The sequence below is a fragment of the Micromonospora sp. WMMD734 genome, assembly GCF_049178975.1.
GTDB classification, from domain to species: domain Bacteria; phylum Actinomycetota; class Actinomycetes; order Mycobacteriales; family Micromonosporaceae; genus Micromonospora; species Micromonospora wenchangensis.
Map to the genome: position 1 here is coordinate 3,397,080 of NZ_JBMHMK010000001.1, position 57,671 is coordinate 3,454,750.

The following is a 57,671-nucleotide window of genomic DNA, read 5'->3' on the forward strand; positions in this document are numbered from 1 at the left end:
GCCGAGACGCTGCTCGGCGACCCGACCCGGGACCCGAAGGAGACGGCCGCCGGGTTCGTCGACGCCGACCGCGGGGTGGCCGACGCCGCCGCCGCGCTGGAGGGCGCGCGGGCCATCCTGATCGAGCGGTTCGCCGAGGACGCCGACCTGATCGGCGCCCTGCGCGAGCAGATGTGGTCGCGGGGCCGGCTGGTCGCCCGGGTACGCGACGGGCAGCAGGACGCCGGCGCGAAGTTCGCCGACTACTTCGACTTCGCCGAGCCGTACCCGAAGCTGCCCTCGCACCGCATCCTGGCGATGTTCCGGGGCGAGAAGGAGGGCGTGCTCGACCTCACCATGGCCCCCGACGTCGAGGAGGACCCGGACGCCCCGCCCACCGGCCCGACCCGCTACGAGGCGGCCATCGCCGGCCGGTTCGGCATCAGCGACGCGGGCCGGCCCGCCGACCGGTGGCTGGCCGACACGGTGCGCTGGGCGTGGCGTACCCGGATCCTGATCCACCTCGGGGCCGACCTGCGGATGCGGTTGTGGCAGGCGGCCGAGGAGGAGGCGGTCCGGGTCTTCGCCACCAACCTGCGCGACCTGCTGCTCGCCGCCCCGGCCGGCAGCCGCGCCACGATGGGTCTCGACCCGGGCCTGCGGACCGGGGTGAAGGTGGCGGTGGTCGACGCCACCGGCAAGGTGGTCGCCACCGACACGATCTACCCGCACGAGCCGCGTCGGCAGTGGGACGCCTCGATCGAGACGCTGGCGAAGCTGGCCGGGGCGCACCGGGTGGAGCTGGTCGCGATCGGCAACGGCACCGCCAGCCGGGAGACCGACAAGCTCGCCGCCGACCTGATCAAGCGGTATCCGCAGCTCGGTCTGACCAAGGTGATGGTCTCCGAGGCCGGCGCGTCGGTCTACTCCGCCTCCGCGTACGCCTCGCAGGAGCTGCCCACGCTGGACGTGTCGCTGCGCGGGGCGGTCTCCATCGCCCGGCGGCTCCAGGACCCCCTCGCGGAGCTGGTCAAGATCGACCCGCGCTCGATCGGCGTCGGCCAGTACCAGCACGACCTGTCCGAGGTGAAGCTGTCCCGCTCGCTGGACGCCGTGGTGGAAGACTGCGTCAACGGCGTCGGGGTGGACGTCAACACCGCCTCCGCACCCCTGCTGACCCGGGTCTCCGGCATCGGCGCGGGGCTCGCCGAGAACATCGTGCTGCACCGGGACGCCAACGGCCCGTTCCGCACCCGCGCCGAGCTGAAGAAGGTGGCCCGGCTCGGCCCGAAGGCGTTCGAGCAGTGCGCCGGCTTCCTGCGTATCCCCGGCGGCGACGACCCGCTCGACTCGTCCAGCGTGCACCCGGAGGCGTACCCGGTGGTGCGGCGCATCCTGGCCAGCACCGGGCAGGACCTGCGCTCGCTGATCGGGAAGTCGGCGATCCTGCGCGGGCTGCGGGCCACCGACTTCGTCGACGACACCTTCGGCCTGCCCACCGTCACCGACATCATCGCCGAGCTGGAGAAGCCCGGCCGGGACCCGCGACCGGAGTTCCGCACCGCCACCTTCGTCGAGGGGGTGGAGAAGATCGGCGACCTGACCCCGGGGATGCTGCTGGAGGGGGTGGTCACCAACGTGGCCGCGTTCGGCGCGTTCGTCGACGTGGGCGTGCACCAGGACGGCCTGGTGCACGTGTCGGCGATGTCGCACACCTTCGTCAAGGATCCGCGCGACGTGGTGAAGTCCGGTGACGTGGTCCGGGTCAAGGTGCTCGACGTCGACGTGCCGCGCAAGCGGATCTCGTTGACCCTGCGGCTGGACGACGAGGTGCCGGCGGGCGGTGGCCGGCCGGCCACCGACGGGCAGCGGCGCGAGCGCGGCACCCCCCAGGGCGGGCGCGGCGAGACCCCGGGCGGCCGGCGCGGTGGCGCGGGCGGGTCCGGAAGCGCGGGGAGGTCCGGCGGCGCGGGCGGGACCGGCGGCCAGCGGGAGCAGCGGGGCGGTACCCGGGGCGGGCCGCAGCAACGGCAGGGCCGGGGCGGTTCCGCGCCGGCACCCGCCAACGACGCGATGGCCGAGGCGCTGCGCCGGGCCGGCCTGGCCTGACCCGGCCGGCACCGCCCCGCCCGGCACCGACCGGGCGGGGCGGCACCCGCCGGTCACCGCGTCGCGGTCGGGCCGGGCGGGTGCGCGCTCGCCGGACCGGTTCGACGGGCGGCGGACCGTGCACCGGGGCCGGGTGCAGCCGGTGACGGGGCGTCGCCGGGTCGCCGGCGGTGGGCGTACCGTCGCGGCATGGATGGTGACGGCGGCCCGCAGTGGCGGGAGCGGCGGCAGCGGGCGGTCCGGGCGCACGCGGCGGCCGACGCCCGCCAGCGCGACGGCGAGCACGCGCGGGCCGAGGAACTGGTGGCCCGGTTCACCGCCGAGGCGACCCGGCGCGGGCTGCGCACCACCCGGCTGGTGGCCCGGGGCTACGACGGGCGGGGCCGGTACCGGACCAGGCTGACCGGCTGGTACGTCGACCGGGCCGGCCTGCGCGCGGTCACCGTCGACGGCCGGTTCTACCTGCTCACCGTGCCGTCGGGCGTACGCGCCCGGCTGCTCGGCGTGGACGTGCCGCCGGCCCGGCCACCCCTGGTCGTCGGGCGCGGCGGACGCGACGGTGAGTCGATCCCGCTGGCCGACCTGCTCACCCGTCGGCTCGCCGCCGGCGACGACTGGCCCTGAACCCCGGCTCCGCCACCATCTCGTGCAGGGTCCGCTCGACCCGGTCGGCACCCACGGCGACGGAGAACATCCGGTCGTAGTGCGCCCGACCAGCCTGCCCGAGCAGTTCCAGCTTCTCCCGGCCCAGGTCGCAGACCTCACGCAGGGCGTCCGCGATCGAGCCGGGGTCACCGGGCCGGGCGGTGATCCCCGCGCCGCTGTCCCGGGCCACCGCGGCGGCGTCGCCCTCCGCGGCGACCAGCAGCGCCCGCCCGGCGGCGAGGGTCGCCTGCACCTTGCTCGGCATCGTGTACGCGGACATGCCGCCGGGGCGCAGGCTCACGTAGTGCACGTCCCCGGTGGCCATCAGCGCGGGCATCCGCTCCCGGGGCAACTGCCCGAGGAACCGGACGTTGGACGCGCCCACCGCCGTGGCCCGCCGACGGAGCCGCTCCCCGGTGGTGCCGGAACCGGCGATCAGGCAGACCAGCCGGGGATCGTCGGTACGGGCGCAGGCGTCGACCAGCGAGTCGAGCCCCTGCGCCTCGCCGAGCGCGCCCGCGTACACCAGCACCACCTGGTCGGGACGGAGCCCGAGTTCGGCGCGCAGGTCGGTGGCGCGGACGCCCACCGTCTCGTCCGCCCACACCGGGATGTGCACCAGCTTGTCCCGGGGCACGCCCCGGTCGGCGAGCAGGTCGGCGGCGCCGGGTGCGACGTGGGCGACCCGGGAGGCGCTGCGGTACATCGCCCCGCACCAGGCGGCCATCCCCCGCTCGACGGCCCGCGACGCCCGGCCGGTGCCGAGGAACCCGCTCGCGACCACGCTGTCCGGCCACAGGTCCAGCACGTGCAGCAGCACCGGCACCCGGTGCACGTGGCGGGTGAACCACATCGGCAGGGCGACGCTGATCGGCGAGTTGCCGACCCAGAGGGCGTCCAGGCCACGCAGCGCCGGGGTGCCGGAGACCAGCGCGGAGACCGCGAAGGAGCCGTAGTTCGCCACCCGGCGCAGCGCGGAACGGTCGTGGCTGGGATAGAGGGCCACCCGGCGGATCCGGGTCGCGCCGTCGACCTCGTCGCGGCGGCGGGCCAGCCGGTAGCCGGGGGCCAGCCGGCCCGTCGGGTAGTTCGGGAACCCGGTGAGCACCCGGACCTCGTGCCCCCGTTCGGCGAGGGCACGGGCGAGCATCCCGGGCAGGGCCGCCGGGCCGGGCTCCGGGTCGAACCACTGGGTGAGCAGACCGATCCGCATCCGCCTCACCCCGCCGCCACGCCGGCCACCGGTCGGTCCGACGGTTCGCCGTCGGCCCGCCACAGGGCGCGCAGCGATGCGGCCAGGTCGTACGCCGGGGCCCAGCCGAGCACCCGGCGGGCGCGGTCGACGTCGGCGCACATCCAGGGCACCGCGGCGGAGCGGGTGGCGTCCGGCGGGAAGCCACCGGGGCGGATCTGACCGGTGAACCCGGCCACGTCGGCCAACAGCCGGACGACGTGGCGGGTGGCCGTCGCCCGCCCGCTGCCCACGTTGACGATCCGTTGCCCGCCTACGGGGCCGCACCGCGTCGCGGCCAGCACCGCCGCCGCCACGTCCCGCACGTCGACCAGGTCCCGGTAGGTGTCGTGCAGGCCCAGGGCGATGTCGTCCGCGCCGTCGGCCATCGCCGTACGGACCATCGCGGTCGCCCGGGCCAGCATGTTGCCCGCCGGCATCCCCGGCCCGACCGGGTTGAAGACCCGCAGCACGACCGTGTCGAGCCGGCCGGCGTCACCCGCCAGTTCGGCCAGCCGGGTCGCCGCCAGATGGCTGAGCCCGTACTCGCTGACCGGTGCGGCCGGATGGTCCTCCGCGACGGCGAGGCCGTGCGGCACGACGCCGTACTCCGCCGCTGAGCCGATCCGGACCAGCCGGGCGGCGGGCGCGGCGACGGCCACCGCCTCGATGAGTTGCGCGGTCGCCACGACGTGTGCCCGGACGAAGTCGGGTCCGGAGCCGACGATGCGACCGGCGGCGCTCACCACCACGTCGGGGCGTTCCCGGGCGACCAGCGCGGTCAGCTCGGGCAGCTCCATCCGGGCCGGGTCGCACCGGGCGCGGGAGGGGGCCCGGACGGTGCCGTGTGCGGCCAGCACGGCATGGATGTGCCGGCCGAGGAATCCGCCCGCGCCCAGCAGCAGCACCCGGCTCATCGGCGCTGCACGACGTCCCGGTCGTCGGCCGACGACCCGCACGCCCGGTCAACTCCCGACGACGGTACGGCGGCACCCGACGACGGCGTGGCGGAGCCGTCGGCACCGGACGGCGGCGCGGCGGGCCGGTCGTCGGCGGGGGACGGGGCGTTGCCGGTGAACTCGTGCCAGGTGGCCGCGCCGGGGGCCGAGATGCCCTCCCGGTTGAGCACCACCCGGACGGTGGTCAGCACGATCTTCAGATCCAGCAGGAACGAGCGCCTGTCGACGTACTCGACGTCGGAGGCGAACTTGGCCTCCCAGCTCAGGGCGTTGCGTCCGCGTACCTGGGCGAGCCCGGTGATGCCCGGCCGCACGTCGTGCCGGCGGGCCTGCTCGGGGCTGTAGAGGGCCAGGTACCGCACCAGGTGCGGGCGGGGGCCGACCACGCTCATCTCGCCGCGCAGCACGTTCCAGAACTCGGGCAGCTCGTCGAGGCTGCTCGCCCGCAGCCACCTGCCGAACCGGGTGAGCCGTTGCGCGTCGGTCACCAGCCCGCGCTGCGGGTCGGGGTGGCGCATGGTGCGGAACTTGACCACCTCGAACAGTTCGCCGTGCAGGCCGGGCCGGGTGTGCCGGAACAGCACCGGCCGCCCGTGGGTGACGAGCACCAGCAGGGCGACCAGGGCCAGCAGGGGCGCGCCGAGGGTCAGCACGACCAGCGCGCCGAGCACGTCGAGCAGCCGCTTCCACCTGTCGTACGGGCGGCGGGTCGACGGGCCGGTCGCCCGTCCGGTCACCGGGCCGGCGGCACCGGCGCGCGGCTGTGCCGCGGGGGCAGCAACTTTGGACATGGAACAGACCTACCATCTTCCCGGCGACCCGCCCGCAGTTTCACATTTGCCGCACCGGTGGTTCGGCAACGACCGTCGCGAGGCACCGCGCAAAACGTGAAACGTGACTGTCCCTCCCTTTACCGGAAGCCCGCACGGTCTCGTTATCGCAACAGTATGGTCACCATTGACGAGATCGTGATCCCCGCGGATGGTCCGACGGGAAAAGGCAGGAGGAGAAATGCTTTCCTCGCTTGCGGACAGGCGTTTCCTGGTCACCGGGGGCACTGGTTCGTTCGGCCAGACAATGGTTTCCCGACTGCTCGACGCCGGTGCCGCCGAGGTGCGGGTCCTCAGCCGGGACGAGTCGAAACAGGACGCGATGCGCCACCGCCTCGGCAACGACCGGGTCCGCTACTACATCGGTGACGTGCGCGACTACGACAGCGTGCTCAAGGCGGCCCGGGGTATGGAGTTCGTCTTCCACGCCGCGGCGCTCAAGCAGGTGCCCTCCTGCGAGTTCTTCCCGCTGGAGGCGGTCCGCACGAACGTGCTCGGCAGTGCCAACGTGGTGGACGCCTGCGAACGCGTCGGGGTGGAGACGCTGGTCCTGCTCAGCACCGACAAGGCCGTCTACCCGGTCAACGCGATGGGCCTGACCAAGGCGTTGATGGAAAAGGTGGCGCAGGCGCACTCCCGTAACAACGCGACGGCCCGGACCAGGGTCTGCTGCGTGCGTTACGGCAATGTCATGTACTCGCGCGGATCGGTGATTCCGTTGTTCATCGACCAGATCCTCCGCGGCGGCCTGCCGACGGTCACCGACCCGTCGATGACCCGTTTCCTGATGTCGCTGCCCGAATCGGTGGAACTGGTGGAGCACGCGTTCACCTTCGGCCAGCCCGGGGACGTCTTCATCCGCAAGGCCGACGCCTGCACCATCGGCGACCTGGCCACCGCGTTGTGCAACCTGTTCGGGGTGCCGGCGAAATTCACCGTGCTCGGCATCCGGCACGGGGAGAAGCTCTACGAGACCCTGGCCAGCCGGGAGGAACTCGCGTTCGCCGAGGACCTCGGCGACTTCCTGCGGGTGCCGGTGGACAGCCGCGACCTCAACTACTCCCTGTACTTCGAGGAGGGCGACGTCGAACACGGCGGCCTCGCCGACTTCCACTCGCACAACGCCCGCCGACTGTCCGTACCGGAGATCGAGTCGTTGCTGATGACGCTGCCCGAGGTGCGCGCGCAGGTCGAGGCCGCCACTCCGGCAGTGGTGACGCGTTGAGCGCGACCGCCGACGCCACCCGCCCGGACCGGGTGCCCCGCCGTCGCACCGACGACCGGGCGGACCAGCGGGCCGCCGCCCCGGCGCGGCGGGTCCTCGTCGTCGGCGTCACCGGCATGCTCGGGCACGCCGTGCTGCGGGAACTCGCCGACGATCCGACGCTCGACGTGCACGGCCTCGCCCGCAGCATCGACGACCGGGCGGGCTGGTATCCGCCGCACCTGCTGGCCCGCATCGTCCCGGCCGTCGACGTGACCCGGTTCGACCACGTCCGACGGCTCGTCGACGAGGTGCGGCCGGACGTCGTCGTCAACTGCGTCGGCGTCATCAAGCAGCGGCCGGACGTGCAGGACGCGGTCCCGACGGTCACCCTCAACGCGCTCCTCCCCCACCTGCTGGCCGACGCCTGCGCACAGGTCGGCGGCCGGCTCGTCCACGTCAGCACCGACTGCGTGTTCTCCGGCCGGCGGGGCGGCTACACCGAGGACGACCTGCCCGACCCGCCCGACCTCTATGGCCGGTCCAAACTGCTGGGTGAGGCGACGGGGGCGTCGGCGCTCACCCTGCGTACCTCGATCGTCGGGCACGAGCTGACCACGAGCCGTTCCCTGGTCGACTGGTTCCTCTCCCAACGGGCTCGGGTGCGCGGCTTCACCAGGGCGGTCTACAGCGGGGTGACGACCGTGGAGTTCGCCCGGCTGCTGCGTACGGTGGTCCTGCCCCGGCCGGAGCTCACCGGCCTCTACCACGTCGCCGCCGAACCGATCACGAAGTACGACCTGCTCCGGCTGGTCGCCGAGGTGTACGGGTGGCCCGGTGAGCTGGTGCCTGACGACGGGTTCGTCTGCGACCGGTCGCTGCGCGCGGACGCCCTCGCCCACGCCACCGGATACCGTCCGCCGAGCTGGCCGGACATGATCACCGCGTTGCACGCCGCCCGGGAACGTTGGGCGTTCGGCCAGGCCCGGCCGGGCCTGGCGGGCGCGCCGCGCTGACGCAGCAAACGACCACCGCCGGCGTTGCCGGCCTGTCGGAGTCGAAGGACATCACGTGGGGAACCGAGTGGGTCAACTGTGCCTGGTCGTCGGGGCGGTCCTGGCCGTGGTGGTCACCACCGTCGCCAGCGTCACCGTCCCGCTGGTCGCGGTCGGCGCGGTGGCGCTGCTGCTGCTCGCGCTGTTCGCGCTCGCGCAGCAGATGGACGGCTGGCGGTGGCTGCTGGGCCTGACCATGGCGCTGCTGGTCTGCGCCTCGTCGAAGCTGCCGGCCCTGGTGGAGGCCAGCTTCTATCCCCGGTACGCGGCGGTGGCCGTCCTGGTCGTCTGGGCGCTGGGCGCGCCGGGCCGGACGGTGGCCCGGGTCGACCCGTGGACCCGCCTGCTCGTCGGCGCGCTCTGGGCGATGGCCGGCCTGGCCACGGTGAGCTTCACCTGGTCGGTGGTGCCGTTGGAGACCCTGCAACGGGGCGTGGCGCTGCTCCTGCTGGCCGCCCTGGTGCACGTCCTGGTCCGCCGCCGGTGGACCGACCGGGCGGTCATGCTGGCCGACCTGCGCATGGTCTACCTGGTCCTCAGCGGCTCCGCAGTGATCAGCCTCGGCGTCGGGTTCACCGACGGTACGCTGATGGCCGCGCTGTCGCGCACCGACCGGTTCGAGGGCCTCTACAACAACCCCAACATGCTCAGCATCGTCTGCGCCCTGACCACGCCGCTGGGCTGGGCCGTCTACCGGCAATCCCGTCGCCGGGTGGACCTGCTCGGCATGGTGCCGGCCGTCGCCTGCCTGCTGCTGTCGCAGTCCCGCACCGGCCTGATCGCCGTGCTCGCCGGGGCCTGCTGGGTGGTGCTGCGCAACGGGCTGGGCCGGATGGTCCGGCTGGGTGCCGGACTGGCCGTGGGGCTGCTGGTGGCGTACCTGTTCAACCTGTTGCCGGTCCTGTTCGCCGGCCCCTGGATGCGGCAGCTCGTGCTGCGTTTCACCGACCCCACCGGCGGCGACCTGTCCAACGGCCGCACCGAGATGTGGCAGGCCACCGTCGACCTGTGGTGGCAGAACCGCCCCACCCTGGGCTTCGGGTACGCCTCCCGCAACCACCTGTTCGCCCTCGCCAGCCTCGACGAGTCCTTCGGGACCGGGGTGAGCGTGGTGCACAACAGCTACCTGCAACTGCTGCTGGAACTGGGGCTCGCCGCCGTGGCGCCGCTGGCGCTGCTGCTACTGGCCGTCGGACGGGTCGCGCTGCGCGCACCGGTACGCCGGGCCGACTCCGGGCTGGTCTGGCTCGTCGTCACCGGCCTGCTGATCCAGATCACCGAGTCGGCCATCTTCGGCACCGGTCAGACGTACCCGTACGTGTTCTGGTGCGTGGCCGCCGGGGTGCTGCTGCACCTGCCCGGTGAACGCGTCGACGTCGACGAACCGGAGGCGGAGCCGGCGTCGTCCCCGCCGTGGGTCGGTGTCCCGGCCGACGGCCTGATCCGCCTACCGGTCCCGGCCCTGCGCTGAGGTCACGCGACGGTGGGCGTCCCGGTCGGGACGCCCACCGCTTCGTGTGCACCCGGCTCAGCGCCGGTCGTCGGCCACCAGGAAGGCGCTGACCTCGTCCCGCCAGGCGCGGTGGTCGAACGAACCGCGGGCCCGGGACCGGGCGGCCCGGCTCATCGCCGTCCACTCCTCGTCGCGCAGCCGCAGCGCCCGCTCGATCCCCCGCCGCACGTCGTCCGGGCCGTTGCCGTCGAGCACCAGCCCTTCGACGCCGTCGTGCACGTGGGCGGCCAGGTCGCTGGTGTGGTTGAGCAGCACCGGGCAGCCGGCGGCGAGGCTCTCCGGCACCTTGGACGGGAAACCGTTGGCCGCGTATCCGCCGGTGGGGCGGACCAGCATCGAGAAGTGCGACTCCGCGAGCAGCGTCAGCACCGTGTCACGGGGGACCCGGCCGAGGAACCGCACCTCGGCCACGATCCCGTCGAGGACCGCGACGTCCAGGTCGGAGTGGGTGGCGGCGGCCTCACGGGTGACCCCGGCGATGGTCAGGCTGACCCGGCGCTGCTGCGCCGGGGTGAGCAGGCTGATCCCGCGCAGGATCACGTCCAGCATGTCCTTGCGGCCGGGGGTGCCGGCATAGAGCAGCCGCAGGCCGGTGGAGAGCGCGGGTGGCCGGGCCGCCGGGAAGTCGTCGCAGTCGACCTGCGGCGGCACCACCAGCACCGACATCCCGTGCCCGGTGAGGTAGCCGGCCAGCGTGGTGGAGACCGCGGTGGCCCGGTCGACCAGCCGGGTGGCCAGGAACGTCGACCAGCGGTGCCGGACGTAGTACGGGGTGAGCCACCCGTGGCGGAACTGTCGCCGGTCGTGGCGTTCGCTGGCGTCGACCACCACCGGGCAGCGCAACGCGAGCCGCAGGACCGCCCAGTTGCCCAGCGTCATCAGCGCCATCGGCAGCAGCACCACGCTCACGTCGCCCCGGCGTACCCCCTGCCGGCGGGCGGCCCGCAGCACGCGGACCGGGCGGGCCAGCCGGGCCGGCAGCCGGGTGAGCCGGTACCGGCCCCGCACGCGCAGGGTGACCAGGTCGACGCCGGCCGCCTCGGGTGGCCGGGCGGGGAAGGGCAGCTCGCAGGGCCAGTCGTTGACGACGAGCGTGCGGGTGCCCTCGGGCGCGGCGGACCGGGCGAGTTGCAGCAGCCGGTTGGAGGTCGCGTCGCCGTGCGGGAAGGCGTAGGCACCGACGAGCAGGGGACCCGGTGGGCCGGTCCGCACGGTCGGTCCGCCGTCCGGTAGGGGTCGCCGACCCACGACCACGGTCTGCTCGTTCATCTGTCTCACCGTCCCGAGCCGACAGGTGGCCGGCTGCTCTGTCGTGGCGTGCGGTCCCGACCGGGGTGGGCCGCCGCCCACCGGTGGTAGATCTCCAGGTGGGCGGCGGCGGCCGTGTCGATGGCGAAGGCACTGGCGACGAACCGGTCGGCGGCCACCGCGGGGGCGGTCGACGCGGTGTACGCCGCCGCCCGGCCCACCGCCCGCGCCCACACCTGCGGCGGGGCGTCGACCCCGACGACTGTCACCCCGGGCAGCCGCTCGTCGATGAAGCGCACGCCCGGCAGGTCGGCGGCGACCGTGCCGACGCCCAACGCGACGGGCTCCAGCACTCCCCCGGGCAGCCCCTCCAGGCAGGACGGGTGGATGACGACGTCGGCCTGCCGCAGCAGCCCACCCACGTCGTCGCGGGGGCCCAGCAGGTGCACCCGGTCGCCGAGTCCGACGGCGTCCGCCGCCGCGCGGACCCGCTCGTCGTCGGCCGGGTCGCCCGGCCCGACCAGCACCGCGTGCGCGGACACCCCCCGGTCGCGCAGCGCGGCCAGGATCGGCGGCAGCAGCCAGCGGCGTTTCTCGGGTGAGGCCCGGCCCACCGTCACGCAGACCAGGTCGGCCGGTCCCGCGCCGATCAGGGCCCGCAGGTCGTCGGGGCTGGGGCGGCGCAGCCGGTCGAGGTCGAGCCCGTTGAGCACCACCCGGCACCGGGGGTCGTCACGCCAGCCCGGGTGGTAACCGAAGGTCAGGGAGCTGGGCGAGACACCGAGGACGTCGGTGGCGCAGATCCGCAGCAGCCGCCCGCAGACGAACCGGTAGACCCGGCGGCGCAGGGTGCGCGGCGCGTTGTCGTCGCCCCGGAAGTGCGCGACCCGCCCGGGTACGCCGCGCAGCGCGCCCAGCGCGAGCGGCACGCCGGAGAAGTTGGCGCAGTCGGCGTGCACCACGTCCGGGCGCAGCCGTGCGAGCAGCCGCAGGAACCGCAGCGGGAAGCGCGGGTCGAGGGGGATCGCGGTGACGCTGCCGCCGTGCCGGGCGACCACGTCGGCCAGCGGCCCCGGGCCGATCCGGTCGCTGAGCGTCACCAGGTGCAGGTCGACGCCGCCGGCCGCGAGCCGGGGCAGCAGTTCGGCGGTACGCATCTCGGTGCCGCCGAAGTTCAGCTCGCCGACGACCCGCAGCACCCGCAGCCGGCCGGTCACGACGGACCACACCGGGCGAGCGCCCGCCGGTAGCCCACCAGCGCGGCCGGCACCATGGTCGACAGGTACGCGACGCAGGCCGCCGCCGGCAGCCCGGCCAGGCCGAACTGGCGCAGCCCCCAGACCTTGAGCGCGGTGGCCAGCACCAGGAACGCCGCCCACCCGACGAACTGCGGCCGGAGGAGGCCGATGCTGTTCTGCACCATGATCAGTGGGGAGGTGACCGCGACCAGCAGTGACCAGCTTGCGAGCCCGACGAGGACGGGCAGCCGGATCGTCGACCGGTCGACGGACCCGAGCCAGAGGGCGATCAGCCGGTGACCGGTGCCGACCAGCGCCAACCCGACCGAGCCCACCACCACCCCGTAGAGCAGCACCATCCGCCGGGTGTTGCGGCGTACCCAGGCCACCTCGCCCCGGGCCAGGGCGGCGCCGTTGACCGGCCAGACCGTCATGCCCACCAGCCCGACGAAGACCCACAGCACGCCGAACAGCTTCCCCACGACCGCGTAGTGCGCCGCTGCCGCGAGCCCCAGCACGTTGGCGACCAGCGGGTTGTCCACGTTCAGCGCGATCGACGACATCGTGGTGAGCGCGAAGAACCGCACGCCCAGCCGGAGCAGGCCGGCGACGGTGTCCCGGTGCACGAGTCGTGGCCCCGGCCGGTGGGCCGGTGGGCAGGCCCAGAAGTAGGTGACGGTGTTGAGCAGGTTGGTCACCGGCAGAGCCAGCACCGCACCGGCGACGACCACCAGCGGTGGCCAGCCGGCGGCGATGGCGGCGAGCACCACGGCGAGGGCGGCCAGGGCACCGGCCGACTGCCAGGCGTTGCTCTGCACCATCTGGCCACGGGCGTACTGCACCCGTTGGACCAGCGAGAGCGGGATGTTGACGACGAACGCGCCGAAGCAGAGCAGGACCAGGGTGGGGGTCTGCGCGGCGACGCCCGGGTCACCGACGGCGAACAGCTCCACCCAGGGCACCACCGGCGTCACCACCAGCAGGGCGGCCAGCAGCAGCGCCGCGACCACGCCGAGGGTGGCGAACGCGCCGGAGATCTCCCGGGCCTGCTGGCGGGGGTCGTCGGCCAGTTGGCCGAGCCGGGTGAGCAGCCCGTTGCCCAGCCCCAGGTCGGCGAACCAGGCCATCCCGGTGAGCGCGGTGATCGCCATCCACAGGCCGTACCGCTGCTCGCCGAGGTACCGGAAGCAGGCGGGGGTGATGACCAGCGGCGCGGCCAGGCCGATCCCCTTGGCCACCATCGCGGTGGCGATGCCCACCGTGACGGTCCGGTCCCGGCTGGGCCCCGACGCCGGGGCTGGCGGCGCGGGGGTGGTCGTCGTCCCGTCGTCGGCCGTCGTGCCGCCGGTCGTCGGTCCGTCGGCCGTCGTGCCGGCCGCTGCGGGGGCGGGGGTGGCGGTCGCGGGTGTGGTCCCGACGGCCGTCGCGTCGGCGGGGACCGTGCCGGCGGCGGCCCGGCCCACGGCCCGGGTCACCGGAGGGGGGCGGGGGCGACAGCCAGCCGCTCGGCCAGCCACCCGGCCGTGGCCCGCAGCCCCTGCCGGCGCTCCACCGGGGTGACGTCCGGGAACAACTCCCGCAGGGTGGTGTTGTCGGCCAGCGAGTGCGGGACGTCCCCGGTACGCGGTGCCACGTGTTCCCGGGCGATCGGCCGGCCCAGCAGTTCCTCCAACTCGTCGAGGACCTGGAGCAGGCTGGCCCGCGCGCCGAAGGCGAGGTTGACCGGGTGCGGGTGGTGCACCCGGCGGCGCACCGCGTCGAGGATGACCTCGCAGACCGTGCCCACGTAGGTGAAGTCGCGGGACTGGGTGCCGTCGCCGTGCACCTGGACCGGCTCGCCGCGCAGGGCGGCGTGGGTGAACCGGGGGATGACGGCCGCGTACGCGTGGTCGTGGCGCTGCCCGGGGCCGAACACGTTGAAGAACCGGAACGCCAGCGTGGGCAGCCCGAACGACGCCTGGTGGGCCAGCGCGTACGCCTCGGTGGCGAGCTTGCTGGCCGCGTACGGGCTCATCGGGCGGGTCCAGGTCAGCTCCGCCTTGGGCAGCGCCGGGTTCATCCCGTACACCGACGAGGAGGAGGCGACCAGTACGTGCCCGACGTCGTGCCGGCGGGCCGCCTCCAGCACCATCAGCGTGCCGGTGGCGTTGGCGTGGTGGGAGGCGAGCGGGTCCCGCAGCGACCGGGGCACGCTGGGCAGCGCGGCCAGGTGGACCACCGCCTCCCGGCCCGCCATCGCCGCGTCCAGGGCCGCCGGGTCCAGGATCGACCCTTCGACGAGGTCGACGTCGAGCCCGGCGAGGTTGCCGCGCAGCCCCACCGAGAAGTCGTCGAGGACGCTGACCTCTTTGACAGCCGGCTCGGCCAACGCGGCGCGGGCCAGGTTGGCGCCGATGAAACCGGCCCCACCCGTAATCAGAATGCGCATGAACCACCCCCATGTACGCACATCACCTGTACATCGAGCCAGGGCGCGGCACGTTACGGCGGCGGCGCGAAATTCACCCTCCCCACGGCGGGGATGTCGGCCGGCGGCCGGACCGGTCTCCACCGAACGGCCGACGGTGCTGTCCGGGAACCGACCAAAAAGCGCCGTGAGCTGCGGAAACGCGCACAGTGACAGGGTCGTCGTGCGTCACGGTGGAGGTGTGGGATGCCCGAGCTGATCGTCTACCGGTCCAACGCCCTGATGTCGGTCAGGTCGCGGTTCGACGCCACCCGGGACGTGGTGATGCCGGCCAACCTGGCGTACCCCGAGGGGATGGTCGGCCTGTGGCACTCCGGCCTGCCGCAGGTGAGCCTCGTGCCCTCGACCGCCACCGACGCCCAGGTGTGGCCGGTCATGTCCGCCGTGGGCACCCGCGTCCACGACACCTCCGACGACAACTGCCCGATCAACACCGGCTGGTCGTACGTCGGCGGCAACCACGGCTACAACGTCGGCAACCAGATCGTCGTGACCAACCACGGCAAGACGACCGCCGACGTGGGTTCGCAGTGGAGCGACGGCACCCGCATCTTCACCCTGCTGGCCGTCACCAACGCCAACAGCCTGCTGTTCGGCAACCCGTACACGGTGGTGGACGGCATCGCGCAGGGTGCCCGGGTCAAGCCGGCCGGGCCGCTCACCCACGTCTCGGGGGCGACCAACCGGACCACCGTGCCGATCACCGGTCTCACCCCGGACGTGCAGATCCGCCCCGCCACCCACTCGCACACGGTCGCCGTCGAACTCGACGGCCGGCCGGTGCCCGACGGCCGGTCGACCGGACTGGAACTGGTGATCCGGGAGTCGTACCTCATCCCGACCTACCAAGGCATGATCGACACGGCGCGGGCGAACGTCGGCACCCCGATCGCCACGATCATGCCCAGGATCCCGTCGCTGTGCCGGATCGCCAACGTCTACCGCTGGTCGCCCGGTGGCGGCCTGCTCGTCACCCAGACGGTGACCGCGCTGACCCGGTTCACCCTCAACGCGGGCGTCACCCAGTGCGCGCCGCTGACACCGGTGACGGGCGGCTCCCGCCGGCAGTTCATGCCGAACGTGGGGGTGGCCGGCGGCCTGAACTGGTCGACCTGGGCCAACATCGACACCCTCGCCGCCCTCACCGACGTCACCCCGGCCAACCTCACCGACCGGACGATGCCGGCGGCCAGCATGACCCAGTGGGTGGTCAGCGGCGGCAGCGTGCAGCAGTGGGGCATCGCCGTCGGGTTGCTGCCGGTCGCGGACGGGGTGCCCACCGTCCGGGCCCGCTACACCACGGCCAAGAGCTGGTTCATCAGCTCCAGCCTGAAGAAGAACTACCCGCAGCTGGTGTGGGGGCGCACCCTGGCCGCCGGTGAGTCGGTGACCGGGACCGCCTACCGCCGCTACCTGGCCCCGCCGTCGACCGCCACCGGGCTCGTCGTCTCCGCCGGCGACGACGACTTCGTGGTGATCGAACGGGTCGGCACGGTCGCCCAGGCCGAACTGGCCGCGCCCGAGCTGTTCCACCGGCTGCTGGTGCCGGTGGGCGCGACGAACCTCACCGTGCCCGACCGGGTCACCGTCGCCGGTGTGCCGTACGCCGTGCCGGTCTCCCCCGGCTACGGGATGTGGCGCGCGGACCCCGACGGGGCAGTGGCTCAGCCGCTGCCGGGGGCGTCCCTCGCCCGGGGCGGCTACTTCCTCGTCCGGTCCGGCCCGACGGTGGAGAGCACCTGCACCGGTGCCTACCAGCAGCTGCTGCTGCACCCGTTCTTCCTGGCCGAGCCGACCCCGGTCGACCGGGCCTGCGTGGAGGTGACCCGGGTCGGCACCGGCGTGCTGCGCCACGGCGTGTACGCCCACGACCCGGCCACCGGCCGGCCCGCCCTGCTCGGCCCGGTCGCCGACTTCGGCACCGTGGCCGTCACCACCGTCGGGGTGAAGGAGTCGGTGCTGGCCGCGCCCGTCGGGCTGCCGGCCGGCTGGCACTGGTACGCGCAGGTGTGGCAGGTCAGCGGCGGCACCGCGCCGACGGTGCGGGCCAGTGGCGTCGGCTGCGCCACCGTGCTGAACCTGGGTTCGACGGCGGCGGCGATGGCCGGCGACCGGTACGGCTACGAGGTGACCGGGGTGACCGGCGCGCTGGGGGCGATCACCATCGCCGGGCTGCACCGGTTCCCCCCGCCGCAGGTCGCCTACCGGCGGGCCTGACCCGGCGGCCGGGCGGGACGTCAGCCGGTGGGGACGCCGTAGATCCGTTTCATCGCCTCGTGCTTGGCCGGGACGGGCAGGTGCCCGATGCCCAGCGACTTGGCCCGCAGCCGTTCCAGGTACTCGTCGGTGGTGCGCAGCGGCCGGGCCGGGACCCCGGCCGCCACCGTGTTGTCCGGGACGTCCCGGGTGACCACCGAACCGGCCCCGATGACGCACCGGTTGCCGATGGTGACGCCGGCCAGGATCATCGCACGCATGCCGATGTAGACGTCGTCGCCGATCGTGATCGGCGCGGTCCAGTCGAGGTCGGGATACTCCTTGCGGAGGATCAGCGTGCCGCCGTCGTGGGTGATGAACTGCACCTCGGAGGTGACGTAGACGTTGTCGCCGATGGTGATCAGCCAGGGTTCCGAGCCGAACATCGCCCGGTTGACCCCGTAGAACCTGACCCGACCGGTGAGGTTGACCCCCAGGGACCTGACGAACGCCTCGGGGTCGCGGGACGCGGCCAGATGGTCCCGTACGCGCCGGGCCATCGTACGAACACGACTGGGCACTGGCTGTCCTCGATCGCAGGTACGGTCCCGGGCTGCCGGCCCGGGGACGGGCGGGTCCGCTCACTGGGACAACGACCGGGGTCCGACCCCGGTGACGGCTGACCGCCGTCCTCGACGGTCAGCCGCAGAACTGGCGGGCGTGGGCCAGCACGTGCAGTTCCCGGTGCCGCTGCCGCCAGTGCCGGTAGCGCCGCCCGGCGGTGGCCTTGGCCTCGGCGCGTTCGGCGGGTGTCCGGTCGGCGAGCAGGTCGAGCACCCGGCTGAGGTCGGCCGCCGTCGCCGGGCGGACCACCATCCCGCCGGTGTCGGCGATCAGGTCGCTGAACGGCGTGTTGTCCGAGCAGACGACCGGGCAACCCGACGCCAGGCTCTCCAGGATGACGTGGCCGAAGTTCTCACCGAGGGTGGGGAAGAGGAACGCGTCGTAGCGGCTGAACGTCGGCATGACGTCCGCCGCCGCGAGTTCGCCGAGGTAGCGGACCCGGACGTGCCCCGGCATGGTCGCGATGACCCGTTGGCAGCGCGACCAGTAGTGCGGGTCCTCCGCCGGGCCGAAGATGTCGAACTCCACCGGCCGGGTGGTGCCGGCCACCGCCTCCAGGGCGGTACGCAGGTTCTTCATCGGCGAGATCCGGCCGACGAAGACCAGCCGCAGCGGACCGTCGTGCGCGACGACAGGTGGGGGCGGGTCCGCCGGGATCGGGCTCTCGTTGCCGTTCACCATCACCTGCGCCCACGGCAGGTTGGCCCGGATCTGCCGCTCCTCCAGCCCGCTGCACGCCTGCCAGCGCACCCGCAGCCGGCGCAGCAGCGGTGCCCACAACGCCAGGAAGACACGCTTCTTGGTGGCCCTGATCGCCAGGGCGCCGGGCGACAGCTCGCCGCGCGGGGCGACCAGGATGGCCCCGACCCGGGCCAGGCGCAGCGCCACCGCCAGGATCGCCAGCACCGAGAACAACGACCAGATGCTGTTGACGTAGAGCAGGTCGACCGGACGGGCCCGGACGTGGCGGACCAGCCGGGCCCAGTGCCGGGGGGCCCACGGATTGAGGTAGAAGACGGCGGACCGCCCGTCGCGTCGCAGCAGCCTTCCGGACAGACCGGGGTACGGTGCTGACGAGCCGAGGTCCCGGTCCCGGGTGATCAGGGTGACGTCGAGGTCCCCCGGCAGGGTGTCCAGGATGAACCGCAGCGAGCGGATCGGGCCGCCGCCCCGGAAACCCGGCTCGAACACCCCCGCGGTCGCGACCACCCGGTAGGTGCCCACGGACCGTCGTGGCGCGTCGGCGACGTCCAGGGAGGGCAGCCTTGTCAACTTGTTCACCATCGGCCCACCTTCACCGTGCCGCCCGGAAGGCGGCGTCCCGTAGGGATGTCTGCACCGCACGGGCGGTGGCCGGAGGGCCCGGCCCGTGCCGGAGGTCGCCGTCGAGGGGAAGGGTGCGCTCGCGGGCCATGGACTCGACCCGTGCCGCCGCGCACGTCGGACGGGCACCGGCGGTGCCGCGCGGGGCCGGCTGGCGGAACGCGACCGGTGTTCTCCGTGGCCGAGGGGGCAACGGTTGACCACCGACGTAGTGATCGTAGGCGCGGGCGGCATGGGCAGGGAGATGTTCGGGGTAATTCGGCTGCTCAATGCTTACGCGGCAGGTGCGGCCCCGTGGCGGGTCCTGGGCTTCGTCGACGACTACCCGACCGAGGAGAACGTGGCCCGGGTGCGGCGGCTCGGCGTCCCCTTCCTCGGCCCCACCCGCTGGCTCGCCGGTGGCCAGGCGGGCCTGACGGTGGCGCTGGGCGTCGGGCATCCCCGGCTGCGCCGCGAGACCGATCTGGCTCTCCAACGGTACGGCCTGCCCGCCGCCACGGTGGTGCACCCGGCGGCGGAGATCGGCCCGGACTGCGTCGTCGGGGAGGGGCTGTTCGCGGCCGGCGGGGCCCGGGTGACGACGAACGTGGTGCTGGGCCGCCAGGTGCACCTCAACCAGAACTGCACCGTGGGGCACGACAGCGTGCTCGGCGACCACGTCTCGGTCAATCCGCTCGCCGCGGTTTCCGGCTACTGCCGGCTGGACGACGGCGTCATGGTGGGCACCACGGCCGCCGTCCTGCCGGGGCTGCGGGTCGGGCGGGACGCCGTGGTGGGCGCGGGCGCGTGCGTGACCCGGGACGTCCCGGCGGACACGGTGGTCACCGGGGTACCCGCCCGGCCGGTGACGCCGGGGTCAGCGGCGGATGCCCGCCCAGTCGTGGTGTCGGCGCACGGTCGACAGGATGAAGTCGACCACCCGGCGTGAGGTGTCCGGGACCCGGTAGTCCGCCGGGCAGTCGACCGGACCGGCCGCCACCTGGTCCACCACGACCCGCACCGCCTCCACCACACCCTCCGGGTCGAGGCCGGTCATCACGATCGCCCCGGTATCCAGCGCCTCGGGGCGTTCGATGGACTCGCGCAGGGTCACCGCCGGGAAGCCGAGGATCGCCGCCTCCTCGCTGACCGTGCCGCTGTCGGACAGCGTGCACCGGGCGTGCCGTTGCAGGGTCACGTAGTCGAAGAAGCCGAACGGCTCGTGGAAGGTGATGCCGTCCAGCAGGGTGCCGTCGACGGCGAGCACCTCCAGCCGCTTGCGGGTACGCGGGTGGGTGGAGACCAGCAGCGGCAGCCGCCACTCGTCGCGTACCGCGCACAGGCAGTCCAGCAGCCGACGGAGCCGGTCCGGGTGGTCGACGTTCTCCTCCCGGTGGGCGCTGACGACGAAGTAGCCGTCCGGTTCGAGGGCGAGCTGCGCCAGGATGGTGGACCGTTCGATCTGCGGCCGGTAGTGGTCGAGCACCTCCCGCATCGGTGAGCCGGTGTGCAGGATGCGGCGGGGGTGCAGTCCTTCGGCGAGCAGGTTGCGCCGGGCGTGCTCGGAGTAGACCAGGTTGAAGTCGGCGACGTGGTCGACCAGCCGGCGGTTGGTCTCCTCCGGCACGTTGAGGTCGAAGCACCGGTTGCCCGCCTCCATGTGGTAGACCGGCACCTTCATCCGCCGCGCCATCAGCGCCGCGATGGCGCTGTTGGTGTCGCCGAGCACCAGCAGCGCGTCCGGCCGCAGCTCGGCGATGGCCTTCTCGGTGCCGACCAGCACCGCGCCGAGCAGGCTGCCCAGCGACCGGGTGTCGGCCCGCAGGAACCGGTCGGGCGGGCGTACGCCCAGCTCGGTGAAGAAGATGTCGGACAGCGCCGGGTCCCAGTTCTGTCCCGTGTGCACCAACGTGTGCTGCACGGTCCGGTCCAGCGTGTCGATCACCCGGGCCAGACGGATGATCTCCGGCCTGGTCCCGACGACTGTCATCACCCGGGTCACGGATGTCTCCTCGTGGTTGGTCTGGGTGGTTGCGGGAACCGTCGGCCGTACGGGTCGGCGGTGGTCACGACGAGCGGCCCTGCGGGGGCACCCGGTGCGACGGTTCGTCGATCGCCTGCCACGCCTGGTCGAGCACGCTGATCCGGGGTCGGCTACGCCGCCACCTGCGGTAGGCCTCCCCCGCGCTGAGCCGGGCCGCCTGCCGCTGCTCGGGCGGGGCGGTGGCGATCCGGGTGAGCAGCGCGCCGAGCGCCGCCGGGGTCAGCTCGGTGAGCACCTGCCCTCCGCCGTCGCGCAGCACGGGCGTCCACGGTGTCCGGTCCGAACAGACCACCGGGCAGTACGCCGCGAGGCTCTCCGCGATGGCGTTGCCGAAGTTCTCACCCCGGGTCGGCAGGACCGAGGCGTCGTACCTGGCGAACGTCGCACCCACCTGCCCGGGGGGCAGCTCACCCAGGTAGTTGACCACCGACGGGTCCGGCAGGGCCGCCCGCAGCTCCCGGCACCGTTGCCAGTATCTCGGGTCCTCGACCGGGCCGTAGATGTCCAGCCGCACCGGGGCCCGGACGTGGGCGAGCGCGGCGAGCACCAGGTCGAGGTTCTTGATCGGGGAGATCCGGCTGATGAAGACCAGCCGGGTATGGTCGGTGGCCGGCAGCGCGACCGGGGCGGGGTGCGGCTCGGGGCCGGGGGCGATCGCCACCACCCCGATGCGGGCCCGGGGCAGCACCCGGCGGATGTCGGCGACCTCCTGCGGTCCGGTGGCGTGCCACAGCACCCGAGGTCCCCGCAGCATCCACCGCCAGCCGGCCAGGAACACCCGCTTGCGCAGCCGGTGCAGGCCGAGGGCTGCCGCGCCGAACTCGCCCCGGGGGGCGACCAGGATGCGCTCCGCCCGCAGCAGGCCGAGCCGGGCCGCGACGATGGGCAGGATCGAGAAGACCGACCAGACGCTGTTGACGTAGAGCAGGTCGAACCGCGCCGAGCGCAGCGAGCGCCAGAGCGTCCGCCAGTGCGCCGGGTGCCGTGCGCCGAGGTAGAAGATGTCGGTGCGGCCCCGGCGTACCCAGGTGCCGGACAGGCCGGGATAGGCGGCGGGGCTGCCGAGGTCACGGTCGCGGGTCAGCAGGATGGTGGAGACCCCGGCGCTGGCCGTGTCGAGCACGTCGGAAATGGAGCGGACGGGCCCTCCAGCACGCCAGCCGGGGCTGAAGTAGCCGGCCGTGACGAGGACCCGGAAACTCTTTCCCCCGGCCTCGGCCAACCGTTCGTCGACTTCCGTCGCGGGGCTGGTGTCGCCGGCCATCCTCGCTCCTCGCTGAAGACACGAAACTGATCGGTTCAACGAGCGGAGACCCATTTCGTGACTGCGTTACGCAATTATCGCCAATCCGTCGAACACTAGCCGGAAACCCACAGCCAGCAGGACTTGAGCCGGTATAAGGAAGGCGGCGAAGAAATATCTGACCCGGCACGAGAGGACCCCCATGTCGCGAGTGGCACTCATATCCGGCACCACCGGTCAGGACGGCAGTTATCTGTCCGAGTTCCTTCTCGACAAGGGCTACACGGTGCACGGGATAAAGCGAAGGTCGTCCTCGTTCAACACCGAACGGATCGACCAGGTGGACGTCCATCCCCGCGACGGGGAGGCCCGCCTGTTCCTGCACTACAGCGACCTGTCCGATCCGGCGTCGTTGACCGCGCTGATCCGCGACATCCGGCCGGACGAGATCTACAACCTCGGCGCGCAGAGCCACGTCCGGGTCTCGTTCGACATTCCCGGCTACACCGCCGACGTCACCGGGCTCGGTGCCCTGCGGATGCTGGAGGCGGCCCGCGCGGCCGACGTCGACTGCCGCTTCTATCAGGCGTCCTCGTCGGAGATGTTCGGTTCCGCCCCGCCGCCCCAGCGCGAGGAGACCCCGTTCCACCCCCGCAGCCCGTACGCGTGCGCCAAGGTCTACGCCTACTGGACGGCGGTCAACTACCGCGAGTCGTGGGACATGTTCTGCGTCAACGGCATCCTGTTCAACCACGAGAGCCCCCGACGGGGGGAGAACTTCGTCACCCGCAAGATCACCCGCGCGGTCGCCCGGATCGAGGCCGGCATCCAGGACAGGCTCTACCTGGGCAACCTCGACGCCGTCCGGGACTGGGGCTACGCCCCCGAGTACGTCGAGGCGATGTGGCTGGCCCTGCAACAGGACACCCCGGACGACTACGTGGTGGCCACCGGCGAGGGGCACTCGGTGCGCGAGTTCGTCGAGGCCGCCTTCGACCGGGTCGGGCTCGACTGGCAACGGTACGTCGAGATCGACCCCCGATACTTCCGGCCGGCCGAGGTCGACGCGCTCATCGGCGACTACACCAAGGCCCGGCGGCGGCTGGGCTGGGCGCCCAAGACCCTCTTCGGCGACCTGGTAAGGATCATGGTGGACGCCGACCGGCAACTGCTGGAGGACGAGCGGATGGGACGCCTGGTGCGGGTGGACCGATGAGGATCACCGTCGAGGCCACCCCGATCCGGCCCGGCCACGCCGCCGGGGTCGAGGCGTTCACCTACGGCCTGCTCACCGGCATGGTCGCCGACACCTCCTGCGAGCTGCGGGTGAACGTGCTGCGGGGCACCCTGGAGCGGTGGCGCGACCAGGTGCCCGCCGAGCGGATCGGCTGGGCCGAGGTCACCCAGCCGCTGCGCTCGGACACCGCCCCCGGGCAGCTCCTACGCCGTTGGACACCGACCCGGGTCCGCGACTCCCTCGCCGTACGCCGGGCGGTCAATGCGGTCCGGCACCGCTCGGTGCCCCGGCAGCGCGGCGCGGACGTCACGCTCTACCCGTTCCACAGCGCCCCGATCGGCACCGGCCCGTCGGTCGTCGTGGTGCACGACCTGCGGCACCTGCTGGCCGCCTTCCACTCCCCCGGCTTCGCCGCGGTGGTCCGGGAGAACGTGGCCCGCGCCGACGCCGTCGTGGTGACCTGGCCGCACCCGTACCGGGAGACGCTACGGCTGTTTCCCGAGGCGGCGGAGCGGACCGCGCTCATCCCCACCCCGACGTTCCAACCCGCGCCCGCCCGCGCCGCCGCGCGCCCCGAACCGGGCCTGCTGCTCTACCCGTCCTCGACGGCGACCCACAAGAACCACGCGACGCTGCTGGAGGCGATGGCGCTGCTCCCGCAGTGCCGGCTGGTCTGCCCCGGTCCGCTGGTCGAGCCGGACGCCAGCCGGCTGCTCGCCCGCGCCGCGCAGCCCGACCTGCGCGGCCGGGTGTCCTTCCCCGGGTTCGTCACCCTCGACGAGTTGAACGCCCTCTACGCCCGCGCCGACGCGGTGGTGATCCCGTCGCTGTGGGAGGCGGCGAGCGGCGCCATGCTGGAGGCGTTCAGCTGGGGCCTGCCCGTCGCCTGCGCCGACGCCGAACCGCTGCTGGCGCAGTTGGAGTTCACCGGCGCCGAGGCGGCCGTCTTCTCGGCCACCGAGCCCGCCTCGCTGGCCGAGGCGGTCTACCGGCTGCTGGCCGACCGGGCGCACTACGCCGCCGCCGCCCGGCACGCCAACGGCCGGCTGGCCGCCCGCACCTGGACGGCGACCGGCGGCGACTACCTCGACGTGCTGCGCTGGGTGGCCGACGGCCGGCCGGGACCGATGCCGCGCTCGGCGTTCGCCGCCGAACTGACCGGGGAGGAAACCTCGTGAGCCTGACCGACGACAGCTATCCGGTGTCCCGCCCGAGCCTGACCGACCTTGAGCAACGGTACGTCGTGGAGGCCCTGCGCAGCGGCTGGGTCTCCTCCCGGGGTCCCTTCCTCACCGACTTCGAGGACCGCTTCGCCCGCCGGTGCGCCGCCGGCACCGCGGTCGCCACCGCCAACGGCACGGTCGCCCTGCACCTGGTCCTCGCCGCCGCCGGGATCGGTCCGGGCGACGAGGTCATCGTGCCCGCGCTGACCTACGTGGCGACCGCGAACGCCGTCGCGTACTGCGGGGCGCGGGCGGTCTGTGTGGACGTCCTGCCGCAGAGCTGGTGCGTCGACCCGGCCGCGGTCCGCGCGGCGATCGGGCCACGCACCCGGGCGGTCGTCGCCGTCGACCTGTACGGCCACCCCGCCGACTATCCGGCCCTGCGCGCGCTGTGCCAGCGGCACGGTCTGCTCCTGGTCGCCGACGCCGCGGAGTCCTTCGGGGCCACGCTCGACGGGGAGCCGACCGGTTCCCTGGCCGACGCCACGACGTTCTCGTTCTTCGGCAACAAGGTGCTCACCGCCGGCGAGGGCGGCTGCGTGACCACCTCCGACGCGACGCTGGCCGAACGGATGCGGCTGCTGCGCAACCAGGGGATGGACCCGCAGCGGCGGTACTACTTCCCGGTGCTGGGCTACAACTACCGGATGACGAACCTGGCCGCCGCGCTGCTCTGCGCCCAGCTCGACCGGGCCGAGGAGATCATCGCCCGGCGGGACGCGGTGGTCGCCGGCTACGAGACGCAACTCGCCGACGAGCCGGCGCTGTCGGCCCAGCCGGTGTTCCCCGGGGTCCGCCGCGCGCCGTGGATGGCCTGCTTCCTGGTCGGGCCCGCCGGGGACACCGCCTCCCGGGACGCGCTGGCGCTGGCGCTGGACCGGCTCGGCGTGGAGACCCGGCCCTTCTTCGTGCCGATCCCCGAACTGCCCGCCCACCACGATCCGGCGGCGCACTACCCGGTGACCGTCGACCTGAGCCGGCGCGGGATCAACCTGCCCACCTATCCGGAGCTGACCGAGCCGGGGGTCAAGACGGTGGTGGAACGCGTCCGCGCCGCCCTGGCGGCGGTCGGCTGAGCCCGGCCGACCCACCCGGTCCCGTCCCCGATCAGCCCATGGGCGGGACCGGGTGGCGTCGACGATGTGCCGGCGGGTGGGACCGGGCATCCCACCGGTGGGCGGGCGGGCGGCCGGCCCCCCGCAGCAGCAGCAGGTAGCTGCCCGCCCAGGCGACCGCGCTGACCAGGGCCAACACCGCGAGGGCGCCCGCCGCGCCGGTCGCCCCACCCAGGACCGCCGCGCCGACGACCACCGGCACCCGCAGCCCGCCCAGTAGGACCCCGAGCAGGATCGCCAGGCGGCTCGCCTGCTCGATCCGTAGCCCGGCGAAGCCGACGGCGGCCGGCACCGCGAACAGGCTCTCCAGCGCCAGCAGCACCAGCAGGCTGCGGGCCAGGTCCCAGTTGCCGCCGAGGAGCATCCTGCCCAGCCGGTCGGGCAGCAGGGCGACCGCCGCCGTGATCGGCAGGACAGCGGCGGCCACCAGCAGCGCGACCCGCACGGCCGCCCGGGACCGGACCGACCGGGACGCGGTACGGGTGCGGGCCAGGTAGGGCAGGGTCAGCGTGGCGGCGGTGGCCAGCAGCAGGTTCACCGGCCCCAGCAGGGTCCGCCCGGCACTCAACGCCCCCACCACCGGGGTGCCCGCGAAGGCCGCCACCGCGCTCAGCGACAGCTGCGCCGACCCGGTGGTGAGCAGGAACTGCGTACCGAATCCCAGCGCGATCCGGCGCTGCGCCCGGTCGACGTACCAGCCGGGCCGCAGGGCGTAGCCGCGTCGGGCCGCCACGACCACGCCCACCACGCCGCCGCCGGCCGCCCAACCGGCCACCACCCACGGCGCGTCGACCAGCCCGAGCAGGCCGGCCAGCGCGGCGCAGCCGGTGAGAGCCGCCCAGGTCGCCTCCTGCCACAACGCGCCCGACGGGACGCCGAGCCCGACGGCGACCGCCTTCGCGTGGTCGTAGAGCACCAGCCCCGGCAGGGCGAGGCCCACCCCGAGCAGATACGGCGACCCGTACGCCACGCCGGCCGCACCGACCGGAACGCCGCAGAGCACCCCGAGCAGGACGACCCGTCGGGCGGCCGGGGCCACGCCCGTCCCCGCCGCCAGGGTCGCCTCGGTCACCATGCTGCGGACCAGCCCGGAGCCGAGCACGTAACACGAGAAGGCCAGCGCGAACTCGCCCACCCCGCCGATCGACTCCAGCCGGGTGACGGTGACCGCCACCAGCAGGTTGCCGCCGCTGGACAACCCCCCGACGACCAGCGCGAGCAGAGCCCGACGACCGCGTCGGGGGGCACCCCGGACACCGGTACCGCCGACCCGGGAGCGGACCGGAACGGTCACCGGACGGCACCCACCGGCAGCGTCACCTCGTCGTCGCGACCGGCGGGGGCGCTGCGGGTAAGCCACAACAGCAGGAAGACCGGTGCGGCCGACACCACGTGTTGCAGGAACCCGATGGTGCAGTCGGGGTAGGTCCCCGACCAGAGCAGCACGTCGGAGAAGACCAGGCAGAACAGCGTCAGGCGGGCCGGGCCGGGCCGGCTCCGCCAGCGCAGCAGCAGTGCCACGAAGCCCGCCCAGAAGGCGTGCACGGCCACCATGCCGGCGGGTCCGTCGAAGAACCAGATGTTGCCCAACAGCAGGAAGGTGTACGCCGACGTCGGTCCCCCGCCGAGGAACTGGTTGATCTGCTGCCCGGTGGACAACGCCGGCCGGTCCGGATCGAGCACCCGGGGCACCAGCCCGTACCTGAAGTAGTCGGCGACACCGGGCTGGCCGATCTCGACCGGCACCGCGAACGCCGCCACGGCGGTGAGCTGGCTGTCCAGCCGGAGCCGGTCGGCAGCGGTGACCTGGGTGTCCACCACCACCCCCTGCTCCTCCCGGATGGCGTTGCGCTGCGCGAACATGGCGGGCCAGGCGAGCAGGAGCACCACCGTCCAGAGCAGGAGGTGACGCAACCGGAAGACCCCGCAGACCGCCCCGGCGGCGGCCACGAAGAACACCAGGGCCACCAGGGGCGCGGACCGGGCCGTCAGCACCGCGACGTACGCCTCCACGCCGACGAGCACGGCCACCCAGCAGTACAACCGCCGCACCGACAGCCGGCCGCTGAGGTGGCTGCCCACCAACAGGGCGAAGCCCAGGGTGCCCCAACCGGAGAAGAGGGCGCACACCATCGCGACAGGGCTGTCGGACAGGTCGCCGGACACCTGGGTGACGATGGTCCCCCGCCCGAGGTGGGCGCCGATGATGCTCGTCACCATCCCGGTCAGGGTCACCAGCCGGGCCACCGGGTAGATCCGGGGATAGCGGGCGGTCGCCTGGCGCATCCCCCGTCGCCACTGCGGGTCGGGACGCCCGAGGAACAGGCCCATCGTCTCCACGCTGACGCTGCCCAGCAGGGCCAGCCCCACCAGGAGCACGATGAAGCCGGTCTGCGGGTTGTCGTTGAGGACCGCCATCGGGAGGATGAACACCGCGTACGGGGCGAGCACCAGGAAGCTGACCGGATAGCAGCGCAACAGCCCACCGACCAGCTCCCGCTGCCGGGACCAGCCGCCACGGCCCGGCCCGACCGGCACCGCTCCGCTCACCCAGGGCCCGGATCCACAGTCGACGGCCAGCTGCTCTCCGGCCGCCCTGGGCCCGATCATCAGGCGTCCCTTGCGCGGTGAGCGCCACGCCGGCCGGGGCCCCGCAACGCTCCCGACCGCACACGCCCGCCAGCAGGCAGCAGCGCCGGACGGCCACCTGACCCGAGGGGGATCCTGCGGGTCAGCCACAGGAGGAAGAAGACCGTCATGGCCGACACCACGTGTTGCAGGAAGGCTATCGTCGACTCGGGGTAGGTGCCGGACCACAGCAGCACGTCCGAGCAGACGAGGCAGAACAGGCTCAACCGGGCCGGCCCGGGCCGGGCCCGCCACCGCAGCAGCAACGCCACGAAGCCCGCCCAGAAGGCGTGCACGCCCAGCACCCCGACGGGCCCGTCGAAGAACCAGATGTTGCCCAGCAGCAGGAAGTTGGAGGCGGACGTCGGGCCGCCGCCGAGGAACTGGTTGATCTGCTGCCCGGTGGACAGGGCCGGTCGGTCGGGATCGACGATCCGGGGCACCAGCCCGTACCGGAGGTGGTCGACGAGGCCGGGCTGGCCGAGGTCGACGGGGACGTCGATGCCCGCGACGAGGGTCAACTGCCGGTCCAGGCGGATCCGGTCCGCCGCCGTGACGGCGTCGCTCACCTCGATGCCCTGGTCCTGTCGGATCTCGTTGCGGTAGTCGAAGATGGACGGCCAGAGCAGGACCATCACCACCGTGCCGAGCAACAGGTACCGCAGCCGGAACACGCCACAGACCACCCCGGCGGCGACCACGAAGAACAGGAAGGCGATCAGGGGGGCGGTGAGGGCGGTCAGCATGGTGACGACCGCCTGGGTGGTGACGAGCGCGGCGAGCCAGCCGTACAGCTTGCCCCGGGTCAGTCGGCCGCCCAGGTGGCTGGCGACCAGCAGCGCGAAGCCGAGCGCGCCCCAGCCGGAGAAGAGCTTGGTCAGCGCCACCATCGGCGCGTCGGACAACTCCCCGGAGATCTGCGCGACGATGCTCCCCCGCCCGAGGTAGGCGCCCAGCAGGTCGGCCGCGATGCTGGTCAACGTCACCAGCCGGGCCACCGGATAGATGTACGGATACCGGGCGGTCGCCTGCCGCATGCCCTGCCGCCACTGCGGGTCGGGACGCCCGAAGAGCAGACCCAGCGTCTCCACGCTGACGCTGCCCAGCAGGGCCAGCCCCACCAGGAGCACGATGAAGCCGGTCTGCGGGTTGTCGTAGAACACCGCCATCGGAAGGATCAGCAACGCGTACGGGGCGAGCACCAGGAAGCTGACCGGATAGCAGCGCAACAGCCGACCGACCAGCTCCTGCTGTCGTCTCGACCGGGCGTCTCGGGTCGGGCGGACCGCCCGGGTGTCGATGACGTCGATCCGCGGTCCAGGGTCGGTGACCGCCCTGGACCAGACCATCAGATGTTCCCCTCACTGTTTTCGGTCGCCTCATGCGCAACGAGGCAGCGGGGGCGGCGACACGCTCACCGGGAGAAAACCCCGGAAACGGGCGCAGACGACTACGCCCCGCCGGTCACCGTGCGGTGACCGGCGGGGCGCGACGACGTCGTCCGGCTGTTAGCCCAGCACCTCGTCGACCAGGGACTTCGCCTCCTGCTGGATGCGGGCCAGGTGCTCGGGCCCCTGGAACGACTCGGCATAGATCTTGTAGACGTCCTCGGTGCCCGACGGCCGGGCCGCGAACCACCCGGACTCGGTGGTCACCTTCAGCCCGCCGATCGAGGCGCCGTTGCCCGGGGCGCTGGTCAGCGTGGCGGTGATCGGCTCACCGGCCAACTCGGTGGCGGTGACCTGATCCGGGGAGAGCCGACCCAGCACCGCCTTCTGCTCCCGGCTGGCCGGGGCGTCGATCCGGGCGTACGCGGGCGCGCCGAAGCGCTCGGTCAGCGCGGCGTAGTGCTCGCTCGGGGTCCGGCCGGTGCTGGCGATGATCTCGGCGGCGAGCAGGCAGAGCAGGATGCCGTCCTTGTCGGTGGTCCAGGTGCTGCCGTCGCGGCGCAGGAAGGACGCCCCGGCGCTCTCCTCGCCGCCGAAGCCGACCGTGCCGTCGAGCAGCCCCGGGACGAACCACTTGAAGCCGACCGGCACCTCCAGCAACGGCCGACCCAGATCGGCGGCGATCCGGTCGATCATCGAGGAGGAGACCAGGGTCTTGCCGACGGCCGCCGCCGGACCCCACTGCGAGCGGGTACGGAACAGGTGCCCGATCGCCACCGCCAGGTAGTGGTTGGGGTTCATCAGGCCCCCGTCGGGGGTGACGATGCCGTGCCGGTCGGCGTCGGCGTCGTTACCGGTGGAGACCTGGAACCGGTCCCGGGCGGCGATCAGCGACGCCATCGCGTTGGGCGACGAGCAGTCCATCCGGATCTTGCCGTCCCCGTCGAGGGTCATGAACCGCCAGGTCGGGTCGACCAACGGGTTGATCACGGTCAGGTCGAGGCGGTGCCGCTGCGCGATCTCACCCCAGTAGGCGACGCTGGCCCCGCCGAGCGGGTCGGCCCCGATCCGCACCCCGGCGTCGCGGATCGCGTCGATGTCGAGCACCGAGGGCAGGTCGTCGACGTAGCCGGCGAGGAAGTCGTACGTGCCGGTGGTGTCGGCGGCGCGCGCCCGCGCGTACGGGATCCGCCTGACCTCCTTGAGCCCGGCGGCCAGGATCGCGTTCGCCCGGTCCTGGATCCACTTCGTGACGTCGGTGTCGGCGGGCCCGCCGTTGGTCGGGTTGTACTTGAAGCCACCGTCGTCGGGCGGGTTGTGCGACGGGGTGATCACGATGCCGTCGGCGAGCCCGTCGGTGCGCCCCCGGTTGTGGGTGAGCACGGCGTGCGACAGCGCCGGGGTGGGGGTGTAGCCGTCGCGGCTGTCCCGCAGCACGGTCACCCCGTTACCGGCGAGCACCTCCAACGCGTCGGCCTCGGCGGGGGCGGACAGCGCGTGGGTGTCCCGGGCCAGGAACAGCGGGCCGGTGAGACCCTGCTGGCGGCGGTAGTCGCAGAGCGCCTGGGTGACCGCCAGGATGTGGTCGGAGTTGAAGGCGTTACGCAGGCTGGACCCCCGGTGACCGGAGGTGCCGAAGGAGACCTGCTGCGCCGGGTCGTCCGGGTCCGGGTGCTCGGCGTAGTAGGCGGTCACCAGCCGGGGCACGTCGACCAGGTCGGCGGGCTCGGCGGGCTGTCCGGCACGGGGGTGGGCCACTGCGGAAACCTCCTCGGTGGTACGGGACGGGAACGCTGTCTTCCCCGGCGGCGACCGGGTCACACCCGGCTCAGGGCTCGACGCGCTGACCCTTGCCGATGACGACGACGCCGTTGTCGGAGACCGTGTAGCGCTGCCGGTCCTTTTCCAGGTCGACGCCGATCTCGGCGCCCTCGGGCACGAAGACGTTCTTGTCGAGGATGGCCCGGCGGACCACCGCGTGCCGGCCGATCTCGACGCCCTCCATCAGCACCGCGCCGTCGACCTGCGCCCAGGAGTGTACCTTGACCTTGGGCGAGACGACCGAGTTCTCCACCAGCGAACCGGAGATCACCGCGCCGGGCGAGATCATCGAGCCGACCGCCCGGCCGACCCGCTCACCCCACTGGTGGACGAACTTCGCCGGCGGGTACGGCGGCTGGTCGGTGTAGATGGGCCAGTCGAAGTTGTAGAGGTTGAACACCGGGTGCACGTTGATCAGATCCATGTGCGCGTCGTAGAACGAGTCGAGCGTCCCCACGTCCCGCCAGTAGCCCCGGTCCCGGTCGGTGCTGCCGGGCACCTCGTTGTCCTTGAAGTCGTAGACGTTGGCCTCGCCCCGCTCGACGAGCATCGGGATGATGCTACCGCCCATGTCGTGCTTGCTGGTCTTGTCGGCGGCGTCCCGCTCGACGACCTCGCAGAGCGCCCGGGTGGAGAAGACGTAGTTGCCCATCGAGGCGTAGATCTGGTCGGGGGCGTCGGGCAGGCCGACGGCGTCGGTGGGCTTCTCCCGGAAGGACGTGATCCGCTTGCCGTCCGGGCCGACCTCGATCACGCCGAACTGGTCGGCCGTCGACAGCGGCTGGCGGATGCCGGCGACGGTCACCGCGGCACCGGAGGCGATGTGGTCGTCGACCATCTGCCGGGGGTCCATCCGGTAGATGTGGTCGGCACCGAAGACGATCACGTAATCCGGCTGCTCGTCGTTGATCAGGTTGAAGCTCTGGTAGATCGCGTCGGCGGAACCGGCGAACCACCAGGGGCCCCGGCGCTGCTGGGCCGGCACCGGCGTGACGTAGTTGCCGAGCAGCGTCGACATCCGCCAGGTCTTGGTGATGTGCCGGTCCAACGAGTGGGACTTGTACTGGGTCAACACGACAATCTTGAGAAAGCCGGCGTTCGCCAGATTTGACAGGACGAAATCGACCATGCGGTACATCCCGCCGAACGGGACGGCCGGCTTGGCCCGGTCCGCGGTGAGCGGCATGAGGCGCTTGCCTTCTCCGCCGGCCAGGACGATCGCGAGCACCTTGGCAGCCATGACCAGACGCTATCCATACCGCTGCGACTTCACCACTCGTACGGGCGCAGTTCCGTGACCGGTGCCCGGCCGGATTCTGCACTAGGGTGCCGGTCATGACCGACTCCGCCCCGCTGCGCGTGGACCTGCTGACCCGGGAGTACCCGCCGGAGGTGTACGGCGGGGCCGGGGTGCACGTCGAGTACCTGGCCCGGGAGCTGCGCCGGCTCGCCGACGTGCGGGTGCACTGTTTCGGCGCGGCGCGCGACGAGCCGGGCGTCACCGCGTACCCCGAGCCGGCCGACCTGGACGGCGCGAACGCGGCGCTGCGCACCATGGGCGTCGACCTGGCGATGGCCGCCGGGTGCGCCGGCACCGACGTGGTGCACAGCCACACCTGGTACGCCAACCTGGCCGGGCACACCGCCAAGCTGCTGTACGGGGTGCCGCACGTGGTGACCGCGCACAGCCTGGAGCCGCTGCGCCCGTGGAAGGCCGAGCAGCTCGGCGGCGGCTACGCGCTCTCCTCCTGGTGCGAGCGGACGGCGATGGAGTCCGCCGACGCGATCGTCGCGGTCAGCGCGGGGATGCGCCGGGACGTGCTGACCGCCTACCCGGCGGTGAACCCGGACCGGGTGCGGGTGGTCTACAACGGCATCGACACCGCCCAGTACGCCCCCGACCACGGCACCGACGTGCTGGACCGGCTCGGCATCGACCCGGCCCGCCCCAGCGTGGTCTACGTCGGGCGGATCACCAGGCAGAAGGGCCTGCCGTACCTGCTGCGGGCGGCCCGGGAGCTGCCCGCCGACACCCAGCTGGTGCTGCTCGCCGGCGCCCCGGACACCCCGGAGATCGCCGCCGAGGTCCAGGGGCTGGTCGGCGAGCTGCGGGCCAACCGGTCCGGGGTGGTCTGGGTGGCCGAGATGCTGCCCAAGCCCGAGGTGATCCAGGTGCTCACCCACGCCACCGTCTTCGTCTGCCCTTCGGTCTACGAGCCGATGGGCATCGTCAACCTGGAGGCGATGGCCTGCGAGACGGCGGTGGTGGCGACCGCCACCGGCGGCATCCCCGAGGTGGTCGCCGACGGCGAGACCGGCCTGCTGGTGCCGATCGAGCAGGCCGGCGACGGCAGCGGCAACCCGCTGGACCCGGACCGGTTCGTCGCCGACCTCGCCAAGACGATCAACGAGCTGCTGGCCGACCCGCAGCGCACCGAGGAGTTGGGTCTCGCCGGCCGGCGGCGGGCCGTGGAGCACTTCTCCTGGGACGCGATCGCCGTCCAGACCCTGGAGCTGTACCGCTCGCTCCTGGAATAACCAGGGTCAGGTACAGTTTTCTGTACCTACCTCGGAGGTGGTCATGCGGACCGTGAACTTCACCCAGCTACGGCAGAACCTGGCCGCCGAACTCGACAGCGTCATCAACGACGCGGAGGAGGTGGTGGTGACCCGGTCGGGTCACGAGCCGGTGGTCATCGTGCCGCTGGCGGAGTACGAGTCGATGAAGGAGACCGAGTACCTGCTGCGCAGTCCGGGCAACGCGGCAGCCCTGCGCCGATCGATCGCGGAACTCGACGAGGGTGACGCCACCGAGCGGGAACTGGTCGACCCGACGACCGTACGGGACGTCGCGTGAGGCTGGTCTTCACCGCGACAGCGTGGAGCCAGTACCTCAGCCACACGGACCGCAAGCTGGTCAAGCGCATCAACGATCTCATCGCCGACGTCATGCGCAACGAATACGAGGGCATCGGCAAGCCGGAGCCCCTGCGGGGTGAGCTCTCCGGCTTCTGGTCCCGCCGGATCGACCGCGAACACCGGCTGGTGTACCGGGTCACCAAGGACGACGTCGAGATCATCGCCTGCCGGTACCACTACGGCGACAGGTAGCCCAGCCTGCCCTACGCTAGCGCCGCACAGACCAGGCGACAGACGGCCGTCACTGGCTGGGCGCGATCAACTTCAGCGTCGGGAAGTACGAGCGGTAGCGGCTGCTGTCGCGGGTGAGCAGGCGGTAGCGGCAGACCGCCGCGTGCGCGCCGATGTAGAAGTCGGCGATCGGCGAACGTTTGTTGCCGCCCTGCCGGCGGTATCGCGCATAGGCCTTGCCGGCCAGGAAGCCCGCCGGGTAGGGCAGTTCCTCACGGAGAAAATCCGTGGCGGGCAGCGCGGCGTCGAGCTCCTCGACACCGTCGAACCGCACGGACACCTCGGCGTACACGATCGGATTGATCACCAGAACGCCCTCGTCGCGGGCGCTGGCCAGGGCCTCAGCCGACCAGTCGGCCCATTGCGGGTCCTCGGTGAAGACGTCCAACAGGACGTTGGTGTCGACCAGCGTGGCAACTGTCTCCGGCACTCGAGCCCCGACAGCCCGGATCCGTTCACTCCCCACGGAGCAGGTCCATCAGGTCCTCGGTCGACATGCCCTGCACCTCCGGGGCGTTGCCCCTGCCGCGCATGTGCCGGACCAGACGCTGACCACGGGTCTCAGCGTCACTGACGCGCACGATGCGCAGTGCGCCGCCTTCCTCGATCACGTCGACCTCATCACCCTCGTGCAGGTTGTACCGGACCCGCAGTTCCGCCGGGATCGTCACCTGACCCTTGCTGTTCAACTTCACCGCAGCCCCCTAGATACGTAATACACATGATACGTGTCGTAGGTCTCTGTCTGGCTGCTCTCAGGTGACGTGGAGGGTGGCGGCGAGGCGGGTCAGGGCGGGCGGGGCGGCGGGGGAACGGGCCACCACGGCGACCAGGGGCCGTACCGCCGGGCGGTCGTGCACCTCGCCGTGGGCGGTGCGCTCCGCCTCCAGCACCACCCGGCCGGCGCGGAGCAGGTTGCCGTCGAGCACGTAGGCACGGGCGGCGTCGAGCAGGTACGCGGCCCGGTGCTCAGGGGGCAGCCACCGCCACTCGTCGCCCGCCACCAGCCGCTCGTGACGTACCGTCGCCGCCGTGACCTCGCCGAGGGCGGCCTCGGCGACCACCCGCGCGGCCTCGACCGCCGCGCCGCCGCCCTCGGCCCCGGCATCCCGGGCGGCCCGGCCGGCCCGGCCGAGCAGGTCCCGGGCGGCCCGGCCGTCACCCCGCCCGGCGGCGGCCAGGCCGGCCTGGAGCAGCAGCGTGGCGAGCAGTGCCGGATCGGCCGACTGGTCGTCACCGGTCGTCGACGAAGCCGCGCAGGGCGTGCCCGGGGAACGCCCCGGCAGGAGGCGGTGCGCGGCGACGGCGGCGGCCTCCATCGCGGCCCGCCGCCGGCCGCCGTGGCGAAGGGCCTGGGCCAACGGCACCGTGGCGGCGGCGGCCACCCACGGGTCCTTCGTGAGCTGCGCGGCGGCCACCGCCCGGTCGGCGGCCAGCCAGGCCACCTCCGGCCGGTCGACCTTGAGCAGCACCAGCGCGACCAGGCCGTACCCCCGGGCGAGCAGGCCGTCGGTAGCCCGACCGGGCCGGAGGGCCCGCGCCGCACGGACGGCGTCGACCAGGCCGGGCAGCAGGACGAGCAGTTCCGGGTACCGGGCGTGCCGGTAGCTCTGCTCCGCGTGCGCCAGCCGGGTACGCAGCTCCGCGACGTCGGGCGGCCGGGCCGGTGGCTCGACGTGGTAGCGGGCCAGCGCGGCCAGCACCGCGTCGACACCGGTGGTTGCGGTCTCCGGTTGCGCCGACTCCCCCGCCGACCCGGCGAGCAGCACCTCCAGGTCGATCCGGAGCGTCTCGGCGACCATCCGGAGGTTGGACACCTGCTCCAGCCGGCGTACCCCGCGCTCGACCTTGTCGACCCAGCTCTTCGACTTGCCGAGATGGTCGGCGAACTGCTGTTGCGTCATGTTGCGCCGCACCCGCCACTGGGCGACCCGGCGGCCCACCGGCAGCTCGTTCACCGCCGGCCCGTCCCGCTCACCGCGAAACCCCCACCACGAGCAGCACGAGTACGCACACCGCGACCGCCACACCGTAGGCGAACCGCCGCCGACGCAGCAGCGTGCGGTGCGACCGGACCGGCACGGGCACCCGGTCGCCATCCGGCAGCGGAGCAGGACCACCCGGCACCGGGTACGTCCCTCCCCGCAGCCCTTGACGTGAATGCTCATCCATCCCGGCCTCCTCACCGACACGCCAAGATGCAGTTCGCACGGCTCCGAGCAGGGAACCGACGTTGCCGAAGCGGCAGGGCGGAGTGGCCTGGCATGGAAGCCACCCCGCCCCGGTCAGAGGCACCCCGTTTGCTGACGAGAGAGCCGCTGTCGTCACCCAACATAGAAGGCAATGCCGTCAGGGTCAACTGAGCAGGCACGGTAAGTCACTGCGGGTGCAAAGATCGGGGTGCTGACGAGAGGTGGCTCCACCATGCCGCAGGCACCGCTGTATGAGCAGATCATCGCTGATGTCTCAGCCTCGATCCGGGCAGGCACGCTTCACCCCGACGACAAGTTGCCGTCCATCGCGGAGTTGCGCGAGCAGTACCAGTCGAGCGCCTGGCCGGTCCGCTACGCTCTCCGGATCCTGGAGGAGCGCGGCTGGATCGTCACCCGACAGGGCAAGGGTTCGTTCGTGGCATCGAAGCCCCCCGCGTAGCGCGTGGACCGCTGTTGGGCACTCGACAGCCCGGAATGGCGGTGCCCGCACGCACGCTGCGTAACCTCGACAGGCGTACCACTCTCCAGAAGGTCGTATGACTGTCAGGCATATTTATGCCTGACAGTCATACAGGTTCTCCGACGATAGTGCTGCCGAACGGAGCCGGTCCATGACCATCCCGATGGGCTATCGGAAGATCGCCGCCGACCTGTATGCCCACATCCAGCAGGGCGAGTACCCACCGGAGAGCCGGCTGCCCACCTACGCCGGGTTGGCCCAGCTCTACTCGGCAAGCGTCTCGACCGTGCAGCGAGCGGTGATGCTGCTACAGGCCCATCGGGATCATCATCGGCGTTCAGGGAGCCGGCCTGTACGTCGCCACGACTCCCACCACCTGAGCATCTCCGCTCGGGCGGACCCAGGCGGTGCTGACCCAGCCGTTGGTGTCACCCGAGGCGTCCCAGAGCGAGACGTGGTAGCGGCCGTTGGCCTCCTGCGCGGCGAACATCCGGGTGTTGTAGCCGACCGAGTGCGGCCACTTCGTGGTCGACGAGGTGCTGTCCACGAAGAAGGAGAGCGAGACCGCGTGGGAGCACTTGCGGTGCTGGTAGTAACCGGCCTGGGCGGCGGTGCCGGGCACCACACCCACGGCGGCCGGCGGGAGAAGGGATCGCTTGGTTGAGCGCGAGGGGATCTCGCACAGTAGGTTGAGCGGGTGAGCGGACGGTTCCCGATCGAAGACGTCTCCCCCGTCGTCGCCTGCGGTCGCTACCCAGCCAAGGCGGTGGTCGACGAGCTGGTGCCGGTGTCGGCTCGCGCCTACCGGGAAGGCCACGACGCGCTCGGCTGCAACGTGGTCTGGCACGGCCCGGACGGCGTGACCCGCCCGTTCACCCGGATGCGCCCCGGCGAACCGGGGCAGGACCGCTGGCATGCCACCATCCGACCGGACGCCGTCGGCGAGTGGACCTTCACCGTCGAGGCGTTCCAGGACCCGTACCTGACCTGGCAGAACGCGGTGACCAAGAAGGTCGCCGCCGGGCAGGGCGCGGCCGAGCTGGCCAACGACCTGGCCGAGGGCGTGCGGGTGCTGACCGCCGCGCTGGAGCTCGTACCGGCCGGCGACGTCGGGCGGGTCGAGGCGGCGGTGGCCGCGCTGGGCGACAAGGAGGCCGAGCTGGCCCACCGGGTCGCCCCGGCCCTCGACCTGGCCGACCTGCTCTGGGCCCATCCGGTGCGGGAACTGGTCACCACCGGCACCCCGCACCTGCTCTGGGTGGACCGCCCCCGGGCGCTCTTCTCCGCCTGGTACGAGTTCTTCCCCCGCTCCGAAGGCGCCATCCCGGCCACCGTCGACGCCCCGGCCCGCTCGGGCACCTTCGTCACCGCGATGGACCGGCTGCCCGGGGTCGCGGCGATGGGCTTCGACGTGCTCTACCTGCCGCCGATCCACCCGATCGGCCGGGTCAACCGCAAGGGCCGCAACAACGCGCTGACCGCCGGCCCGGACGACGTCGGCTCGCCGTGGGCGATCGGCGCGGCCGAGGGCGGCCACGACGCCATCCACCCCGACCTGGGTACGCCCGAGGACTTCCGTGACTTCGTCGCCGCCGCCGCCGAGCAGGGCCTGGAGGTGGCGATGGACCTGGCGTTGCAGTGCGCCCCCGACCACCCCTGGGTGACCGAGCACCCGGAATGGTTCACCACCCGCGCCGACGGCAGCATCGCGTACGCGGAGAACCCGCCGAAGAAGTACCAGGACATCTACCCGGTCAACTTCGACAACGACCCCGAGGGCATCCGGGCCGAGGTGCTGCGGGTGGTGCGGCACTGGATCGGCGAGGGCATCCGGATCTTCCGGGTGGACAACCCGCACACCAAGCCGTTCGACTTCTGGCACTGGCTGATCGCCGAGGTCAAACGCACCGACCCGGACGTGCTCTTCCTGGCCGAGGCGTTCACCCGGCCGGCGATCATGCACGGGCTCGGCAAGATCGGCTTCACCCAGTCGTACACCTATTTCACCTGGCGCACGACGGCCGCGCAGATGCGGGAGTACTGCGAGGAACTGGTCGCCTCGGTCGACTGGATGCGACCCAACTTCTGGCCCAACACCCCGGACATCCTGCACGAATCGTTGCAGCACGGCGGACCGCCGATGTTCAAGATCCGGGCGGTGCTGGCCGCACTGCTCAGCCCGTCCTGGGGCATCTACGCCGGGTTCGAGCTGTTCGAGCACGTCGCCCGGCCCGGGGCCGAGGAGTACCTCGACAACGAGAAGTACGAACTGCGCCCCCGGGACTGGGCCGGCGCGCAGGCACACGGTCGCTCGCTCGCCCCGTTCGTCGCCACCCTCAACCGGGTCCGCCGCGAGCACCCGGCCCTGCACCGGCTGCGCAACCTGGTCTTCCACGACATCGACAACCCGGCGCTGCTCTGCTGGTCCAAGCGCGACCCGGACACCGGCGACACGGTCATCGTGGTCTGCTCGTTCGACTCGCAGACCGTGCAGTGGGGCAACACCACACTGGACATGCCGGCGCTCGGCTTCGACTGGCACGAACGGTTCACCGTGCACGACGAGCTGACCGGGGCCAGCTACGAATGGGGGCAGCGCAACGCGGTCCGGCTCGACCCGTACCTGCAACCGGCGCACGTGCTGACGGTCCGGCGTCCGCCGACACCGCCGGCCGTGCCGCCGGCCGGTGCGGAACCGGCCGAGTTGACCGTGACGGAGGTGCCCGCCGAACTCTCCGGCGGCACCGCCCCGACCGCCCCCGCCGCCGGGGCCGGGGCCGACCAGCCGCCCGGCCCCGCCGCACCCCGCCCCGCCAGGGGCCGCCGTGGCAGGACCGGTAACACCAGGACCGGCCGTGCCCCGCACGGCAGCACCCCGACCGACCCCGCCCCGAAGGACGACCGATGGACCAGCTGATCGCCGGCGCGACGCACGACCCGCACGCCCTGCTCGGCGCGCACCCCGCCGACGGGTGGACCACGATCCGCACCATGCGGCGCGGCGCGGGTGACGTGGCGCTGCTCGTCGGCGACGACCGGCACCCGATGAAGCGGGTGCACGACGTCGGCGTCTTCGAGGCCCGCGTCGAGGGCAGCGTGCTCGACTACCGGGTCGACGTCGACGGGCGGGTCACCGACGACCCGTACCGTCACCCGCCGACCCTCGGTGAGCTGGACCTGCACCTGATCGGCGAGGGCCGGCACGAACGGCTCTGGGAGGCGCTCGGCGCGCGGGTCCGCGACGACGGCGTCGCGTTCACGGTGTGGGCCCCGAACGCCCGTGGGGTACGGGTGGTGGGCGACTTCACCGGCTGGGGGGCCGACGACGGCTGGCCGATGCGCAGCCTCGGCTCCAGCGGCGTCTGGGAGATCTTCGTGCCCGGCGCGCCGGAGGGGGCCCGCTACAAGTACCGCGTCCTCGGCGTCGACGGACAGTGGCGGGACAAGGCCGACCCGCTGGCCGCGTACGCGGAGGTGCCGCCGGCCACCGCCTCGGTGGTGCACCGGTCCCGCTACGAGTGGACCGACGCGCTGTGGATGGAGCGTCGGGCCCGCCGGCAGCCGCACCGGGAACCGATGAGCGTGTACGAGGTGCACCTCGGCTCCTGGCGGCCCGGCCTCGGCTACCGGGAGCTGGCCGAGCAGCTCACCACGTACGTCACCGAGATGGGCTTCACCCACGTGGAGTTCCTGCCGGTGATGGAACACCCGTTCGGTGGCTCCTGGGGCTACCAGGTCACCGGCTACTTCGCACCCACCTCCCGGTTCGGCGACCCGGACGACTTCCGCTACCTGGTCGACCGGCTGCATGCCGCCGGCGTCGGGGTGCTGCTGGACTGGGTGCCCGCGCACTTCCCCAAGGACGAGTGGGCGCTGGCGCGTTTCGACGGCACCCCGCTCTACGAACACCCCGACCCGCGCCGCGGCGAACACCCCGACTGGGGCACGTACGTCTTCGACTTCGGCCGCCGCGAGGTCCGCAACTTCCTGGTCGCCAACGCCCTGTACTGGTGCGACGAGTTCCACGTCGACGGCCTGCGGGTCGACGCGGTCGCCTCGATGCTCTACCTGGACTACTCCCGCCCCGAGGGGCAGTGGCTGCCCAACCAGCACGGCGGCCGGGAGAACCTGGAGGCGATCGCCTTTATGCAGGAGGTCAACGCCACCGTCTACAAGCACCACGCCGGGGTGGTGATGATCGCCGAGGAGTCCACCGCCTGGCCCGGGGTCACCCGGTCCACCAGCGACGGCGGGCTCGGCTTCGGCTTCAAGTGGAACATGGGCTGGATGCACGACACCCTGCTCTACACCGCGAAGGACCCGATCTACCGGCAGCACCACCACCATCAGCTCACCTTCTCCCTGGCGTACGCCTGGAGCGAGAACTACGTGCTGCCGATCAGCCACGACGAGGTGGTGCACGGCAAGGGGTCGCTGGCCGGCAAGATGCCCGGCGACACCTGGCAACGGCTGGCCAACGTACGGGCGCTGCTGGCGTACATGTGGGCGCACCCGGGCAAGCAGTTGCTCTTCATGGGCTGCGAGCTGGGCGACGACCGGGAGTGGAGCGAGGAACGCGGCCTCGACTGGTACCTCCTGCACGATCCGGCGCGGGCCGGCGTGCAGCGGCTGGTCGCCGACCTCAACGTCGCCTACCGGGACACCCCGGCGCTGTGGGCGCAGGACACCGACCCGGCCGGGTTCCGCTGGATCGCCGGTGACGACGTCGCCAACAACACCGTCTCGTTCATCCGGATCGCCCCGGACGGCGCGACCCTGGTCTGCGTGGCGAACTTCTCCGCCAGCCCGCTGGAGGACTACCGGGTCGGCCTGCCGGCCGCCGGCACCTGGACCGAGGTGATCAACACCGACGCCCACCACTACGGCGGCTCCGGGGTGGGCAACCTCGGCGCGGTGCACGCCCAGGACGTCCCCTGGCACGGCCTGCCCGCCTCGGTTTCGCTGCGGGTCCCCCCGCTCGGCGTGCTCTGGCTGCGCCGCGACTGACCGTCCGAAAGGGCCTTGTGGCGCATCTCCTCCGGTCGATACTGTGCACGCCGCACCGGGGGAGGAACGCGCGTGAAGACGTGGTTGCAGGCCGTGCTGTCCGTCGTGCTGCTCGTCGGCTTCCTCGTCCTGGCCGTCGCGCTGGTGGTGGGGGTCGGGGCGTTCGGCCTGGGCTACGGCACCGACGGGGACGGCTCCGGCAGCCGGGTGTTCCGGCCGCTCGTCGTCGGTGCCGCCCTCACCGTGTTGTTCGCGTTGGTCTTCACTCTCGGTCGGATGCTGACCCGACGCCCGGCCCCGCCGACCGGCATCCTGCTCAGCCCGGAACAGGCACCCGAGCTGTGGCGCATCGTCCGGGACCTCGCGGCCCGGGTGGGCACCCGGGAGCCGGACGACGTCCGCCTGGTCGCCGGGGCCAACGCCGCGGTGACCGAGGAGGTGCGGCTGCTCGGCCTACTGCCCGGCCGCCGTACGGTGATCCTCGGGCTGCCCCTGCTGCCGGCGTACACCGTCGACCAGATCCGGGCGGTCCTCGCCCACGAGATGGGGCACTTCTCCGGCCGGCACACCCGCAGCGTGCGGATCGCCCTGCGGGCCCGAATGATGATCGTCGGGACCGCCCAGAACACCGTGGACGGCGTGCTGCGCGCGGTCCTCTCCGCGTACGCCCGGCTGTTCGTCGCCGTCGAGCAGGGCATCAGCCGGCAGATGGAGTACGAGGCGGACCGCTACGCGGTGGCCGTCGCCGGGCGGGACGCCATGGTGAGCGCCCTACGCGAGATCCGGTTGGTGGGCACCGGCTGGGACGAGTACCTCGCCGACCACGTGCTGCCGGCGTACGACCGTGGGCACCTCCCGGAGGACCTGTTCGAGGGGTTCACCGCCTACCTGGCCGAGTGCCGTGAGGAGATCCGCGGGCGCAGTGTCGAGGTGGCCCCCGCCGAGCCCGCCTGGTGGGAGTCGCACCCACCGCTCAGGGAACGGATCGCCGCGCTGCGTTTCGTGCCGGACGTGTCGGTCGTCCCGGACCGCCGCCCCGCCACCGTGCTGGTCCCCGACCTCGACACCGCAGGTCGCCGGCTCCGGGACAGCCTGTTCGACAGGCCCGGAACCCGGCTGCTGCCCTGGGACCGGCTCACCCCCGCCCTCGCGCACCGGTCCGCCCTCGAGCACGCCGACCCGCTGTACCGGGCGGCGGCGCGGCTGACCGGGCGACCCGACGCCGATCTCGACCTGCTGTTGGCCCTCCTCGCCGAGGACCGGTGCCTCGATCTCGCCCGGGAGTTGGCCCCGGATGCCGCCGAGGAGGACGCCCTCCGGTCCCTGACGGTGGCCTACGAGGGGGCGCTGGAGGCTGCGGCGGTCGACTCCGCCGCCGCCTCGTGGCGGCATTCCTGGTCCGGCCCGGCCGAGCTGTCCACCACGGCCGGCGAACCGCTGCCGCTCGGCGAACTGGTGGACCTGTCGGCCGACCCCGCCACCGTGCCGGCCGCACGGGACCGTCTCGCCGCGCTCGGAATCCGGACAACTGCTACATCCGAAGCCGCCCCGACCGCCTGACCGGGCATCAGACCAGGCCGGCGTCGCGGAGCAGCTTCCACAGGCCCGCCCCGTCCGGGGCGGAGAGCCACTTCTGCCCCACCGGCCCCGCCGACGACGGCCGGTCGTTCGGCACGGGCAGGCTACCGGCGAGCACCGACTGGGTCGGGGAGAGCCGGCGGATCGCCACCCCGGCCACGTTCTCCGGGTGGGCGGCGGCGAACTCCCGGTAGATCTCCTGGTCGTGCTGGCCGTCGTCGCCGATCAGCAGCCACCGCACGTCGGGGAACTCGGTGGCCAGCCGGGCCAGGGTGGCCCGCTTGTGTTCCCGGCCGCTGCGGAACCAGCGGTCGGCCGTCGGCCCCCAGTCGGTGAGCAGCAGCGGACCGGCCGGGTAGAGGTGCCGGGACAGGAACCGGGTCAGCGTCGGCGCGACGTTCCACGCGCCTGTCGACAGGTAGAACACCGGGCTACCCGGGTGGGCGGTGACCAGGCGTTCGTAGAGCACCGCCATGCCCGGCACGGCCGTACGGGCGTGCTCGTCGAGGACGAAGGTGTTCCACGCGGCCAGCATGGGCCGGGGCAGCGCGGTCACCATGACCGTGTCGTCGATGTCGGAGAGGATGCCCAGGCGCACCTCCGGGTCGATGACCCGGACCAGCGCCTCGACCGGTTCGGCGTCGGCGACCCGCAGCCGCACCGACGCCCAGCCGGGGATGAAGTCGGCCTTGACCACGGTGTCGACGAAGCCGCTGCGGTCGGCCTGGGCGGTGTGCACGCTGCCGCCCGCCTCGATGGTGACCTCGACGTGCTTGGCGGGCAGGGTGGCGAAGCTGCGCCAGCCGCGCACCTTCTCCAGCCGGCCCTGCCGCCGGTCGGGGCGACTGAGCAGCACCCGGCACAGCACCCGGGCCCAGCCGGGCGCGCCGTAACCGGCGTACGCGACGATGTTGGGCTGCCACCCGGTGCGCCGCAGCCGACGCTCCACCAACTGGTGCAGGGCGTCCTCGATCCGCGCGGCCCGGTGCAGGGTGGGTACGGCCAGCTGGCCTGCGGTGGTGGATGGCACGCTGCAACCCTGCCACAGGTGTCCGGCAGCGGCCAGGCGAGCGCCCAGGTAGCCACCCGGGCTGCTCGGCACACACCGGGCCGGCGGTCCGGGTGGGAGCGGGAGCGGCCCGAGCGCCGTCCGGCCGGGGCACCGACCTCGGTCCGTACGCTGTGCCGGTGCTCATCCTGCTGCCGCCCTCCGAGGGCAAGGCCGACACCGGCACCGGCCGTCGGCTCGACCTGACCCGGCTCTCCCTGCCCGAGCTGACCCCGGCCCGCGAGGAGGTGCTGGGCGCGCTGATGACGCTCAGCGCCACCGGCCGGTCCGACGCCGCCGCGGACGCCGCCCTGACCGCCCTCGGGTTGACCGCCGGCCAGCGGGGCGAGCTGGCCCGCAACGCCCGGCTGGACCGGGCCGCCACCGCACCGGCCGGGCAGGTCTACACCGGGGTGCTCTACGAGGCCCTCGGCCTTTCCACCCTGCCGCCCGGGGCGCTGCGGACGGCCCGTCGCACCGTGCTGGTCAGCTCGGGCCTGTGGGGCGCGGTCCGGCTCGCCGACCGGATCCCGCCGTACCGGTGCCCGATCGGGGCGCGGTTGCCGGGGGTGGGGGCGTTGTCGGCGTACTGGCGGCGGGTGCTGACGCCGGTGCTGACGGCGGCGGCCGGCAGCGGCCCGGTGCTGGACCTGCGCTCCGCCGCCTACGCGGCGACCTGGACGCCGCCCGCGGCGCTGGCCGGTCGGACGGTCACCGTGCGGGTGCTGCACGAGCGCCGGCCGGGCGAACGCACCGTGGTCAGCCACTTCAACAAGGCGACCAAGGGGCGGCTGGTCCGTGACCTGCTGCTGGCCGGGGCCCGGCCACGGACCGCGACCGCGTTGATCGCCGCGCTGCGTGACCTGAAGTATCCGATCGAGGAGCAGCCGGTGACGGCGGGCCGGCCCCGGCAGATCGACGTGGTGGTGACCGAACTCTAGGAACGCAAGATTTCCTCAAATCCCGTGCCGATGGCTGGAGGCGGGCCGACCGGCAGGCGACCGTTAGGGGCATCCGACGTCGAGAAGGAGCGGTCCGATGACCTCCGAACCCCGCCTGCTCGACCGGCCACGCCTCCCGTCGTCCCCGCCGCCGCTGGACTGGCTGACCCTGGCCGACGCGTTCGAGGTGGCCTGCCTGGTGCGCTGCACGCCGACACCGACGGCCCGCCCGCACGCCCCCACGCCACCGCAGCGGGTCGCGGTGGAGTTCAACCGGGAGGACGCCGCACTGCGGATGCGGCAACTGCTCGCCCGGCTCGACGTGCCGGTCGAGCACGAGGTGGTCACCGGTGGCCTGCGCCGCCGCTACGAGTTGCACCGGCTGCACGTGCCGGCGGATCACCGCGCCGGGTTCACCAGGTTGCGGGAGACCGGCTGGCGGCAGGGGCGTCGGGAACTGCTCGGGCCGGCCGTCGGCTCCTCCACCCCCCGGGCCGCCTGGCGGACCCGGCTCGCCTCGGCCGCCTGGCGTTCGGCCCTGCTGGCCGGCGGCCGGCATGTCCGGCGGCACATCCTCGGCATCCGGCTGGCCGACCGGGAACTGGCCGCCGTGCTGATCCGGTCGGCGGCGCTGCTGGAGGTGCCGGCACTGCTGCGCCCGGGTGCCGGCTGCCTGGTGGTGAGCGTCGCGGACGGGCCGGACCGGCTGCGGATCATGGAGCGGGCCGCATTGGCGCCCGCCCGGACCCCCACCCTGGTCTGACCACGGCCACCGGCCACCACACCGCACGCTGACCGGTGCTCAGACCGGTCACCGGCCGCCCGAGCTTGCGCCGGAGCCGGTGACGGCGCAGAGTGCACCGCGTGAGCCGTAGCCGGACCGGGCGCGGCCGGCGGCCCGCCTCCGCCGGCGGGGCGCTGCTGATGCTGCTGGTCGTGGTGCTCGGCGGGCTGGCCGCCTGCCAGGACTCCCCCGACGAGCCGGTCCCGATCCGGATCGCCACCGGCAGCCCGACCGCCGTCTACCATGCCTTCGGCCAGTCGCTGGCCACCGTGCTCAACCGCGAACTGCCAGGCGTGCGCGCCAGCGTGGTGGTCACCGCCGCCTCCGCCCAGAACGTCCGGCTGGTCGGCTCCGGTGCCGCCGAACTGGGCTTCACCCAGGCCGACGTGCTCGACACCAACCCGACCACCCCGCCGAAGGTGCTGGCCGTGGCCCGCGTCTACGACGACCTGCTGCACCTGGTCACCACGGCCGGCGGACCGATCCACGACCTCGCGGACCTGCGCGGGCGACGGGTCTCGGTGGGCGCGGCCGGTTCCGGCACCGAGGTCACCGTGACCCGGCTGCTGGCGGTGGCCCGGCTCGGCGGGGACCAGGTCCGACAGGAACACCTCGGGCTGGACGACTCGGTGGCGGCGCTGCGCGCCGGCCGGATCGACGCCTTCTTCTTCTCCGGCGGCCTGCCCGTACGCGGGGTGAAGGCGCTCGCCGACGCCACCTCGATCCGGCTGGTCAACCTGGGCGAGTGGACCGAGCCACTGCGCCGCGCCTACCGCGAGGTGTACGTCTCCCGGGACATCCCCCGCTCGGTGTACGGGGTGGACCCGGTCACCACCGTCGCCAACCCCAACTACCTGATCGTCCGGGCGGACCTGCCCGAGCCCCTGGTACGCGAGGTGACCCGGCTGCTGATGGAACGCCGGTCGGAGCTGGCCGCCGCCCACCCGGCGGCCGGCCGGATGAGTCCCCGCTCGGCGATCGCCACCACGCCGTTGCCGCTGCACCCGGGCGCGGCCGACTGGTACCGGTCCGCCAAACCCTGACCGCTCAGCCCGACCCGGCGGGCAGGGCGGGGGCACCGGCGTCCGACGGAGGGTCGGTGCCGCACGGGCCGGGGAACCACAGCTCGGCGACCAGGCCGCGCGGCTGACCCGGGTGCATGGTGAGCCGGCCGTCGGAGGCGTCCACCAGCACCGCCACGATGGTCAGCCCGAGGCCGGCGCCCTCGATGTTCTGCGCGTCCGGGGCCCGCCAGAACCGCTCGGTGGCCTGGTCGAGCTGGCCCGAGGTCATCCCGGGGCCGGTGTCGCGCACCTCCAGCGCGGTGCCCCCGTCGGCGTGCCGGACCGCCACGGTCACCTCACCACCGTCGCCGCTGAACTTGATCGCGTTGTCGATCAGCGCGTCCAACGCCTGGTCGACGGCGGTCGGCACGGTCCGGGCGTAGGCCGGGCCGGCCGCCGCCAGGCGCAACGTGACCGACCGGTGCCGGGCCAGCGGCTCCCACGCGGCGACCCGGGACGCGGCCACCGCCGCCGCGTCCACGGTGACCCGCTCGTTCTGCTCCCGCTCGGCGCGGGCCAGGGTGAGCAGCCCGTCGAGGACCAGCGCCAACCGGTCGGTCTCCTCCAGGGCGAGCCGGTGCTCGGCCCGGCCGTCCTGATCGACCACGCTCGGCCCCAGCTCCTCCACCCGCAGCCGCAACGCGGTCAACGGATTGCGCAGCTGGTGACTGGCGTGCGCGACGAAGGCCCGCTGCCGGTCCATCACGTCGGCGACCACCGCCGCCATGTGGTTGAAGCTGGCCGCCAACCGGCGCAGCTCCGGCGGGCCCCACCGGTCCTGCACCCGGGCACCCCGGTCCCCCTCGGCGATCTCGTGGGTCACCGCGTCCAGCTCGGTCACCGGGCGCAGCACCCAACCGGCCAGCCCGAACGCGGTGGAGACGCAGGCCAGCACGGCGAGCAGGCCGATCCCGGCCAGCAGCAGCCACCACGCGGTGACCGTGCGGCGCACCTTCGCCACCGGTGTGGCGGTGACCACCGCGCCGAGCACCTCACCACCGTCGTTGATCGGCACGGCCACCACCAGCGGGCCGTCCACCCACGGCCACACCGAGTCCGGACCGTTGAACTGCTGCCCGGCCAGCGCGGTGTCCAGGGCCGCCCGGGTGTCCCGGCCGGTACGCCAACTCGTCGACACCACCAGCGCCCGGCCGTCCCGGTCGACGACGGCCGCCCCGATGCCGTAGAGCTGGTCGTAGCTGACGAGTTCGCCGGTCAGCGGCCCTGCTCCGCCGCCGCGCAGCGCCGGCCCGGCCAGCGAGGCGAACCGGGTCGCGTCGGCGAGCCGGTCGGCGCGGACCCGGTCGGTCTCCCGGGACGCCAGGGTCGCCGCGAGGGGTGTCTCCAACGCCAGCAGCACCAGCACCATCAGCAGCAGGTAGCTGATCACCAGTCGACGCCGCACCGGCTGCCCCTCACTCGCCCCGGAGCCGGTAGCCGACCCCGCGTACGGTCTCCACCAGCCGGGCGTCGCCGAGCTTGCCGCGCAGCGAACCGACGTGCACCTCCACGGTGTGCCGGTCGGCCCAGGTGGTGCCCCAGACGTCGAGCAGGATGCGGTCCCGGGGCACCGCCGTGCCGGGCTGACGGGCCAGCGAGAGCAGGATGTCGAACTCCTTACGGGTCAGCGCCACCGGCTGACCGGCGACGGCGACCGTCCGGGCGGCCACGTCGATGCGGACCGGCCCGACCTCGATCAGGTCCCGGGCCGGCGCGGCGTGCGCCGCCCGCCGCAGCACCGCCTCGATCCGGGCCTGCAACTCCACCATCGAGAACGGCTTCACCACGTAGTCGTCGGCACCGAGCCGCAGCCCGAGCACCCGGTCGCGTTCCTCGCCCCGGGCGGTGACCGCGATGATGCCGAGCTGGCTGCTGCGCCGCCGCAACTCCCGGCACACCTCGGTGCCGTCCCCGTCGGGCAGGGTGAGGTCGAGCAGGACCAGGTCGCAGGGGGCGGCGGAGAGGGCGGCGGCGACGGTGGCCGCGTGCTCGACCTCGTACCCGCGTCGGGTCAGCGCCGAGGCGAGGGCGGCGGCCACCCGTCGGTCGTCCTCGACCAGCAGGATGCGCACCGGTGACCCCCATTCGTCGTACGGATGTCGAGCGAATGGTGGCAGAAGCGCCGGCGTGGGGGAAACGGTGGGCGACCCCGCGCCGGTCACCGGCGTGCCGCCGCCACCGCCCGGGAAACGACGCGGGACCCGGGGCGGACGTCCGTCCCGGGTCCCGCGGCCTGGCCAATCAGCGGCAGAGCCGGCCGATCTCCTCCTGGAACCGGTCCATCGGGTTGGCCTCGGCCGGGCCGAGCAGGTAGGTCTTCAGCTCCCGCCGGGCGTCGGTCATCGGGTCGTCACCGGCCCGGGTCACCGCGACGATCTTCTCCAGCTCGCCGCAGTCCCGGGAGAGCAGGTACGCCCCCCTGGAGGTGGGGAACTCGCGCCGGAACTCGTCCTCCGGCAGCCCGCTCGGGTTGGCCACCACGTACGGCCGCTGGCTCTGCACGAAGTCGGAGACCACGCTGGAGATGTCGCTGATCAGCAGGTCGGTCTGGTTGAAGCAGTCGAACAGGGCGGGGACCCGGCCGGTGACCACCCGGTGCCCCGGGCCGTCGAGCGAACCGGAGTCGGGGTCGCCGCCGGCGGCGCGGATCAGCGACACCAGCCGCTCGTGCACCGCCCGTGCCTCCTTGGAGCGGGAGCCGGTCAGCGGGTGCGGCTTGTAGACCAGGCGCACCTGCGGCGAGGCGAGCACGCCCCGGACGATCCGCTCCCCCATCAGCACCAGCGAGGTGTGGTACGGGTCGTCGTCGAGCCAGCCCTCCCAGGTGGGGGCGTACAGGACGGTGAACGGCCGGTCCGGGGCGGTCCCGCCGAAGGTGTGCACCCCGGCCAGCTGCGGCCGGCCGATCTCCACGATGTCCTCGTCGCGGACACCGACCGCGGCCCGCGCGTACCGCTCCCGTCCGGCCAGGCCGGCGACCCACACCTCGTCGTACACCTTGCTGTACGGGTTGACGCTGGCCTGCTTGTCGCTGTCGCCGTGGCCGACGAACACGTGCTTCATGCCCGGCTCGCGCAGCATGTGGATGTTCGCGCCGACGTTGGCCGCGTAGAGGGCGGCCCGCACGGTGCCCAGTTCGAGGTTCATGAAGTCCGGGCCGGTCGGCACGCAGATCACCGGCAGCCGGGTGTCGGCCAGTTCGAAGAACGCCTCCCTGCTGCGCATCAGCACGACCGCCCGCTGGTGCAGCGCCTCGGTCGGGGCCAGCCACATGTTCGCCTGGTAGACGTCCTTGGCCGGGCCGGCGAAGTAGAGCGCGACCTCGGGGCGGTAGCCGTCGATCCAGCGCTGGAGCACCGGCAGCACCGGGCTCTTGCCGGTGCCCCGCCCGCGCAGCCAGGTCACCGCGACGACCGCGCCGACCAGGGCGGCGAGCCCGGCGGCCAGCGCGGCGACCGCCAGCATGACGGTGACGTCGGTGCGGACCGCCGCGACCACGGCGGCCGGGATCAGCAGCACGTTGAGCACCGCGAGCGGGACGCCGGCCAGGGCGGCGACCCAGCCGGGCGGGCGGGGGGCCGACCGGATCGGACCCAGCTCGATGTTGCGGACCAGGGCGGAGACCGGGTTCCGCCTGTCGATCATGGTGTTGAGGGCGCCCGAGAAGACGGCGGTCACCCAGACCGCCGCCGGCAGCACCAGCAGCCAGGTCAGCTCGACCCCGGTGAGCGGGACCGTGGCGGCGACCAGCAGCACGCTGGCCAGGTCGCGGCTGAGCTGCCGGTAGCCCCGGTTGAGGCCGACCTTCTCCAGCAGCGTCTCCGAGGGAGGCGACCAGCGGGTGACGGCGAACTCGCCGACGACGGCGGCCAGCCCGGCCACGGCGAACAGGGCCACCCATCCGAAAACGCCCGCGACGAGCATGACCAGGTAGGACAGCACCAGCAGCGCGCCTCGGGCGGCGGTGCCGGTGCGTTCCAGTAACGAGCCGAACAAGGGGGACGCTCCCAACGAGATCGATGACGGGCGGGGCCCGGCGGTCGACGGCCTCGTCGTACGACGGGCGTGACCGCAGCACCGCGACCGAACGGGCCGGCCTGCGGGTGACTGCGACTTTAACGCGAGAGGACGTCCCGGTGTCGCTCGGGTATCCAGGTCCATTTCGGTCAGACGAGACGATACCTGGCGGACGACCCGGGCCGTCCGCCGCTCAGCCCGTCCGGCCGTAGCAGGTCGTCGCGCCCGGGCCACGCCGCGAGGCGAACTCGGTGAAGCCCAGCTCGACGGCCGTCTGCCGGGCGTACCGGTTGCCGTTGTAGACGCAGATGGTGCCCACCCCGAGCCGGTCGACGGCGGTGGCGACCTGCGCCCGGTCGGGTTTCTCCCGCCCGTCGGCGAAATGGGCCAGCAGCAGCCGGTCCTTGGCGAAATCGGAGTTCAGGTCGTACTCGACCAGGTAGAAGTCGCGGGGCAGGACGACCCGGACCCGACTGGTGACGATCAGTGAGGTTCGCATGATCGTCGAGGGGGCCAGGACGAGCCCGTCCGGCCGGTCCCGTCCGGCGATCCAGAATGCGATCTCCTGCCGCTGCTGGGGCAGTTTCCAGGTGGGTCGGGTGTGCGTCTCCACCCAACTGTCCGGCGACCACATCGGGGTGGCCCAGACGGCGAACGAGGTGACCATCGCGGCGGCGACCAGCGCGCCGACCGCACCGCGCAGCAGCCGCGACGGCGACGGGACGTGCACCGTGCAGAGCAGACCGATCAGGGTCGGCAGGGCGAGCAGCCACGGCACCCGCCAGAGCACCACGGAAATGCCGGTCAGCGCGCCGAGCGTCTCCAGCACGCCGGGCACCAGCAGCACGCTCATCACCAGGGCGGCACCGGCGGCCAGCAGCGCCGGGGTGCGCCGGCGGGCCAGCAGCGGCCCGCACCACAGCGCCAGGCCACTGATCACCCCGACGATCCCGACCAGCAGCGTGCGCCGGTAGGTGTACTCGGCGTCGAAGAAGGCGTCGTCCGCACCGGCGGCGTCCATGCCGCCCAGCACGAGCCGGGACACCACGATCGCCCCCACCGGGTACGCCACGGCGGCGAGCCCACCGACCACCGCGTCCTTCCACCGGCCGACCAGCAGCATCGCCAGCCCGGCCGCGCCGACCAGCATCGGCAGGATGATCGCCGAGGTGGTGGTGAGGCCGGCCGCGGTGACCGAGAGGGCGAAGACGAGCAGCAGCGAACGGCGGGACCGGGTGTCGAACCACTCGGTGAGGTAGAGCCACATCAACGGGATGACCGCCGAGACGAACATCCCCTTGCCCTCGTAGAGGCGGGGCAGGTGGAAGGTGCCGAGCGCGGCGTCCGACCCGGCCACCAGGTAGAGGTAGGTCACCGCGACGCTGAACGCGAGCACCGGGCGGCGCGGGGCCCACCGGTGGGTGAGCCGCCACAGCGCCAGGACGGCCAGCACCGCCATCACCGGCAGCGCGAGGTACCAGGTGGCGGACGCCCCGTGGATGCCGAGCACGTGCGCGAGCGCGCCGTCGAACACCTCGATCGACGGGGTGGGCGGCAGCGAGCCCATCGCCGGGGCGACGTTCTCGGTGAACAGGAAGTCGTTGGTGGGCACCAGGTCACGCTCGGCGACCCAGACCGTCTTGCCCACGTAGTAGACGTCGTCCGGGGTGTTACGGGCCAGGTAGAGCGAGGAGATCGCGACCCCGACCGAGATCAGCAGCGCGTACCCGGACTGGAGAGCGGTGGGGACGGGTGGCGCGGGCGGGTCGGCGTCGTCGGCCCGCCACGCCCGCCGGGTGAGCAGCATGACGCCGATCCCCGCGACAGCGCCGGCGACGGCGGGGACCCACCAGGACAGCACGTCGCCGGCCGGGGTGCCGGCGAGGCCGGCGGTGACGGCGGCGACCACTCCGGCGGCGACCACGGGCAGCAGGAAGCGGCGCGGCTGGCCCGTCCCGCCCGCCGGGACGGGGTCGGCGGCCGGTGCGGGGGGCGTGACGGGGACACGGGTCCGCCGCAGGGCGCGCACCGCGACCACGGCGGCGATCACGACGCAGCCGACGAGCCAGCTCAGGAAGGTCACCGACGGGCGCAGCCCGAACAGGAAGGAGGCGTGGTAGAGCACCGTCCACAGCGCGAAGCCGAGCACACCCGCGTCGGTGATGACGGCCGGGGCGGCGGCGAGCGCCGACCGCAGCCGGTGCGCGGGGCGCGGTCGTCCGGCGACCGGCCCGGCGGGGGGTGGTGCGACGGGCGGGGGCGCGACGGCAACGGGGTCGGCGTTCGGCACGGGTCGTCCTTGTCGTCGTACGGGCACGGTACGCGAGAGTCGTACGGCCGGCGGGCGGCGGACGGTCGCCCGGCTCCGGTCCGCAAAGCAGGGTAACCGCAACCACCTCGGATCGATGGCCGGTGGGCGGCGTGGCGGTGTCCCGGAGACGGCCGGGTGGGGACCGGTCAACCGGACACCGGTGCCTCCCGCTGGCGGGGCACCGTGCCGTTCGCGGTCAACCCGGTCGCCACGGACTCCACCAGCAGGTCCAGGTAGCTCGGGGTGAGCGGGGTCCGTGCGATGGCCAGCCGCCAGTACAGCGGGCCGACGATCAGGTCGACGGCCGCGTCGGCGTCGGTGTCGGCGGGCAGTTCGCCGCGCTGCACCGCCAGGCCGATCAGTCGCCCGCCGATCTCCTGCTGCTTGGCCCGCAGGAGCTGCTGGAGGGTGGCGTCGATGGTCGGGTTGCGGGCCGCCTCGGCCAGCAGGTCGGGGATGATCTGCGAGGCCAGCGGGTGGCCGAGCGCGTGGGCGATCACCTGGAACAGCAGCGTCAGGTCGCCGCGTAGGCTGCCGGTGTCCAGCGCCGGCAGTTTGTTGCCGGCGGCGGCCACCACGGTCTCGATCACCAGGTCGAGTTTCGAGTTCCACCGCCGGTAGATCGCGGTCTTGCTCACCCCGGCCCGGCGGGCCACCGCCTCGATGGAGAGCCGCCCGTATCCGACCGCGGCGAGTTCCTGCATCAACGCGCGGCGGATGGCCCTGGTGATGTCGCCTCTCAGCACTGCGGCACCGGCCGGCGCACGCCTCTTGTCGCTGGTCATCGGGGACTTCTCGCACCTGTCACGGGGGCCAATGTAGCGCAACGACGGTACGGTTGCGTCCCGACGTGTTATGGACTACCGTCCACGCAGCGACGAGGCTGCCCCGGCGCCGCGCCGACCCACAGTTCCCATCGTCGCGCGCATCCCGTTGGTACGAAAGATCGGAGCGCCCTTCCCATGGCCACCACCGCGCTGGTCGACCCTGAAACGGGCCTGACCCAGGCGCAGCTGGCCGCTCGGCACGGACTACGGGTCGCCGGTGAGCGCCCCTCCCTGACCGAGTACAGCCGCAGACTGTGGGCCTACCGGCACTTCACCGCCGCGTACGCCAACGCCAAACTGGTCGCTTCGTACAGCAACGCCAAGCTGGGCCAGATCTGGCAGGTGCTCACCCCGCTGACCAACGCCGCCGTCTACTACCTGATCTTCGGCGTGGTGCTCGGGCAGAACACCATCCCGAACTTCATCGCGTACCTGACCACCGGGCTGTTCATCTTCAACTTCACCCAGAGCGCGGTGCTGGCCGGCACCCAGTCGATCAGCGGCAACCTGGGGCTGATCCGGGCCCTGCACTTCCCCCGGGCCTGCCTGCCGCTGGCCGCCACGCTCACCCAGTTCCAGCAGCTGCTGGCCTCGATGATCGTGCTGGTCGGCATCGTCCTGGTGACCGGCGAGCCGATCACCCTGGCCTGGCTGATGCTGCCCCCGGCGCTGCTGCTGCAGGCGCTGTTCAACGCCGGGGTCGTGATGGTGGTCGCCCGGATGGGTTCCAAGGCCAGCGACCTCAAGCAGGTCATGCCGTTCATCCTGCGCACCTGGATGTACGGCTCCGGCGTGCTCTACAGCGTCAAGCTGTTCGACCGGCTGCCCGAGTGGGCCTCGACGCTGATCCAGTTCAACCCGATCCTGGTCTACATCGAGCTGGCCCGGTACGCCCTGCTGGAGCAGGCGCCGCTGCTCAACGAGTCGGTGACCCAACTCTGGCTGGTGGCGTTCGGCTGGGCGGTGCTGGGTGGCATCGCCGGGTACGTCTACTTCTGGCGCGGCGAACAGGAGTACGGCCGTGGATGACCGGTTCGAGACGTCCAACGACGTCACCGTGACCCTGCCCCGGGTCGTCGAGCGGATCCCCACCGTGGTGGTCGACGACGCGCACGTGATCTACCGGGTACACAAGGGCGCCGGGGGCGGTACCACCCCGGTGGCCGCGCTGCGCCGGCTGGTCAAGCGCTCCTCCGCACCGAACATCCAGGAGGTGCACGCGGTCAAGGGGGTCTCCTTCACCGCCTACCGGGGTGAGGCGATCGGCCTGATCGGCAGCAACGGCTCCGGCAAGTCGACCCTGCTGCGCACCATCGCCGGGCTGCTCCCGGTCAACCGGGGCGCGGTCTACACCCAGGGCCAGCCGTCCCTGCTCGGAGTGAACGCCGCCCTGCTCAACGACCTGTCCGGTGAGCGCAACGTCACCCTCGGCTGCCTGGCGATGGGCATGCAGCCCGACGACGTGGCCCGGATGACTCCGGAGATCATCGAGTTCTCCGGGATCAACCAGCGCGGCGACTTCGCCAGCCTGCCGATGCGGACGTACTCCTCGGGCATGGCGGCCCGGCTGCGGTTCTCCATCGCCGCCGCCAAGAAACACGACGTGCTGCTGATCGACGAGGCGCTCGCCACCGGCGACAAGGGCTTCCGCAAGCGCAGCGAGCAGCGGGTCCGGGAACTACGCGAGGGGGCCGGCACGGTCTTCCTGGTCAGCCACCAGCTCTCCTCGGTACGGGACACCTGTGAACGGACGATCTGGTTGGAGTCGGGGCTGATCCGGATGGACGGGCCCACCGACGAGGTGATCCGGGCGTACGAGGCATTCGCCAACGGCAAGTAGCATTCCGGGCGCGCGTACCGCGTCGGTTCGACGCCCGGCGGACCGCGTCGTCCCGTTGGGGCGGCGCGGTCCGCGCGTTAAGGTTCATCCCGTCGCCACGCTGGCGCAACCCTCCGTTCAGGGTGACCCCCGGGACGCGTGCAGACATCCCCCGAGAGTGAGGATCGGCAATGACGCAGGACCACACCACTGGCCCGGACGCCACACCGGAGACCCCGGCGCCGTGGCGGCCCTCGCGGACGGTGGCGGTGGTGCTGGCCGGAGGCACCGGGACCCGGCTGGGCCTGGGCATCCCGAAGCAGTTGCTGAAGATCGCCGGCAAGCCGATCATCGAGCACACCCTGGCCGTCTTCGAGGCCGCCCCGGAGATCGACGAGATCATCGTGCTGATGGCCACCGGCCACGTCGCCGACGCCCAGCAGATCGTCGACAAGGCCGGCTTCCGCAAGGTCAGCAAGGTGATCGAGGGCGGCGACACCCGCAACGCCACCACCCGGATCGCCCTGGACGCGGTCGGCGACGGCGACGTCAACATCCTCTTCCACGACGCGGTCCGCCCGCTGGTCAGCGCCCGGATCGTCCGCGAGTGCGTGAACGCGCTGTGGACCTACTCCGCCGTCGACGTGGCCATCCCCTCGGCCGACACGATCATCCAGGTCGACGAGGACGAGTGCATCACCGACATCCCGGTCCGGTCCCGGCTGCGCCGGGGGCAGACCCCGCAGGCGTTCCGCTCGGGCACCATCCGGGAGGCGTACCGGCGGGCCGAGGGCGACCCGGACTTCGCCGCCACCGACGACTGCGGCGTGGTGCTGCGCTACCTGCCCGGCACCCCGATCAAGGTGATCGACGGGTCGGACGAGAACATCAAGGTCACCCACCCGGTCGACGTGCACCTCGCCGACAAGCTGTTCCAGCTCGCCGCCGCCCAGGCCCCCCGGCTGTCGCACCGCAGCTACACCGAGGAGCTGGCCGGCCGCACGATCGTCATCTTCGGCGGCAGCTACGGCATCGGCCACGACCTGGCCGAGCTGGCCCGGGGCTACGGTGCGCAGGTCTTCGCGTTCAGCCGGTCCAGCACCGGCACCCACGTCGAGCAGACCGGCGACGTCGAGGCCGCGCTGAAGACCGC

At 72.9% G+C, this 57,671-nt stretch carries 50 protein-coding genes and 1 pseudogene (2 of these 51 cut by a window edge); 24 read left to right on the forward strand and 27 right to left on the reverse strand.

The genetic code is table 11. The features are described from left to right. Together ACN267_RS14490 and ACN267_RS14495 are read left to right on the forward strand one after the other, a co-directional pair. Positions 1-2,088: the 3' portion of a Tex family protein gene (locus tag ACN267_RS14490; protein WP_281899112.1), read on the forward strand. It extends 375 nt beyond the left edge of the window; 2,088 of the gene's 2,463 nt are visible here — the last part of the coding sequence; the start codon falls outside the window, past its left edge; the stop codon is at positions 2,086-2,088. A gap of 189 nt (positions 2,089-2,277) precedes the next feature. Beyond that, the gene (locus ACN267_RS14495) at positions 2,278-2,712 is read left to right on the forward strand and encodes a hypothetical protein (protein WP_204961234.1); all 435 of its coding nucleotides are present in this window, start codon (positions 2,278-2,280) and stop codon (positions 2,710-2,712) included. Here ACN267_RS14495 and ACN267_RS14500 read toward each other — a convergent pair. From ACN267_RS14500 to ACN267_RS14510, 3 genes are read right to left on the reverse strand one after another with little or no spacing between them, the layout of a single operon-like run. Next, complete coding sequence (locus ACN267_RS14500) at positions 2,675-3,946, reverse strand: glycosyltransferase family 4 protein (RefSeq protein WP_204961233.1); 1,272 nt, start codon at positions 3,944-3,946, stop codon at positions 2,675-2,677. The two genes, ACN267_RS14495 and ACN267_RS14500, sit on opposite strands and share 38 nt — an antisense overlap. Before the next feature lie 5 nt (positions 3,947-3,951). Next, positions 3,952-4,881, reverse strand: a complete 930-nt coding sequence (locus tag ACN267_RS14505) for an NAD-dependent epimerase/dehydratase family protein (protein ID WP_421488900.1) — start codon at positions 4,879-4,881, stop codon at positions 3,952-3,954. Further along, complete coding sequence (locus ACN267_RS14510; RefSeq protein WP_421488901.1) at positions 4,878-5,714, reverse strand: sugar transferase; 837 nt, start codon at positions 5,712-5,714, stop codon at positions 4,878-4,880. Before ACN267_RS14510 ends, ACN267_RS14505 begins: the two co-directional genes overlap by 4 nt. Before the next feature lie 220 nt (positions 5,715-5,934). On the opposite strand from ACN267_RS14510, the gene ACN267_RS14515 reads away from it, so the two are divergent. Genes ACN267_RS14515 through ACN267_RS14525 form a run of 3 tightly spaced genes read left to right on the forward strand, consistent with a single transcriptional unit; the run spans position 5,935 to position 9,483 of the window. Next, positions 5,935-6,978, forward strand: a complete 1,044-nt coding sequence (locus ACN267_RS14515; protein WP_204961230.1) for a polysaccharide biosynthesis protein — start codon at positions 5,935-5,937, stop codon at positions 6,976-6,978. Then, positions 6,975-7,973 (forward strand): dTDP-4-dehydrorhamnose reductase family protein, encoded by a 999-nt coding sequence (locus tag ACN267_RS14520; protein ID WP_281899120.1) that lies wholly within the window; start codon positions 6,975-6,977, stop codon positions 7,971-7,973. Before ACN267_RS14515 ends, ACN267_RS14520 begins: the two co-directional genes overlap by 4 nt. Positions 7,974-8,028: 55 nt before the next feature. Further along, a complete protein-coding gene (locus ACN267_RS14525; protein ID WP_204961228.1) occupies positions 8,029-9,483 on the forward strand; it encodes an O-antigen ligase family protein in 1,455 nt (484 codons plus the stop codon). A gap of 57 nt (positions 9,484-9,540) precedes the next feature. Here ACN267_RS14525 and ACN267_RS14530 read toward each other — a convergent pair whose 3' ends face one another. The 4 genes from ACN267_RS14530 to ACN267_RS14545 are packed head-to-tail and all read right to left on the reverse strand — an operon-like array spanning position 9,541 to position 14,439. Then, on the reverse strand, positions 9,541-10,794 hold the full coding sequence (locus ACN267_RS14530; RefSeq protein WP_204961227.1) for a glycosyltransferase: 1,254 nt from the start codon (positions 10,792-10,794) through the stop codon (positions 9,541-9,543). 5 nt (positions 10,795-10,799) lie between these two features. Further along, positions 10,800-12,002 (reverse strand): glycosyltransferase, encoded by a 1,203-nt coding sequence (locus ACN267_RS14535; RefSeq protein ID WP_421488902.1) that lies wholly within the window; start codon positions 12,000-12,002, stop codon positions 10,800-10,802. Continuing rightward, entirely contained in the window at positions 11,987-13,486 is a 1,500-nt protein-coding gene (locus ACN267_RS14540; protein ID WP_421488903.1) for a lipopolysaccharide biosynthesis protein, read from the reverse strand. The genes ACN267_RS14535 and ACN267_RS14540 overlap by 16 nt, the downstream gene beginning before the upstream one ends. After that, positions 13,483-14,439, reverse strand: a complete 957-nt coding sequence (locus ACN267_RS14545; protein WP_204961224.1) for an NAD-dependent epimerase/dehydratase family protein — start codon at positions 14,437-14,439, stop codon at positions 13,483-13,485. The genes ACN267_RS14540 and ACN267_RS14545 overlap by 4 nt, the downstream gene beginning before the upstream one ends. A 225-nt stretch (positions 14,440-14,664) precedes the next feature. Here ACN267_RS14545 and ACN267_RS14550 point away from each other — a divergent pair, with 225 nt between their 5' ends. Further along, complete coding sequence (locus ACN267_RS14550; RefSeq protein ID WP_421488904.1) at positions 14,665-16,695, forward strand: hypothetical protein; 2,031 nt, start codon at positions 14,665-14,667, stop codon at positions 16,693-16,695. A gap of 20 nt (positions 16,696-16,715) precedes the next feature. On the opposite strand, the gene ACN267_RS14555 is transcribed toward ACN267_RS14550, so the two are convergent. After that, complete coding sequence (locus ACN267_RS14555; protein WP_204961222.1) at positions 16,716-17,234, reverse strand: acyltransferase; 519 nt, start codon at positions 17,232-17,234, stop codon at positions 16,716-16,718. Between the two features lie 139 nt (positions 17,235-17,373). After that, entirely contained in the window at positions 17,374-18,582 is a 1,209-nt protein-coding gene (locus ACN267_RS14560; RefSeq protein WP_281899131.1) for a glycosyltransferase family 4 protein, read from the reverse strand. A gap of 235 nt (positions 18,583-18,817) precedes the next feature. Between ACN267_RS14560 and ACN267_RS14565 the strand changes: the two genes are divergently transcribed. Further along, complete coding sequence (locus ACN267_RS14565) at positions 18,818-19,549, forward strand: NeuD/PglB/VioB family sugar acetyltransferase (protein WP_204961220.1); 732 nt, start codon at positions 18,818-18,820, stop codon at positions 19,547-19,549. Here the strand turns inward: ACN267_RS14565 and wecB are convergent. Together wecB and ACN267_RS14575 are read right to left on the reverse strand one after the other, a co-directional pair. Continuing rightward, positions 19,478-20,602: a non-hydrolyzing UDP-N-acetylglucosamine 2-epimerase gene (wecB, locus tag ACN267_RS14570; protein ID WP_204961219.1), complete on the reverse strand. Its 1,125-nt coding sequence runs from the start codon at positions 20,600-20,602 to the stop codon at positions 19,478-19,480. The genes ACN267_RS14565 and wecB overlap by 72 nt on opposite strands. Positions 20,603-20,666: 64 nt before the next feature. Further along, complete coding sequence (locus ACN267_RS14575) at positions 20,667-21,908, reverse strand: glycosyltransferase (RefSeq protein WP_421488905.1); 1,242 nt, start codon at positions 21,906-21,908, stop codon at positions 20,667-20,669. Between the two features lie 181 nt (positions 21,909-22,089). Between ACN267_RS14575 and gmd the strand changes: the two genes are divergently transcribed. From gmd to ACN267_RS14590, 3 genes are read left to right on the forward strand one after another with little or no spacing between them, the layout of a single operon-like run. Next, complete coding sequence (gene gmd / locus ACN267_RS14580; RefSeq protein ID WP_204961217.1) at positions 22,090-23,103, forward strand: GDP-mannose 4,6-dehydratase; 1,014 nt, start codon at positions 22,090-22,092, stop codon at positions 23,101-23,103. Further along, positions 23,100-24,302, forward strand: a complete 1,203-nt coding sequence (locus ACN267_RS14585; protein ID WP_421488906.1) for a glycosyltransferase — start codon at positions 23,100-23,102, stop codon at positions 24,300-24,302. The genes gmd and ACN267_RS14585 overlap by 4 nt, the downstream gene beginning before the upstream one ends. Next, positions 24,299-25,423, forward strand: a complete 1,125-nt coding sequence (locus tag ACN267_RS14590) for a DegT/DnrJ/EryC1/StrS family aminotransferase (protein ID WP_421488907.1) — start codon at positions 24,299-24,301, stop codon at positions 25,421-25,423. Before ACN267_RS14585 ends, ACN267_RS14590 begins: the two co-directional genes overlap by 4 nt. 31 nt (positions 25,424-25,454) lie before the next feature. Here the strand turns inward: ACN267_RS14590 and ACN267_RS14595 are convergent, their stop codons facing one another. The 5 genes from ACN267_RS14595 to glgC all read right to left on the reverse strand — a co-directional run bounded on the left by ACN267_RS14595 (position 25,455) and on the right by glgC (position 32,539). Further along, positions 25,455-26,756 (reverse strand): hypothetical protein, encoded by a 1,302-nt coding sequence (locus ACN267_RS14595; RefSeq protein WP_421488908.1) that lies wholly within the window; start codon positions 26,754-26,756, stop codon positions 25,455-25,457. Beyond that, positions 26,753-28,072, reverse strand: a complete 1,320-nt coding sequence (locus ACN267_RS14600; RefSeq protein ID WP_421488909.1) for a hypothetical protein — start codon at positions 28,070-28,072, stop codon at positions 26,753-26,755. The genes ACN267_RS14595 and ACN267_RS14600 overlap by 4 nt, the downstream gene beginning before the upstream one ends. Next, a complete protein-coding gene (locus ACN267_RS14605; RefSeq protein WP_421488910.1) occupies positions 28,072-29,439 on the reverse strand; it encodes a hypothetical protein in 1,368 nt (455 codons plus the stop codon). The genes ACN267_RS14600 and ACN267_RS14605 overlap by 1 nt, the downstream gene beginning before the upstream one ends. Positions 29,440-29,598: 159 nt before the next feature. Then, positions 29,599-31,236 carry a phosphoglucomutase (alpha-D-glucose-1,6-bisphosphate-dependent) gene (pgm, locus tag ACN267_RS14610; protein WP_281899145.1) on the reverse strand — a complete coding sequence of 546 codons (1,638 nt, stop codon included), beginning with the start codon at positions 31,234-31,236 and terminating at the stop codon, positions 29,599-29,601. A gap of 70 nt (positions 31,237-31,306) precedes the next feature. Continuing rightward, a complete protein-coding gene (gene glgC / locus ACN267_RS14615) occupies positions 31,307-32,539 on the reverse strand; it encodes a glucose-1-phosphate adenylyltransferase (RefSeq protein ID WP_204961210.1) in 1,233 nt (410 codons plus the stop codon). A gap of 95 nt (positions 32,540-32,634) precedes the next feature. Between glgC and glgA the strand changes: the two genes are divergently transcribed. Genes glgA through ACN267_RS14630 form a run of 3 tightly spaced genes read left to right on the forward strand, consistent with a single transcriptional unit; the run spans position 32,635 to position 34,410 of the window. Then, positions 32,635-33,837, forward strand: a complete 1,203-nt coding sequence (glgA, locus tag ACN267_RS14620) for a glycogen synthase (protein WP_421488911.1) — start codon at positions 32,635-32,637, stop codon at positions 33,835-33,837. 43 nt (positions 33,838-33,880) lie between these two features. Next, positions 33,881-34,156, forward strand: coding sequence for a type II toxin-antitoxin system Phd/YefM family antitoxin (locus ACN267_RS14625; protein WP_067303547.1), 276 nt, complete (start codon positions 33,881-33,883; stop codon positions 34,154-34,156). Next, positions 34,153-34,410 (forward strand): Txe/YoeB family addiction module toxin, encoded by a 258-nt coding sequence (locus ACN267_RS14630; RefSeq protein WP_204961208.1) that lies wholly within the window; start codon positions 34,153-34,155, stop codon positions 34,408-34,410. The genes ACN267_RS14625 and ACN267_RS14630 overlap by 4 nt, the downstream gene beginning before the upstream one ends. A 49-nt stretch (positions 34,411-34,459) precedes the next feature. Here the strand turns inward: ACN267_RS14630 and ACN267_RS14635 are convergent, their stop codons facing one another. The 4 genes from ACN267_RS14635 to ACN267_RS14650 are packed head-to-tail and all read right to left on the reverse strand — an operon-like array spanning position 34,460 to position 36,621. Next, positions 34,460-34,879: a type II toxin-antitoxin system VapC family toxin gene (locus ACN267_RS14635; RefSeq protein WP_421488912.1), complete on the reverse strand. Its 420-nt coding sequence runs from the start codon at positions 34,877-34,879 to the stop codon at positions 34,460-34,462. 25 nt (positions 34,880-34,904) lie between these two features. Next, positions 34,905-35,144 (reverse strand): AbrB/MazE/SpoVT family DNA-binding domain-containing protein, encoded by a 240-nt coding sequence (locus tag ACN267_RS14640; protein ID WP_282272693.1) that lies wholly within the window; start codon positions 35,142-35,144, stop codon positions 34,905-34,907. Positions 35,145-35,204: 60 nt separating this feature from the next. After that, a complete protein-coding gene (locus tag ACN267_RS14645; protein ID WP_421488913.1) occupies positions 35,205-36,407 on the reverse strand; it encodes a helix-turn-helix domain-containing protein in 1,203 nt (400 codons plus the stop codon). 16 nt (positions 36,408-36,423) lie between these two features. Beyond that, positions 36,424-36,621, reverse strand: a complete 198-nt coding sequence (locus ACN267_RS14650; protein ID WP_421488914.1) for a hypothetical protein — start codon at positions 36,619-36,621, stop codon at positions 36,424-36,426. Between the two features lie 252 nt (positions 36,622-36,873). On the opposite strand from ACN267_RS14650, the gene ACN267_RS14655 reads away from it, so the two are divergent. Continuing rightward, the gene (locus ACN267_RS14655; protein WP_067303456.1) at positions 36,874-37,101 is read left to right on the forward strand and encodes a winged helix-turn-helix domain-containing protein; all 228 of its coding nucleotides are present in this window, start codon (positions 36,874-36,876) and stop codon (positions 37,099-37,101) included. Positions 37,102-37,285: 184 nt separating this feature from the next. Beyond that, a pseudogene (locus ACN267_RS14660) lies at positions 37,286-37,384 on the forward strand (GntR family transcriptional regulator); the annotation flags it as partial. Positions 37,385-37,459: 75 nt separating this feature from the next. Here the strand turns inward: ACN267_RS14660 and ACN267_RS14665 are convergent. Beyond that, positions 37,460-37,744 (reverse strand): hypothetical protein, encoded by a 285-nt coding sequence (locus tag ACN267_RS14665; RefSeq protein WP_281899161.1) that lies wholly within the window; start codon positions 37,742-37,744, stop codon positions 37,460-37,462. A 75-nt stretch (positions 37,745-37,819) separates the two neighbouring features. On the opposite strand from ACN267_RS14665, the gene ACN267_RS14670 reads away from it, so the two are divergent. The 3 genes from ACN267_RS14670 (at position 37,820) to ACN267_RS14680 (ending at position 43,689) form a co-directional block, all read left to right on the forward strand. Continuing rightward, positions 37,820-40,039, forward strand: coding sequence for a maltotransferase domain-containing protein (locus ACN267_RS14670; protein WP_421488915.1), 2,220 nt, complete (start codon positions 37,820-37,822; stop codon positions 40,037-40,039). Next, positions 40,027-42,129 carry a 1,4-alpha-glucan branching protein GlgB gene (gene glgB, locus ACN267_RS14675; protein ID WP_421488916.1) on the forward strand — a complete coding sequence of 701 codons (2,103 nt, stop codon included), beginning with the start codon at positions 40,027-40,029 and terminating at the stop codon, positions 42,127-42,129. Before ACN267_RS14670 ends, glgB begins: the two co-directional genes overlap by 13 nt. A 72-nt stretch (positions 42,130-42,201) precedes the next feature. Next, the gene (locus ACN267_RS14680) at positions 42,202-43,689 is read left to right on the forward strand and encodes a M48 family metallopeptidase (RefSeq protein WP_421488917.1); all 1,488 of its coding nucleotides are present in this window, start codon (positions 42,202-42,204) and stop codon (positions 43,687-43,689) included. A 7-nt stretch (positions 43,690-43,696) separates the two neighbouring features. Here ACN267_RS14680 and ACN267_RS14685 read toward each other — a convergent pair whose 3' ends face one another. Next, positions 43,697-44,737, reverse strand: a complete 1,041-nt coding sequence (locus tag ACN267_RS14685; RefSeq protein WP_204961201.1) for an App1 family protein — start codon at positions 44,735-44,737, stop codon at positions 43,697-43,699. A 158-nt stretch (positions 44,738-44,895) separates the two neighbouring features. Here ACN267_RS14685 and yaaA point away from each other — a divergent pair, with 158 nt between their 5' ends. From yaaA to ACN267_RS14700, 3 genes are all read left to right on the forward strand, one after another. Continuing rightward, positions 44,896-45,696 (forward strand): peroxide stress protein YaaA, encoded by an 801-nt coding sequence (gene yaaA, locus ACN267_RS14690; RefSeq protein ID WP_421488918.1) that lies wholly within the window; start codon positions 44,896-44,898, stop codon positions 45,694-45,696. Between the two features lie 97 nt (positions 45,697-45,793). Continuing rightward, the gene (locus ACN267_RS14695) at positions 45,794-46,459 is read left to right on the forward strand and encodes a hypothetical protein (protein WP_204961199.1); all 666 of its coding nucleotides are present in this window, start codon (positions 45,794-45,796) and stop codon (positions 46,457-46,459) included. Between the two features lie 101 nt (positions 46,460-46,560). Then, the gene (locus ACN267_RS14700) at positions 46,561-47,523 is read left to right on the forward strand and encodes a TAXI family TRAP transporter solute-binding subunit (RefSeq protein WP_421488919.1); all 963 of its coding nucleotides are present in this window, start codon (positions 46,561-46,563) and stop codon (positions 47,521-47,523) included. 4 nt (positions 47,524-47,527) lie between these two features. Here ACN267_RS14700 and ACN267_RS14705 read toward each other — a convergent pair whose 3' ends face one another. The 5 genes from ACN267_RS14705 to ACN267_RS14725 all read right to left on the reverse strand — a co-directional run bounded on the left by ACN267_RS14705 (position 47,528) and on the right by ACN267_RS14725 (position 54,657). Continuing rightward, a complete protein-coding gene (locus tag ACN267_RS14705) occupies positions 47,528-48,949 on the reverse strand; it encodes an ATP-binding protein (RefSeq protein ID WP_421488920.1) in 1,422 nt (473 codons plus the stop codon). A 10-nt stretch (positions 48,950-48,959) separates the two neighbouring features. Further along, complete coding sequence (locus ACN267_RS14710) at positions 48,960-49,616, reverse strand: response regulator transcription factor (RefSeq protein ID WP_421488921.1); 657 nt, start codon at positions 49,614-49,616, stop codon at positions 48,960-48,962. Positions 49,617-49,785: 169 nt separating this feature from the next. Beyond that, positions 49,786-51,540 carry a CDP-glycerol glycerophosphotransferase family protein gene (locus ACN267_RS14715; RefSeq protein ID WP_421488922.1) on the reverse strand — a complete coding sequence of 585 codons (1,755 nt, stop codon included), beginning with the start codon at positions 51,538-51,540 and terminating at the stop codon, positions 49,786-49,788. 214 nt (positions 51,541-51,754) lie between these two features. Next, the gene (locus tag ACN267_RS14720; protein WP_421488923.1) at positions 51,755-53,851 is read right to left on the reverse strand and encodes a DUF6077 domain-containing protein; all 2,097 of its coding nucleotides are present in this window, start codon (positions 53,849-53,851) and stop codon (positions 51,755-51,757) included. Between the two features lie 167 nt (positions 53,852-54,018). Beyond that, complete coding sequence (locus tag ACN267_RS14725) at positions 54,019-54,657, reverse strand: TetR/AcrR family transcriptional regulator (protein WP_421488924.1); 639 nt, start codon at positions 54,655-54,657, stop codon at positions 54,019-54,021. A gap of 177 nt (positions 54,658-54,834) precedes the next feature. Here ACN267_RS14725 and ACN267_RS14730 point away from each other — a divergent pair, with 177 nt between their 5' ends. The 3 genes from ACN267_RS14730 to ACN267_RS14740 all read left to right on the forward strand — a co-directional run. Then, entirely contained in the window at positions 54,835-55,728 is an 894-nt protein-coding gene (locus tag ACN267_RS14730; RefSeq protein WP_204961194.1) for an ABC transporter permease, read from the forward strand. Further along, complete coding sequence (locus ACN267_RS14735; RefSeq protein WP_281899178.1) at positions 55,721-56,539, forward strand: ABC transporter ATP-binding protein; 819 nt, start codon at positions 55,721-55,723, stop codon at positions 56,537-56,539. The genes ACN267_RS14730 and ACN267_RS14735 overlap by 8 nt, the downstream gene beginning before the upstream one ends. Before the next feature lie 170 nt (positions 56,540-56,709). Then, positions 56,710-57,671 carry the 5' portion of a D-ribitol-5-phosphate cytidylyltransferase gene (locus tag ACN267_RS14740; protein ID WP_421488925.1) on the forward strand. Its footprint extends 547 nt past the window's final position, so only the first 962 of its 1,509 coding nucleotides appear in the window; its start codon is at positions 56,710-56,712; the stop codon falls past the right edge of the window.

Coding starts and splice junctions, on each gene's coding strand:
- ACN267_RS14600 (WP_421488909.1), bottom strand. CDS start 28,072: ATGATCGGGCCCAGGGCGGCCGGAGAGCAGCTGGCCGTCGACTGTGGA.
- ACN267_RS14655 (WP_067303456.1), top strand. CDS start 36,874: ATGCCGCAGGCACCGCTGTATGAGCAGATCATCGCTGATGTCTCAGCC.
- ACN267_RS14550 (WP_421488904.1), top strand. CDS start 14,665: ATGCCCGAGCTGATCGTCTACCGGTCCAACGCCCTGATGTCGGTCAGG.
- ACN267_RS14545 (WP_204961224.1), bottom strand. CDS start 14,439: ATGCGCATTCTGATTACGGGTGGGGCCGGTTTCATCGGCGCCAACCTG.
- ACN267_RS14605 (WP_421488910.1), bottom strand. CDS start 29,439: ATGGTCTGGTCCAGGGCGGTCACCGACCCTGGACCGCGGATCGACGTC.
- ACN267_RS14515 (WP_204961230.1), top strand. CDS start 5,935: ATGCTTTCCTCGCTTGCGGACAGGCGTTTCCTGGTCACCGGGGGCACT.
- ACN267_RS14575 (WP_421488905.1), bottom strand. CDS start 21,908: ATGGCCGGCGACACCAGCCCCGCGACGGAAGTCGACGAACGGTTGGCC.
- gmd (WP_204961217.1), top strand. CDS start 22,090: ATGTCGCGAGTGGCACTCATATCCGGCACCACCGGTCAGGACGGCAGT.
- ACN267_RS14585 (WP_421488906.1), top strand. CDS start 23,100: ATGAGGATCACCGTCGAGGCCACCCCGATCCGGCCCGGCCACGCCGCC.
- ACN267_RS14505 (WP_421488900.1), bottom strand. CDS start 4,881: ATGAGCCGGGTGCTGCTGCTGGGCGCGGGCGGATTCCTCGGCCGGCAC.
- ACN267_RS14725 (WP_421488924.1), bottom strand. CDS start 54,657: ATGACCAGCGACAAGAGGCGTGCGCCGGCCGGTGCCGCAGTGCTGAGA.
- ACN267_RS14650 (WP_421488914.1), bottom strand. CDS start 36,621: ATGGATGAGCATTCACGTCAAGGGCTGCGGGGAGGGACGTACCCGGTG.
- ACN267_RS14625 (WP_067303547.1), top strand. CDS start 33,881: ATGCGGACCGTGAACTTCACCCAGCTACGGCAGAACCTGGCCGCCGAA.
- ACN267_RS14560 (WP_281899131.1), bottom strand. CDS start 18,582: ATGGTGAACAAGTTGACAAGGCTGCCCTCCCTGGACGTCGCCGACGCG.
- glgC (WP_204961210.1), bottom strand. CDS start 32,539: ATGGCTGCCAAGGTGCTCGCGATCGTCCTGGCCGGCGGAGAAGGCAAG.
- ACN267_RS14495 (WP_204961234.1), top strand. CDS start 2,278: ATGGATGGTGACGGCGGCCCGCAGTGGCGGGAGCGGCGGCAGCGGGCG.
- glgB (WP_421488916.1), top strand. CDS start 40,027: ATGGACCAGCTGATCGCCGGCGCGACGCACGACCCGCACGCCCTGCTC.
- ACN267_RS14555 (WP_204961222.1), bottom strand. CDS start 17,234: ATGGCCCGGCGCGTACGGGACCATCTGGCCGCGTCCCGCGACCCCGAG.
- ACN267_RS14530 (WP_204961227.1), bottom strand. CDS start 10,794: ATGAACGAGCAGACCGTGGTCGTGGGTCGGCGACCCCTACCGGACGGC.
- ACN267_RS14500 (WP_204961233.1), bottom strand. CDS start 3,946: ATGCGGATCGGTCTGCTCACCCAGTGGTTCGACCCGGAGCCCGGCCCG.
- ACN267_RS14730 (WP_204961194.1), top strand. CDS start 54,835: ATGGCCACCACCGCGCTGGTCGACCCTGAAACGGGCCTGACCCAGGCG.
- ACN267_RS14510 (WP_421488901.1), bottom strand. CDS start 5,714: ATGTCCAAAGTTGCTGCCCCCGCGGCACAGCCGCGCGCCGGTGCCGCC.
- glgA (WP_421488911.1), top strand. CDS start 32,635: ATGACCGACTCCGCCCCGCTGCGCGTGGACCTGCTGACCCGGGAGTAC.
- ACN267_RS14695 (WP_204961199.1), top strand. CDS start 45,794: ATGACCTCCGAACCCCGCCTGCTCGACCGGCCACGCCTCCCGTCGTCC.